The following is a 57,671-nucleotide window of genomic DNA, read 5'->3' as shown; positions in this document are numbered from 1 at the left end:
GGCGATCGCGGAGTTTCTCCTTGTATTTCTTCAGTTGACGGCTGATCTTATCTGCAACCAGATCAATGCTGGCGTAGAGATTTTCATTGCACTCTTCAGCCCGAATGACAGTGCCATTCGCATAAATCGTTACTTCAGCAGTTTGACGTGGGTTTGATCTCGCATGTTTAGCAACAGATAAGTGAACGTCGATCTCAGTCAAGAAGCTCTGGTAGTGGCTAACAGCTTTGTCCAGCTTTTGCTGCACATAATCATGGATTGCAGCAGTGACATCGATGTTGGTTCCCTGGACGACTAGCTTCATAAATCGCCTCCCAGACAAGTTTTCTACCCCCACCCTATCACTCTGTAACTGATAGGAAAGGGTGCGTTAAGAAGCTTTGTGTCTGTTGACAATTATTGATGCGAGCAAGAGCGATCGCCTCTTTCCAGCTCCGGTTCTGTTGATTACACTAGAAAAGGCGATCTCTAAGCATTACTTTTTAATTACCGCTTCAGCGATTCCCCTCGTGCCTTCCCACTCCGCTTGGCTGGTGCAAGCTGGCTGCCTTGACTACGCACAAGTTTGGGCGTGGCAACGCCAGCTTCAAGACAACCGTCGCCAAGATCCCGATCGTCCCGATGTTGTCCTGCTGCTCGAGCATCCGGCTGTTTACACCCTTGGCCGAGGCGCAAGTCTCGAGCATCTCAAGTTTGATCCCCAACAAGCTCCCGCTCCCCTGCATCGCATTGAACGAGGAGGTGAAGTCACCTATCACGCCCCTGGGCAGCTCGTCGGTTATCCGATCCTAAATTTGCGGCGTCACCGCTGTGATCTGCACTGGTATCTCCGCCAGCTTGAGGCGGTGCTGATCGATGTTTTAGCTATCTATGGCCTGACTGGTGAGCGCATTGAAGGGCTAACTGGCGTTTGGGTTGAGGGCAAAAAACTAGCTGCGATCGGAATTCAGGTTAGCCGTTGGATTAGCATGCACGGCTTTGCGCTTAACGTTTGCCCCGATCTATCGGGCTTTACTGCGATCGTGCCCTGTGGCATCCGCGATCGCGCGGTCGGCAGTCTTGCTGAGTTCTGTCCTAGTGTCCGGTTTGAAGCAGTGCGATCGCAGGTTGCAGTTGCCTTTGCACGTGTTTTTGATCTAGAGCTCCAGCCCTGCTCCATCGAGCAACTCCTAGCCGAAGAACATCTGGAACCCAGCGTCTACGACGACGGTTCAGGTACTAAGCCCTGTACGAACAAAAACTGCTGACCTAGGAATGTCCCAGAATCAGCAGTCGGTTCACGGACGTACCGTGAGGAAAATGGGGATGAGGGCGTCGATCTAGCCCGCGATCCGAATTAACTCAACATCAAAGACCAGAGTGGCATTCGGCGGAATCACGCCGCCGGCTCCACGTTCGCCATAGGCCAGAGCGGGCGGAATCGTCAGCTTGCGGCGGCCACCCACTTTCATCGTGGCAATGCCCTCATCCCAGCCTTTGATCACTTGACCGACGCCCAGCTTGAACTGAAAGGGACGGTTGCGATCGCGAGAGCTATCAAACTGGGTGCCATCTTCAAGGGTGCCGGTGTAGTGAACTACCACGGTTTGACCCGGCTGGGGGGTGGCACCTGTCCCCACCTCTAAATCGACGTATTGCAGGCCAGAAGCTGTCGTCACGATAGTTTCCGATTGGGTGGTCTGGGAGATGATCGGGGTTGGTGGGACTGCCGCAACCGGAGGGTTTGCCTCAACAGGAGTGGAAGCGGCGATCGCAGCGGGTGTTGACGGTCCAAACACCTGAGCCGCGACAAAGACGATCAGGCACAGCAGCATGGCCGCAAAACTGATCAAAATGTCTCGCACGGATATACCCTCCCACAGTGTGCCGTTGGCCCGTTTGCCAAGCCACTCTTCAATTTAGCGCCAGTTGCGATCCTCCAAGGCTCGAAGCTGACGTTCCAGACGATCAATCCGCCCTCGCAATTCATCCACCTCGGATTGACGTGCCAACCCTAGGTCATTGATCCAGTCGCGCCATTGACGCTGCCAGCGTTGATCGAGTTCTTCTCCCTCAGACTTGAGTTGCTGCTGAAGGTCGTCGATCAGTGCTTTTGCCTGATCGGCGTCGAGCTGTCCTGTCCGTACCCATTCATCACTGACGACGCGCAGGCGATCGGCCATGCGAGCAGTGGTACCAATGCCAAAGATCAGCAGATGCTGCAGCAGGTTATTCCGGTCCATGGGCCTCGGGTAGGCGCAACGCTGTTCCTAAGCTAGCGACTGCAAGGCCCGTTCAGACAGTGTGGAAACCCGTCAGAGTCTCATCTTGGCTTAGGCCGCAGCTTTCAAAACCAAGTGCCGCTGCTCATCAAAGTCCAGCCAACCCTCCCGCCGGAACTGACCGATCAGACGGGTGACGGTCACCCGCGTGGTTCCCAGCGCATTGGCCAAGTGCTGGTGGGTCAAACGGCAGTTCAGGCGTAGCAACTGACCTTCGGGCTGTCCAAATTCGCGGCCAAGGAGCTGGAGAAAGTTGCGTAGGCGATCTTCGACACGGCGTTGGCCAATCAGGCTGAGCAGCATTTCCGTTTGCCGATACCGCTGCGCCAGCATCAAAAAGAGATCCTGCGCCAATAGCGGAGTTTGCTCAATCTCAGCCAGTTTGAGCCGAATCAGATCCAAGTCAGTCAAGGCTTGAATCTCGTAGGGCATGACCCAGGAGAGTGGTGACCCGAAGGGCATGGAGGGGCCAGCCAGTCCCAGTAGGGCTTCATCGCCGCTTTCATAGCTGGTTGTAATTAAGGCGATGCCCCGACAGACAACCCAAATCGTGTCTTGGGGCAAAGGCACTGTTTGACCGGCTGTAAAGTGCTGCATCGGTCGATCGCGATAGACCTGCTCCAAAATCTGACGCAACTGGCCTGAGGCAAGTGTGGGGTGTGTCAAGACTGGAGACATGATGTTTTCTCGCATACCGACAGAAGACTTGCCGTCACTCTAAGGTGATGGATGCGACTAGGGCATCAAGACAAGATTGTTAGCCCTTTAAGGTTTGGTTAACTAGGTTTTCGGTAGTCAATGGTCGTGACGCGCTGGAGGAACGGGCATTACTCCGCAGGCCTCTACTGCTCAGAGATTAAACCCGACAGCGTTGGCGAACACGTTCCCCTTCAGGGTCTATCCACGCTAGAGAAAAGTGACTGACGCGATCGATCCGGCTGCCGTAGGTGGTCTGAAGTGCCTTCATTCGGCGTTCTAGGGGGAGGTGGGCATCGTAGTAGCGACCCCAAACGCCCGCGATCGCCGGCTGCACGATCGAATTGGGCATGGCATCCAAGACCCGCTGTACTTCTGCCAAAACACAGTCATGGTTCTCCCCGCAGAGGCTGTAGCTCATTGGGTGAAACTCCATCGTGCTGGGGAACTGATCCCACGGTTGCATGCGGGAATCCCAGCCCTGTTGCCCAACGCGCATATTGCCAAAGGGGAAAAAGACCGCGCCAGATGGCAATCCCGCTTGAGAGACGGTCGTGACGACCTCATTGACAAACTCGACTACGCCGCGACGCGCGTGTTGAACTGCTAGGGACCAGAGCGGATCGGCTTCCTGTCTGAGATTCAACGAGCCCAACTGATTGGCTAATAGCGAGACCAGTTTGTTGCGATCGCTGAGACTGAGCCGACCGGTGGTGAGGTATTCCTGCAGCAGCGCCTGCCCCTCAGAGGTACTGAGTTGGTTGATCCAAGCTTGGCGAGCTGCAGGCGACTGAATCAGTAAATCTGCAACGGTGGTAGCGACGGAAGCGGCGCCACTGCCACGGGGATAGCGCACATAATCTAATAAGACGCCGTCAGGCTGGCGACTCAGCACCGATCGCAGCAGGATTTGATAGTCCTGACGAGCTATGGGGCTGTAGGGATCCACAAAGATCTGTGATCCGCTCGGCACAATGTCAGCACTGGTTTCACCCCGCCCATTGCGCGCCAAAACTTCTTGGCGATCGCTGCGCTGACCGTAGCTGTAGCCGTAGTTGAGCGTAAAGAGCCAGGCATAGACGGACATCCCTCGCTCGCGACCCTTACGAATCGCCTCCGCCAGCAGATCGGCACGTTCCAACCCAGGTTCAGCTACCACCGAGGGCCAGACCGTGGGGTTATCGGCAGCGGGCAAGAGCACACGGCCGTCATAGAAAGTTTCAATGAAGACCTCGTTGTAGCCCAAGGTTTGCAGGCTATCAAACAACGAGTCCAAGCCACCGGGGCGCAGGTCACAGCCATAGAGCCTGACCCAGATCGCCATTTTGCGGGGCCAAACTTGTTCCCGACAGCGCTGTAGGTCGGCGGCAAGACTGCGCACCAGTTGACGGTACTCCTGTTCTGCTGCTGTATCTCCCTGTAGCGATCGCGCCAGAAGATTGGCTTGTGGGACGGAATAGAGCGCTAAATCGCAGTTGTAGCCTGTGTTGGGAACCGGTGAAAGCTGCGCATTGGCTACCGGGCTTTGAAGGGGAAGACAGGCGATCGCCGCCATTCCACTCAAGCACCGACGAAGCAAAGCAAGCATGGGTCCACCCTGAAGCATTAGCGGCGCGGGAGAGGAGTATGGCAGAATCCGGAAGTCTTGTCTGCTCTTTCCGTCTGCGATCGAGGCGCAGCAATGAAGTCTTACTTGGCCGCAGCAGTGCAGATGACCAGTCTGCCGGACCTAGAAAAAAATCTTACTCAAGCTGAGGAGTGGATTGACCTTGCCGTACGGCGAGGAGCGGAACTGGTGGGTCTGCCTGAGAACTTTTCATTTCTAGGGGACGAAGCTCAAAAGGTTGAGCAAGCCTCTGTGATTGCCGATCGCACTGAAAAGTTCCTCAAAACCATGGCTCAGCGCTACCAAATTACGCTGTTGGGCGGTGGTTTTCCGGTGCCAGCCAGCGAGGGACATGTCACCAATACCCTGCTCCTTGTTGGTCCCGATGGACAAACCCTGGCGCGTTACAACAAAGTCCATCTGTTCGATGTCGATCTACCGGATGGCAACACCTATCAGGAGTCTGCAACTGTCTTAGCTGGCCGTGAGTATCCGCCCGTTCATGACTCTGAAAGTTTGGGGCGGCTGGGATTTTCCATTTGCTATGACGTCCGTTTCCCGGAACTCTATCGACATCTCGCCAATCAAGCCGCAGAAGTCATTTTTGTGCCGGCTGCCTTCACCGCTTTTACCGGCAAAGATCACTGGCAAGTGCTACTCCAAGCCCGAGCGATCGAGAACACAGCGTATATCATTGCGCCAGCCCAGACCGGTGTTCATTACGGACGTCGCCAGACCCATGGCCACGCCATGATCGTGGACCCGTGGGGGATTGTCTTAGCGAATGCCGGCCGAGACCCTGGCTTGGCGATCGCAGAGATTTCGCCGCGCCGCTTGGCAACTGTGCGGCAGCAAATGCCCTGCCTGCAGCACCGAGTCTTTCCGACCCCGGTCTCCAGTTGATAATCGCAGCTGTGCACTTAATTTGGAGTGTGAAGACGATTGATGTTTCCACTGTTCAGTCCAGCGCTGGGATGGCCGCCCCTCCTGGCACAGACGATCGAAGTCATTGAAAGTCCTGAAGCCTCAACACTGATCCTGGTATCGGTACTCTTAGGGCTGGTTGTGGTCTATCTCGCCAGCAAAGTTGGCGGTGAGCTGTGTGTGCGTGCCAACCTCCCCCCCGTGCTCGGCGAGCTGCTGGGTGGTGTGATCGTGGGGACCTCCGTTCTGAAGCTCCTCGTCTTTCCTTCCAGTGGCGCTGGTGCTGAAGATGTTGTGCTGCTCAACTTCCTGCAGCAGATCAGTGGTGCCCCTGACAACTGGATGCCAACGATCTTTGCGACGCAGTCGGAAGTGATCTCCGTCCTGTCTGAAATTGGCGTGATCATCCTCCTGTTTGAGATTGGGTTGGAATCCAATCTGGATGAGCTGCTGAAAGTGGGTGCCAAAGCCGCGATCGTGGCTACTGTTGGAGTCGCTGCCCCTTTTGCGGCTGGCACGCTCGGTCTGATGTACCTGTTCCACATCGCGACTATCCCCGCCATCTTTGCTGGTGCGGCGCTGACTGCCACCAGTATTGGCATCACGGCTAAGGTGCTGTCAGAGTTAGGAAAGCTCAATTCGCCCGAAGGTCAAATCATCATTGGCGCGGCGATTATCGACGACATCCTCGGCATCATCGTGCTGGCCGTCGTGAGCAGTTTGGCTAAAACCGGAGAAATTCGTCCCTCGAACATCATCATTCTGATCGTCAGTTCGACTGCCTTTTTGGTGGGTGCGATTTTTATTGGGCGCTGGCTCAATCCGTTCTTCGTCAACTTGGTGAGCAACATGCAAACCCGTGGCGAAGTGCTGGTGGTTGCCTTGGTGGCCGCGATTATTGTGGGCTTGATTGCTCAGTTTGTGCGTCTAGAAGCCATTCTTGGTGCCTTTGCGGTCGGTTTGATTTTGGCGGAAACCGAAAAAGGCGAGGAGTTGAAGAAACAGGTGACACCCTTGGCGGATGTCCTGGTGCCGATCTTCTTCGTCGTGGTTGGGGCTAAAACTGATTTGAGCGTGCTGAATCCCACTGATCCAGTGAATCGGGCGGGGCTGATCATCGCTGGATTCCTGTTGGTGGTTGCAGTTATAGGCAAAGTCATCACCGGCTTTAGCTTGGTTGGTAGCAGTACGCCTATCAACCGCTTGGCGATTGGTGTGGGCATGATTCCTCGCGGTGAAGTCGGTCTGGTTTTTGCCGGAGTGGGCGCTAGCAGCGGTATCCTGTCCGAGTCGCTGAATGCCGGCGTGATTGTCATGGTGATCATGACAACTTTCTTGGCACCGCCGCTGTTGCGCTTGGCCTTCCGTGGGTCAACCGAGACAGTTGTGGAACCTGGTTCTTGAGAACAGCGTCGGGCAGGCAGCAAAACGAGCTGGACTGAGGAGAGCAGGCATGCGATCGCAAACGTGGTCTATTGGTTTGGGTGGCCTGCTCCTCAGCCTTGCGTTAGCCTTACCAGCTCGCGCCAATCAACTCCTGTTCTGGCGCTTGGATGCTAGCCAGAATCGATTGGAGTTTAAAACCCAAGGGGCGATCGCTCCGCAGGCGCAGCTGATTTTTAATCCTCAGCGGATCGTCATCGATCTGCCGGGAGCAGCCCTGCCGGCTCAGCGATCGCCCATCCGCGGCTCGGCAGGTATTCGAGAGATCCGGGTTGGACAACCTGAGGCGGGCGTGACTCGCATTGTGGTTGAGATCGCACCCGGCTACACGGTCGATCCCAGCTTGCTGAGGGTCGAAGGCTTGGATGCGACGACTTGGCAGGTACGACTCCAGCCGGCGCTACGCTTTGCGGGTGGGGGCAGCCCACCGCCCCCGCGATCGCCTTCCTTACCACCGCCTCAGCAGTCTCCGTTCCCGCCGCCGCGATCGCCCCAAGTGGGTCGGCAAGTGATTGTGATCGATCCGGGGCATGGTGGCCCCGATCCCGGCGCAATCGGCATTGGTGGGATTCGTGAAAAAGATGTTGTCTTCGATATTTCTCAGCAGGTGGCGGCTATCCTGCGCGACAGTGGGCTGGATGTGCGGCTGACCCGAACAGCTGATATTGACCTCGACTTAGAACCCCGCGTGCAGATGGCGGAGCAGGCAAGAGCGGATCTGTTTGTCAGCATCCACGCCAATGCCATCAGCCTCGATCGCCCCGAGGTCAATGGCCTCGAAACCTATTTCTACGCCTCCCAAGCCGGGGAGCGCCTCGCACGGACGATTCATCAGTCTATTCTTTCCGGCGTCTCCATCCGCGATCGCGGGGTTCGGCAAGCCCGGTTTTACGTGATTCGCCGCACCAGTATGCCTGCTGTTCTGGTGGAAACTGGATTCGTGACCGGCAGCGAGGATGCACGGAACTTAGCGAACCCTAATCACCGCCGCAAAATGGCAGAAGCGATCGCCCGCGGTATCCTACAGTACGTCCGCCAAAACTGAGGCTGTTGCTCCATGCCGCCGGGGGCTGTTTTCTTGCATTCTTCGACCGCTGCCCCGATTGGTGTGTTCGACAGTGGTGTCGGAGGGCTAACAGTCCTACGAGTTCTGCAACGTCAGCTGCCTCAGGAGAATTTTCTCTATTTCGGCGATACGGCTCGCTTACCCTATGGCACGCGATCTCCAGCAGAAATTCGCCACTTTGTCCGCGAGATTTTGGACTGGATGCAAGCGGAAGGCTGCAAGCTGGTCGTGATGGCCTGCAACACCAGCTCGGCCCTTGCTCTCGAAGCCTTGCGGGCCGATTACACGATGCCGCTGATTGGCCTGATTCAGCCAGCGGCACGGGTTGCCGTGCAGCGTGGTCAACGGATTGGCGTGATTGCCACGGCTGCTACTGCTCAAAGTCGAGCCTATCGCCATGCCCTGCGTGAGGCGAACCCTCGAATTCAGGTCTGGGAGATCGGCTGTCCAGAGTTTGTTCCCTTGGTTGAGCAGCAACGCATTGATGACCCCTACACTCTGCAGGTTGCTGCGCAGTATCTAGCGCCCTTGATCGAAGCCCAAGTCGACACGTTGATCTACGGCTGTACCCATTACCCCCATTTGGCACCTGTTATTCAACAGCTTTTGCCCGCCACCACGCAGCTGTTGGATCCTGCAGAAGCGGTCACTCGTGCTGTGCAAATGGAGCTAGAAGTCTTAGGACTGCGCCATGGCCATCGCCCCCAGCCTGTCCGATTTTGTGTCAGCCATGATCCTCAGCACTTTAGTCAGGCGATCGAGCGGTGGCTAGGGTTTCGGGCGCCGGTTGACCTGATTCAACTGCCAACGCGATCGCTTCCTTCGGCGCGCTTTGCTTCGGAAGCGGAAGGCGTAGCTTAGAATAAGAGCCAGATTGTAAAAAATCGTAACGACAACGCCGCCCATGACTTCGGTGACCTCGCTCTTTGCCCCCGTCGAGGCGGATCTCCAACTGCTGACTGACACGCTCAAGCAGTTGATCGGGGCGAGACATCCCATCCTCTACGCTGCCGCTGATCATCTGTTCGGGGCTGGCGGTAAGCGGCTGCGCCCAGCCGTCGTTCTATTGCTCTCGCGGGCAACCATGCCTGGGCAAGAAATTACGCCCCGCCATCGCCGCTTGGCTGAGATCACCGAGATGATCCACACGGCCAGTCTCGTCCATGATGACGTCGTCGATGAATCCTCTCTGCGGCGGGGCATTCCCACGGTCCACAGCAGCTTTAGCAATCGTGTTGCTGTCTTGGCTGGGGACTTCCTGTTTGCCCAAGCCTCTTGGCACTTAGCGCATCTCGATAGTCTGACTGTCGTCAAACTGTTGTCCCAAGTGATTATGGATCTTGCTGAAGGCGAGATCCTGCAAGGACTGAACCGCTTCGATAGCAGTCTCTCGATCGAGGTCTACCTCGACAAGAGCTACTACAAAACGGCGTCGTTGCTGGCCAATAGCGCCCGAGCGGCAGGTGTGCTCAGCGGCTCCTCAGAAACTGTTTGCGACGCACTGTACGAGTACGGACGTTCCTTGGGTCTTGCTTTTCAAATCGTCGATGACATTTTGGACTTCACCGGATCCGAAGAAGTGTTGGGGAAACCTGCCGGCTCCGATTTGGCGAGTGGCAACCTGACGGCTCCGGCTCTCTACGCCATTGAAGAGCACCCTGCTTTGATTCCGTTGATTGAACGGGAGTTCTCACAGGCCCAGGACTTTGAGCAAGCGATCGCCCTCGTCCACAATAGTCAGGGTCTAGCGCGGACGCGTGCCTTAGCGGCCGAACATGCCCAGAAGGCGGTTCAAGCCTTAGAGGTGCTGCCTGCATCAGACTGCAAAGAAACGCTGATTAGTCTGACCAGCTATGTTCTCAGTCGTCTTTCCTAATGACAGCTGGACCTAAGCAAATAGTCCGGGGCTCTGGTTAGTCAAAGCCTGAATCCTTGTTGCTAAGGCTACTTTCGTTAATTCCAGTCCTGAGCTGTCGTCAGAGCGGTAGGCCACTAGAGAATCGATATCCTCAACCAACAGGCTCAGAATCAGCTCGATCGCCCCGATCGCAGCCACTGTTTCTGTAGCTGATTGGCAGCGATCGCTTGCCATTTGACGCCGACTGAAGACTTCCAGCACCCGCTTGGTCTCCTCTTTGCGGCGGTAAGTTGTGACTACCCAGTCTCCTTTGGCACTCGTTGGCACGTAGAAGTGGTACTGCCCCAAGGACTCAGCCGTAGCCAGCAAGACAGGAGCCAAGCTACTGAGGCGAAACTGCAATTCTGGATCAGACTGCTGCTCAATCAGATGCGAGAGCTGTTGTTGATAGTCCATTGGACGCAAGTCCTCCACGCTGCAGAATTTCGGCGATCGCCTGCCACTGGTCTTGAAAAGCACGATCGCTCAACACGGGCTCTGAACCTTGCCGCGACACAGGTTCCACCAACGTGATCCAAGAGCGACAGCCGCGATAGGACGCCTGCCAAGGCAGCGATCGCGATTCTGGCACGCGATAGGTTCGCAGCGCCAAAAGCCAAAGTGGACGTTCAGGCTTCCACTGTCGACGCTGTTCTAAAAACTCCTCGCTCCAAACGGTTTGGTGACTCAATTCGGCAAGCGGAAAGTCTGTTGGCAGGGCGATTGCTTGGCTAATTTCAGCCCAGAGGGATAGGTCTACTTGGGTAGGTTGCTCATGGGCGATCGCGTCCGCCGGAACTCGTAAGGCTGCCGGTTGTTGATGCTCAAAACTTGGCAGTAACCAAACAGATGTCGTTGCTGGCTGAAACTGACCCTGAGGTTCTTGGATACCGCCCTTTCGCAACAACAGGATGGACTGACCGCTCGCGAGAGCAGCGATCGCCGCAGGCCATTCTTTCAAGGCGCGATCGAGGGGCTGAAACGACATAGGCTGAGGAGCCGTGCAAGGCGTCGTTTCAGCCTAGCGAATCAATTGTGACGCAGACCAGATGCGAAAATGGGTTTGGCTCCTCCCGCATTCGCTCGGTTTCCGCATGGTCAGTGACCTTCAAAAAGAAATTCAAGAAGCTGTCCAGCAGCGCCGTAATTTCGCCATCATTTCTCACCCTGATGCGGGTAAAACAACGCTAACTGAGAAGCTGCTGCTGTACGGGGGGGCGATTCAAGAAGCCGGCGCGGTCAAGGCGAAGCGTAGTCAGCGGGCAGCTACCTCCGACTGGATGGAGCTGGAGAAACAGCGGGGGATTTCGATTACTTCGACGGTGCTGCAGTTCAACTATCACGACTGCACGATCAACCTACTCGATACGCCGGGTCACCAAGACTTTAGTGAAGATACCTATCGCACCCTAGCAGCGGCTGATAACGCGGTGATGCTGGAGGACGCGGCCAAGGGTCTGGAACCGCAAACCCGCAAGCTCTTTGAAGTCTGCCGGATGCGCAACATCCCGATTTTCACCTTCTTCAACAAGATGGATCGGCCGGGGCGTGAGCCGCTGGAACTGCTGGATGAAATTGAGCAGGAGCTAGGGCTACAGACCTACGCCGTCAACTGGCCGATCGGCTCGGGCGATCGCTTTCGGGGTGTCTTCGATCGCCGTAAACAACAGGTGCACCTGTTTGAGCGCAGCGTTCATGGCAAGCGACAGGCCAAGGACACGACCTTCGATTGGGGTGATCCTCAGTTAAAAGAATTGATTGAGCCGGATCTGTTCCAACAGCTGCAAGACGAACTGGAGCTACTGGAAGGCGTTGGTACAGAGTTTGACCTCGAGGCGATTCACGCTGGTCAACTGACGCCCGTGTTCTGGGGCAGTGCCATGACCAACTTTGGTGTGGAGCTGTTCCTCGAAGCCTTCTTGGACTACGCCCTCAAGCCAGGGGCACGCCGTAGCAGCGTTGGGGAAATGGAGCCGGACTATCCCGAGTTCAGCGGCTTTGTCTTCAAGTTGCAAGCCAACATGGATCCGCGCCACCGCGATCGCATTGCCTTCGTGCGAGTTTGCACCGGCAAGTTTGAGAAAGACATGACGGTGCAACATGCCCGTAGTGGCCGCACCTTACGTCTCTCTCGTCCGCAGAAACTGTTTGGCCAAGATCGAGAAGTGCTGGATGATGCCTATCCGGGCGACGTGATTGGTCTGAATAACCCTGGGATGTTTGCGATCGGCGACACGATCTACACCGGCAAACGCCTGGAATATGACGGCATTCCCTGCTTCTCTCCGGAAATTTTTGCCCACCTACGCAACCCGAACCCCTCCAAGTTCAAGCCCTTCCGCAAAGGAGTGTCAGAGCTACGGGAAGAGGGCGCAGTCCAGATCATGTATTCGGCGGATAGCGCCAAACGCGACCCAATTCTGGCGGCTGTCGGTCAACTCCAGCTCGAAGTCGTGCAATATCGCCTGGAAAGTGAATATGGCGTTGAAACACTGCTAGAACCCCTGCCGTTTACGGTAGCTCGCTGGGTAGAAGGCGGCTGGGATGTGCTGGAAAAAGTGGGTCGGCTATTCAATACCACCACGGTGAAAGACACGTGGGGACGCCCCGTACTGCTGTTCAAAAATGAATGGAACTTGCGGCAAATCGAAGAAGACCATCCGGAGCTGATGCTGCGATCGGTAGCACCTGTCGTTGCTGGACAAGAACCGATCGAGGTTTAAGGTAATGCCACGACGACTCGCAAGGGGACTTACAGCCAATCCTCGGTTGGGGTAGAACTTTGGGAGCGCCGCTGCCGTTCGAGTTCCATCGGGTTATGAATGGTGCGGAGCCAGCGCCACACTCCGGTTTGGCGGCGGATGGGCACGTCTTTGCTCAATTCAGCGATTGTATGGATGAACTCTTCACTGGTAAAGGCATAGCCCGATCGCTGCGCGACCAGCAAAAATTCACTCGCATCGCTCACGGCAGAAAATTTATCGCGGAGTTCTTTGGAAATGGCGGCGTCTTCCAAAAATCGGAGGACTTGATCAGATGACATATATTTCACTGCTCTCAGTGTCGACGTCAGCCCCCTCTGCTGCAGTAATCTAGCCGTCGAGAGCTCTCTACCGTTCTAATTTGCCCTCTGAAGCGGGACTAGCCTTCACTGCAGTGTCAGTTTTCCAATCCACTTGCAAGAGACTAAACCCTGACAAAGCTCCAAGACTCTTGAATTCAAGACTCCAGTCCGGCGCTTCTGAATTTTGAAGGATCGATCGCATGGACAACCGAGTCTCATAGATGCTCAGCAAGAAAAAGTCATGGCGATTGCTCGACTGCAACACCCACTGCGCCATCTGATCCCCAGCTTTCTGCCCGATGCGATCGCAGAGTTGTTGCAAGTGCTGGAGCTTGAAAGACTCTAAGCGGGCACAGACCTCTTGTTGCACCAGTCGCTGACTAGTCGCGGCTGCAAACTGGCCGTACTGATCGCGTGAGGGATTGGTCAGTGCTAAGGCAATCGCCCCGAGAGCAACAGATCCCCCTGCCAGCCACCAAGCACACCGCCAGCACGAACAGTTGGGCGGAGCTATGGGAGGCGATGGAGGTTCTAGAAGCTTGCCGGGCATTATTCCTCACGGGAAAGTGCTAGAATACTTAACCGATGGCGAGCGTAGCCAAGTGGTTAAGGCAGCGGATTGTGGTTCCGCCATTCGGGGGTTCGAGTCCCCTCGTTCGCCCTAAGCGTAGATCAAAATATTTTCTTTAGGGGAATTGTGTCGCCACGTTTCAGGGCTTGCGGCTGAGACCTAGTGCTACAGCCCAGCGATCGGCCTGAGTTGAACGCTCGAGGGTTCAGATTGTGACCCTCAAAAACAACTATTGCCGCTTGTCGGGCTTTCTCACGCTTCTAGTAGTGCTGGAAACAGAGAGGCGCAATCGCTGCTCAAAAAATCTAGAAGCTTTACAGCATCCACTGATTAGGCAATTTTCGGCTGCTAGAATCCATCAGAATCGGTGTAAGTCACTGGAAGTCCCTAGAGGGCTTGGCTACAGTAATGGCACCGCCTCTGTCGTGTGACCTAAGAGTGAGCAATGGCTGTACTGCCCGGATCCCGTCATCTCCGGCGTCTCACGAGCTGGGGGGCTGCCAGCATCGTGCTGATGGGTGTCGTCAGCTGTCAAGGTCGGCAACCCGGGGCACAACAGGGGCCACCTGCTTTACCGGTTGACGTCACGAAAGCAACACTCGAAACGGTCAACGACCTGACGGAGTATCTGGGTGCTCTGGAAGCGACTGAGCAGACCATTCTCCGTCCCCAAATTCAGGGTCGAATTGTCAGCGTCGCTGTTCAACCCGGCCAGACGGTGACTGTGGGCCAGCCGATGTTTGTACTCGATTCCGAGCAAGTCGAGGCGGATGTTGCTGCTGCCCAAGCAGAAGTTGCCCGCCAAGAGGCTCAGCTTCGCGATGCCAAAATCACCTTTGAACGCCAGAAGTTTCTTGCAGATCAGGGGGTTGTGCCTTTACAGAATTTGGACAATGCCCGTCGGGATCTTGAAACCGCCCAAGCTCAACTGAAAGCAGCTCGGGAAAATGCTGTCGCCAAATCGGTCAATGTCCAATACAAGACTGTTCGCGCACCCATTAATGGTCTAGTGGGAGATATTCGACTCAAAGTTGGTGACTTTGTTGAGACCGGTGATGAGCTGACGACGATTACTGTCAATAATCAACTCTTCATTAACATCCCTGTTCCAACGACACGGATTCCTCAGCTGCGCAAAGGCCAACCTGTCAAACTGTTGGATCCTTTCTCGAAGCGGATCTTGGCAACGGGTGCGGTTGATTTCGTCTCGCCCGTGGTCCAAGAGAATTTACAGACTGTCCTTGTGAAGGTTGTGGTTCCTAATCCCGATGGCTTAATTCGGAATGGACAGATTGTTCAGGCTGAAATTGTCTGGGATCGTAAGGATGCCGTGCTCGTACCGACCCAAGCGGTCAGTCCCTTGGCAGGGGTCAACTTTGTCTATGTGGTGGAGCCCAAGCCCAATAGCCCCGGTCAATTCCAAGTTCGTCAACAAAAAGTCGAGCTAGGTTCGATTTTTAATAATCGCTATCAAATTCGAGCAGGCCTAAAGCCTGGTGAGACGGTCGCGACGACCAACCTGCTCAGCCTCACGGACAAAGCGGCTGTTCAGCCTCAAACTACCAATACCGCTCGCTAACACTGTGCTGGGAAACGATCATGTTGCTATCGATCGCCAATGTCTTCATCAAGCGGCCAGTGTTAACAACGGTCTGCTCCATCCTGATTACCTTGGGAGGTCTGGTTTGTTTGCCGCTCCTCCCGATTGAGCAGTTACCGGATATTGCTCCTCCCCAAATTCAAGTCTCAGCAACTTATGTAGGTGCTGATGCTGAAACGGTTGAAAATACTGTCACTTCAGTGCTGGAGAATCAGATCAACGGGGTTGAGGGGATGGAATACATCACCTCAACAAGTGCGATCGGCCAAAGCTCGATTCAGGTCTATTTCGACCCGACGCGATCGCCAGATCTCGCTCAAGTTGATGTGAACAACTTGGTGAGTATTGCAATTCCTCAGCTACCTCAAGCGGTTCAGCAACAAGGGATCTCAGTTACACAGTCCTCTCCCTCTATTCTGCAGTTTTATACTTTCTCGTCACCCACGGGAGAGTATGACGCACAGTTCATTAGTAACTATCTCAGTCTCTATGTTCAGCCTGCTCTAGCCCGTGTGAAAGGGGTTGGACAAGCCAACCTTTTCGGCAACTTGGAATATTCCATGCGGCTGTGGCTGGATCCCAACCGTCTGGCCAGCTATGGGCTCACGGCTGAAAATGTCGCGAATGCCCTGCAGAGTCAAAACCAAATTATCCCGGTGGGGCAAGTGGGTGGCCCGCCGGTCAATGAGAGCCAAGCCTATACGTTCATCTTGCGCTTACAGGGACAAGGTCAGCTCTCGACCGTTGAGCAATTCAATAATGTCGTTCTCAAGACGGGCGAAGATGGTTCGCTTGTGCGAGTTCGTGATGTCGGTCGTGCTGAAGAGGGCGCACAGAGCTATGCCGTGACATTGACGGCGGATGGCCGTCCTGGGGTCGGTCTGGCGATTTATCAGCTACCAGGCAGTAACGCGATCGATGTTGCGAATGGGATTCGTGAACAACTGGCAATTCTGGAACAACAGTTCCCGCCTGGGCTAGAAGGCAAGCTCGTCTTCGACGTCACGGACTTTGTCAATGCTTCTCTGTCAGAAGTGTTGGTGACGCTGGTTCAGGCTATTTCTCTGGTTATTCTTGTCATCTTTGTTTTCTTGCAGGATTGGCGAACCACGCTGATTCCAGCGATCGCGATTCCTGTCTCGTTGGTTGGGACGCTAGCTTTCATTCAGGCCTTTGGCTTCTCGATCAACCTGTTGACATTGTTTGGTCTGGTTCTAGCAACCGGCTTGGTCGTTGATGATGCGATCGTGGTGGTTGAAGCCATCACAGAAAAGATTGAGGAAGGGAAAACGCCCCTTGAAGCCTCGATTGAGGCAATGGATATCCTGTTCGGCGCTGTTATCGCAACGTCTGTCGTTCTCTTTGCGGTTTTCCTGCCTGTCGCCTTTTTCCCTGGGGCAACCGGACGAATCTACCAGCAGTTCGCACTAACGCTGACTTTTACAATTCTCATTTCGACGTTTAACGCGCTGACGTTCTCGCCCACGATGAGTGCCTTACTCCTGAGGCCGGCGAAAGAGCGCAAAGGATTACTTGGAAAGTTCTTTAATCTCTTCAACGCTGGATTTGACAGAGTACGGATTGTCTATTCCAAGCTGCTCGAGATTATCGATCGCCTTAAGTTCTTGGTTATCGCTTTATTTGCTGCTGGGCTTGCCTTGACGGGCTGGTTATTCACAACAACACCGACAGGCTTTGTACCCACTGAAGACCAAGGTTACTTCTTGGGTCTGATTATTGGTCCTGAAGGGGCACCACTGAACTTCACGCAAGACGTTGGGCAGAAGATTCAGCGCATCCTAGAGACTGAGCCTTCTGTGACCTCAACAGCAGTCATTAGCGGCTTTAGTTTTATTGGACAGGGCAACAACCTCGGCATTTATTTCGCTTCGCTGAAACCTTGGGATGAACGCAAGGCAGCTGATCAATCTGCGGAAGCGATTGTGGCGCGCATCAATCAAAAGATGTTTGAGGGAATCTCTGAGGCACAAGTTCGGACGGTGTTGCCCCCAGCGATTCCTGGCTTTGCAGCCTATGGTGGTGTTCAATTCTTGGTCACAGACCAAACGGGTGGTGCTCTGACTGTCAGTCAGTTCCTCGAATCCGTTAACAAAATTATTGGTCTTGCCCGTGAAAATCCAATCACACGGCAGACCTTTACACCGTTTACTGCCAACTCACCACAAATTGAAATTGACGTCGATCGCGATCGCCTTGCGGCTCTGGATATTGACTTTGGTCAAGCCTTACAAACACTCGGCAGCTACATGGGTGGTCAGTACGTCAACCAAATCACCCAATTTGGCCGTTCCTATCAGGTCTACATTCAAGCCGACAACAACTTCCGCGCTACGCCCGACTCTCTGAAGCAGATCTACGTGCGATCGCGCACAGGCCAAACGGTGCCACTGTCTGAGTTCCTGACAATTCGGCAACAGGTTGGTCCGCTCTACATTACTCACTACAACTTGTTCCGTTCAATTGAAGTTGATAGCTTTGCTGCTCCTGGCGTAAGTACGGGTCAAATCATTCAAGGCCTCAAGGATGCTTTCGCAAAAGCCAACTTCCAACGCTTTGGAAGTGGCCTGATTGGCTTGGCTCGGGAAGAGGTGTCAGCAGGTGCACTAGCGCCGTTGATCTTTGCCCTTGGGATTGTGGTTGTCTTCCTTGTGCTTGCGGCACTGTACGAAAGCTATGTCGACCCACTCATCATTCTGCTTACTGTCCCACTGGCAATTTTGGGCGCCTTGGTGTTCCTCAACCTGCGTGGCATCCCTCTGGATGTCTATGCCCAAGTCGGCTTGGTGATGTTGATTGGCTTGGCTTCTAAAAACGCCATTTTGATTGTTGACTACGCCAACGAAGCGGTTGCCAAAGGTGCCACTTTTACAGAGGCAGCGATGGAAGCAGCCAAACTGCGATTCCGCCCAATTGTGATGACAGCTATTTCTAGCTTGATTGGCTTCTTCCCCTTAGTGATTGCCCAAGGGGCGGGTGCAGCTAGTCGCTGGTCGCTTGGGACTGTCGTATTCGGTGGTCTATTGGTTGCAACTGTCTTGAGCTTGCTGATTGTGCCTGCCAACTATGTGATTTTGAAGTCGATCACGCGGCGTTTCTTCAGTTCAAAGCGACATGCATCAGATTCCAACCAACCTGAGTTGACTTCGTAAAGGAGCGATGTGATGCGCTGGAGTTCCGTGATTTATGCAGGAATGCTTTGCGCAATTTGTGGCTATATTTTTGGCAAGACTTTGACCTCTGCCGAGTTTGAAGTCTATGCCTCTGCTTATTATCGGCGCTTAGTTTCCTACATGCCCTATCTGTGGGGATTGCTGGGTGCTGGATCAGGCATGATTATTGAAATGATTCGCCAAGCAAGACGCGATCGCTAGCCAAACGTTTGCGGCGTGTCACTAGTGCAAAAGAGTTGAGACGTTGGCCCTAGCAATCCAAGTCAGTTCGTAGAAAGCGGCAAATTCCGCGCTCTGAGCTACTGACAAAGGCTTGCAGTTCAGTCACTAATGGTGAGTTAAAGTCTGCTGAAAGTCGCGCGATCGCCTCTGAAAAAGATAGTCGTTCGCGATAGAGGATGCTGAAGGCTCGCTTCAGTTCGAGGCGATCGCGATCGGAGACGCCTGCCCGCCGCAGACCAACGACATTCAAGCCCATAACGATGTTGCTGGTGGAGCTGCGCGTCATGCAGAAGGGCGGCAAATCTTTTTGCACTGCTGAGCCGCCACTCATCATCGCCAAACGCCCGACACGGGTGAATTGATGAACAAGACAGTTGCCGCTAATGAAAGCGCGATCGCCGACTTGGGCATAGCCCGCAATCAGTGCCCCATTCGCCAGAATTACGTTATTCCCCAAGCTGGCATTGTGAGCCACGTGACTGTTAGCCATCAGCAGGCAGTCATTACCGATCGTGGTGACGCTGTTTTCTTTCGTACCGCGGTGAACCGTGACGCCTTCGCGGAAGACATTGCGATCGCCAATCACCACATGACTTTCCGCGCCCTGAAAAGACAAATCTTGCGGCCAATCGCCCAAGACCGCACCACTATGAACCCGGCAATCAGACCCGAGCTGTAGGTTGCCCATTACCACTGAGTGGGGACCTAGCCAACAGCGATCGCCCAAACGCACCGAGCCTTGCACCACCGCATAGGGGCCAATCTCGACATCTGCACCCAGCTCAACCTGGGGATCGATAACCGCGGTGGAATGAATGCCCATCAATCGGATTTATGTTGATGTTGCAGCGCCATTGTACGGGTCAGGGGTCGCAAGCCTCCAGAATGGCTGTCAACAAGTCTGCCGCGCCAAACCGCACTGCATCTGTGCAGGGTAAGCCAGTTTCTCTGTTGATCTGAGCAGCAGCGTCTAAAACAGTCTCGTCACTGGCTTGACCACCATTCAGGGCGATCGCCACAATCTTGGGTCTACCGAAGATGCCTGCTGCTGCTGCCAGCGATTCATAGAGCTGAATCACTTCGGTCAGAGGTGGAATCGTGAACTCAGGAAAGTGGCGATTGTGGGTCTGTCCGAGGCGATGAACAAGCACCAGATGAGTTGCTTGGCTCCCGCGGAGCAAAGGCAGAGTGGCAGTTGAGCCGGGATGTAGCAATGAGCCTTGACCTTCAACCCAGACGTAATCCGCTTGCTCTGCTGCAGACAGGACTGCCTGCTCTACCGCTCCGGAAGCAAAATCGACGCGCACCGCATCGAGCGGTACACCTTGACCACTGATCAGGATGCCGGCTTGGCCTGTGCCGACAAAGGCCGATCGCAGTCCTTTTGCTTGAGCGGCACGATCGAGTTCTAGGGTGGCGGACATCTTGCCGACACTCATGTCAGTGCCGACGGTCAAAATTCGCTGAGCCGTTAGCGATCGCGCCCTTCCACCCCCGATCGCCAATCCTGCTGGTTCTTGGCGAATGTCCCAGATCCATTGATCGGGCTGAAGCTGCGCCTGATAGCGCGGGAGAAGTGGCGTGTGCAGTCCATTTGCGATCGCCAGTCCTGCCTGCACAGCCTGATCAATTTCGGCTAGCCATGGCGCGGGCAACTGACCGCCAGATGGGGCAATCCCGATCGCGAGCACATCAATTTCCGTTGCCGCGATCGCCTCCGCTACAGATCCATAAATCGGCAGCGATCGCGGAATGCCTGTCAGCTTCTGGAAGTCCTGTCCCGCTGTCTCGTGATCGATCACCGCTGCGATCGCGCCCTGACGGTAGCGCAGCAGAGTCAGCCCTGTTTTGCCACTGTCCCCCAGAATGCCGCCGTGCAGCAGCACTGCCAATCGATGCTCGGGTTGCAGCATGGTTACTCTTGCCGAAGGACACCAAGACCGGGGCGATCGCTCGGTACTAAACGCCCCGCCTCGATCGTGGCACCCCTGAAAGGATCGTCCAGTAAATTCAGGTGACTGTCGAGGTCGAGATAATCGACTAGGGGTCCCAACTGAGCTGCCGCACTGTTGAGCAAGCTGCTGTCGGAATAGCAGCCCAGCATCAACTGCAAGCCGTGAGCCCGGGCTGTGTGAATCGCTCGCAAGGCTTCTGTGAGGCCGCCGGTTTTCAGCAATTTGAGATTGATCCCATCGACGCGATCACTCAAAGCCGCCACATCCTGACTGGTCCAAGCGCTTTCATCGACGAAGACCGGCAACGGCAAATCGCGGAGTCGTAGCAAATCCGCTTCCTGCCCTTTAGCGAGCGGCTGCTCTAGATAAATGACGCCGGACTCGACTAACCAATCCGCCAGCGATCGCGTGGTGGCGACATCCCAGCCGCCATTGGCATCAACGCTGAAGGGCGTTGTCGGAGCAACTTCTTTCAGGGCATTCAGTAGGGCGCGATCGGCCTCAACACCTTCGGGACTACCGAGCTTGACTTTAATCAGGGCTGGCTCGAACAACTCGCGCCAAGCGGCAAGACGGTCCTGTCCTGCTTCGGGTGAGCTAATACCGATCGTGACGGAGGTGACCGGACAGCGATTGCGATCGAGTCCCCACAGTTTCCAGAGCGGCTGTCCCAACGCCTTCCCGCGCCAATCCCACACCGCTAAATCGAGAGCAGCTCTAGCGGCAGAAGGGAGCGATTGCGTCAGATCTTCAAACTGCTGTTGATTCCAGGGGTCGAGATCACCCAGAGCCGGAGCGATCGCAGTCAACGCTTCACTGAGTAATTCTGTCGTCTGTGGCTGCTGACCGGTTGAAAACGGTGAGGCTTCTCCCCAACCTTCAACGCCGTCCTGCTGCAGGCGCACCCAGAGATTCGTGGTCGCTTGGGTACTGCCGCGACTGATTCGCAGGGCAAAGCGTTTGTTAACAGTGAACGGTTCAAACGAGAGTTGCACGCGATCGCCCGACTGCGCGGGGTCGAAAAGTGACCTTTAGAATAAAGGTTTGTTTCCTGCGGCTGTCCCTGCCATCGTCATGTCCACGCCTCGGCGCTACCACATCACCACCTTCGGCTGCCAAATGAACAAGGCCGACTCGGAGCGGATGGCTGGCATCCTCGAGGATTTGGGCTATGTCTGGAGCGAGGAAGCCAACGACGCGGATCTGGTGCTCTACAACACCTGCACGATTCGCGACAATGCCGAGCAAAAGGTCTACTCCTACTTGGGTCGACAGGCCGAACGCAAACGCCAGCAACCGGATCTGACGTTGATTGTGGCGGGCTGTGTGGCGCAGCAAGAAGGCGAATCGCTACTGCGGCGGGTGCCAGAGCTGGACTTGGTGATGGGGCCGCAACATGCCAATCGCCTCGCCGATTTGCTGACCCAGGTGGAAGCAGGCAGTCAAGTGGTTGCGACTGAAGAAGTCGAAATCGCCGAAGACATCACCCAACCTCGCCGCGATAGCACTATCACCGCTTGGGTCAATGTCATTTACGGCTGCAACGAGCGCTGCACCTACTGCGTGGTTCCCAATGTTCGCGGTCGCGAGCAATCGCGGGAACCGGCGGCGATCCGGGCTGAGATCGAACAGTTGGCAGCCCAGGGCTACCGTGAAATTACGCTGCTGGGACAAAACATCGATGCCTACGGTCGCGATCTGCCGGGTAGCACCCCTGAAGGTCGCCACCTGCACACTCTGACGGACTTGCTCTACTACGTCCACGATGTGCCGGGGATTGAGCGAATCCGCTTTGCTACTAGTCACCCCCGCTATTTCACTGAGCGACTGATCCGCGCCTGTGCCGAGTTGCCCAAGGTCTGCGAATACTTCCACATTCCCTTCCAGTCCGGTGACAACGATGTCCTGAAAGCGATGGCGCGCGGTTATACCGTCGAGCGCTATCTGCGAATTGTTGAACAGATCCGCGAGATCATCCCCGATGCCGCAATTAGTGCGGATGCGATCGTGGCTTTCCCAGGTGAAACCGAAGAACAATTTGAGAACACACTGAAACTGGTTGAACAGGTCGGATTTGATCTGGTCAACACCGCTGCCTATTCACCCCGTCCGGGCACGCCAGCCGCCAACGCACCGGATCAACTGTCGGAAGAGGTCAAGCAAGATCGCCTGCAGCGGCTCAATCACTTGGTGGCGCAAATGGCTGCCGATCGCTCGCAGCGCTATTTGGGTCGCACTGAAGAAGTGCTGATCGAAGCGACCAATCCGCGCAATCCTCAGCAGGTGATGGGTCGGACGCGCACCAATCGCCTCGTCTTCTGCGATGGCACGATCGCCCAACTAGAAGGGCAACTGGTGCCAGTACGGATCACAGAAACGCGTGCCTTCAGCCTGACGGGACAGATCCTCAGCCCCGTGGCGGCTGGGTGTTAAAGTAACGCTGCGATCAGGGAGGACGCCCAGCGTGGCAGCAAAAAAGGTTGGGTTACTGTTTGGCGGGCGATCGGGCGAACATGAGGTGTCGATCCGCTCGGCAGCGGCGATCGCCTCTGCTTTGGCTGATCCAACCAATCGCGATCGCTACCAAGTCCTGCCCTTCTACATCGATAAGGAAGGTGGCTGGCACAGCGGCGCAACCGCAGCCCAAGTCCTTGCCAGTCAGCAACCGCTAGTGGTCGAAGCACCCCGCGATCGCTGGCAATTCCCGGCGAACTGTCGCGAAATCGAAGTCTGGTTCCCGATCCTGCACGGCCCCAACGGCGAAGACGGCACGATTCAGGGTTTACTGACGCTGATGCAGCGTCCCTTTGTTGGTTCCGGTGTGCTGGGATCAGCCTTGGGCATGGACAAAATCGCCATGAAACAGGCTTTTGCTCAAGCGGGTCTGCCGCAAGTGGCCTACGTTGCCGTCAATCGCAGCCAAGTTTTTTCAGATCCCTGCCGCTATACCAGTTTGCTGGATCAGATTGAAACGGAGTTGGGCTATCCCTGTTTCGTGAAGCCCGCCAATCTAGGGTCGTCAGTGGGGATCGCTAAAGTCCGCGATCGCGCTGAACTAGAAGCTGCCCTTGACCAAGCGGCTGCGCTTGATCGCCGCCTAATTGTTGAAGCCGCGATCGCCAATCCCCGCGAGGTCGAATGCGCCGTGCTGGGCAACGACTATCCTCAAGCCTCGATTCTGGGCGAAATCACCTACGACAGCGACTTCTACGACTACGAAACCAAGTACACCGACGGCAAAGCCCAACTGTTGATCCCCGCTCAACTCTCGGCGGACTTGCAGCAAAAACTTCAAGAACTCGCGATCGCAGCCTTCCAAGCGGTAGATGCTTCGGGCCTCAGTCGTCTGGACTTTTTCTTGGATAGCCAAGGCCAGATTTTCCTGAACGAGATCAACACTCTGCCCGGTTTCACGGCCTTGAGTATGTACCCACAACTCTGGGCAGCCAGTGGCGTTGCCTTCCCCGAGCTGGTGCATCGGCTGCTGGAACTTGCGGTGGAGCGCTAGGCCATGCTGCATGGACTGCTCTGGTTGCCGCTGCTGGTGCTGTTCATCGGGCTCGCTTGGGCGGGCTGGAATGAGTATCAGAAGCTGGAATCCTACAAAGTCTGGGCTGCTGACTTTGAAACCGCCAAGTATGATGTGCGTGCTGTTCTGGGAGTCCGTGGCTCCGATTTGGTCTGGGGCAAACCCAGTCGCCAAGGACCTGTCTTTCTGGAAACGATCGACTTGGGATCGTTGCAACGGATTCAAGTGCAACAGCAAAATCAAGTCCTGTCTGATCCTGAAGCATCGGTCAGTGGTTCCGCAGATCTCTTGCTGGAACTGCGCGATCGCCAAGTGCTGATTCCGTTTACCGAAGCGAGTCTCGCTCTCCAGTGGCGTCAGTTCCTCAATCGACGCCTTGGCCTCAGTGCCTAACCGTCCTCTGTCCGTAGTGTGGTGATGGCTGACCAGTCCGAAGTTACCTCTACGGCCTCGTTAGCCGCCCGCCGTCGCCAGAAGCGCTGGGAACGGCGGCGACAGCGACTGCAGCGGTTTTGGCGCTTCCTCGGTGTGAGTGCAATCGCAGCTGGTTTAGTTTGGGTCCTTGCTCGTCCGCTGTGGATCATCCAAGACCCGCAGCGCATTCAAATCCAAGGCCAGCAAACCCTCAACCGCGATCGCCTCTTTGCCACGCTAGACCTAAAATTTCCCCTCAATCTGCTCCAGCTCCAACCGCAGCGCTTAGAGCAGCGACTCCTCGAAGCAGCCCCCCTCCAACAGGTACAGATCCAGCGCCGTCTCCTGCCAGCCAGTCTGCTAATCACGGTCCAAGAAATTATGGCAACGGCTCAAGCCTCGCGGGTCGTAGTGGAACCGAATCAACCTCCGCAGGAACGCTGGGGCATTCTCGATCGACAAGGCGTTTGGCATCCCCTCTCCGCCTATGAGCGACTCGGCGCCAACTTGCCTCAGACGACGCTGAAGGTACGCGGCTACCGCGAGCCCTATCAACGCCTGTGGCCAGCGCTCTATACCCTTTTGAGCAGTAGTCCCGTCCAGATTCGAGGATTGGACTGGCGCGACCCCACCAATCTGATTTTGGAAACAGAGCTCGGTCTGGTTTATTGCGGTCCCTATGACCCCGCGCTGTTACCCCAGCAAATTGCCACCCTCGATCGCCTACGGCAGCTGCCAGAGAAAACGAATCTGGATGCGATCGCCTATATCGACCTGCGACAACCCGCAACCCCTCGGGTGCAGATGAAACCTACTCCACCACGGCGATCGCCTCAAACTGTTGCACAGTAGAGCAACGTAGTTTTTAGTGTCACAATCAGCATTTTTGACTAAGCCTTGCGCGTATTGCTCAGGGGGGCGTGCGGAGTATTTTGTGATTGACAACCACTGGTTACGGTTGCCTTTCCCGACGGAGTGCGTCAATAATTCTCTTGTTTTTAGTTCGCTGCCCTAAACTAACGTTCAACCTAGCTTGTTCAAGTTATCGGTTGGCCGCTACTCCTCACTCCCATGACCGACCCTATGCCGATCAACAACTCCTATGGCTTCAACCGTGATGGATCTCTGTCGGGGTTTGACGCGCTAGGGCAGCCAGAAGAATTGATTATCCCCAGCAGCGTTGCTCGCATCAAAGTGATTGGTGTTGGTGGCGGTGGCAGTAATGGGGTCAACCGCATGATCAGCAGCGATGTCAGCGGGGTTGAATTTTGGGCCCTCAACACCGATGCTCAAGCCCTGCTCCATTCCGCAGCCCCCAAGCGCATGCAGTTGGGACAGAAGCTTACGCGAGGGCTAGGGGCCGGGGGGAATCCTGCGATCGGCATGAAGGCAGCCGAAGAGTCGCGGGAAGACCTGATCGCTGCTCTTGAAGGTGCTGATCTGGTCTTTATTACTGCAGGCATGGGCGGCGGCACTGGTACCGGTGCGGCACCAATTGTCGCTGAGGTCGCTAAAGAAGTGGGGGCGCTGACAGTCGGTATTGTCACCAAGCCCTTTACGTTTGAAGGGCGTCGCCGCATGAAGCAAGCGGAGGAAGGCACGGCTGCGCTCCAGAACTCCGTTGATACCTTGATCACCATTCCCAATGATCGCCTGCTCCATGCCATCTCGGAGCAAACGCCGATTCAAGAAGCTTTCCGCGTTGCCGACGACATTCTCCGGCAGGGTGTCCAAGGGATTTCTGACATCATTACAATTCCGGGCTTGGTCAACGTTGATTTTGCCGACGTCCGCGCGGTGATGGCCGATGCCGGTTCAGCCCTGATGGGCATCGGCAGTGGTTCGGGTAAGTCACGTGCACGGGAAGCCGCGCACGCTGCGATTAGCTCACCGCTGCTCGAGTCCTCGATCGAAGGGGCACGGGGTGTTGTCTTCAACATCACGGGTGGCCGGGACATGACCTTGCATGAGGTCAACGCGGCGGCTGATGCCATTTACGAAGTGGTTGATCCGGAGGCAAACATCATCTTTGGTGCGGTGATCGACGATCGCCTCGAAGGAGAGCTGCGGATCACCGTCATTGCCACGGGCTTCAGCACCGATCGCCCCAACCTCAACACCACTTCGACCATCACCGCTCAATCTTCTAGCCCCTCGCCTGCTGCTCCCAGCTCAGTCAACCCACCGGTGAGTGGTGGCCTCGACATACCGGCCTTCTTGCAGCGGAAAATTCAAAACCGGCCCCAGTGATTCCTCCGATCGCGCTGACCATTGCGGGCTCAGATAGTGGCGGCGGGGCAGGTATTCAAGCAGATCTGCGGACTTTTGCCTTTCACAGAGTCCACGGGACTTGTGCCATTACCTGTGTAACTGCGCAGAATACGCTGGGCGTGACGCGCGTGGATGCGATCGCCCCAGAAGGGGTCACTGCACAGCTCAAAGCAGTGCTTGCTGATTTACCGCCTCAAGCTTTGAAAACCGGCATGTTGCTCAATGCCGAGATTATGGAAGTGGTCGCTCAAGCGATCGCTCCGCTCACAATTCCTCGAATTATCGATCCAGTGATGGTGTCGCGCACTGGAGCTGTGCTGATTGATCAGGCTGCGATCGCTGTCCTGCGCGATCGCCTCTTACCGCTGGCAACCGTCTTGACCCCCAATCGCTACGAAGCCCAACTGTTGGCAGGGATGGAAATTCAAGACGCTACTGATTTGGATCGAGCAGCGCAGATTATTCAGGATTGCGGGCCGCAGGCGGTGCTGATCAAAGGCGGCGCCGCGACCGGTGACTGGCACGGTGTTGATTGGTGGTGGGATGGACAGCAATCCCAAGTCTTGAAGACAGAAGCGATCGCGACACCCCACACCCACGGCAGTGGTTGCACCCTAGCTGCCGCGATTGCAGCCAACGCTGCGCTAGGGCTTGATCCGCTGGCAGCGACGCAAACAGCCAAAACCTACGTCACCGAAGCACTCCGCCACAGCCTCGCGATCGGCCACGGCCAAGGTCCACTTGGGCACTTCTACTCTTTGTTTTGATTGAGACGATTCAACTCTTCCCGCAGTTGACTCACTTGCTGGCGCAGACTTTCAAGATCATCCGCGGCAGAAGTCGAATTGCTCGGCGGCGCACTGTCGGCAGGAGTTGATGCTGCGCTCGTATTCGCCTCTGGCTCAACTTCTTCAACAGTGATTTGAATTGGCTGAGGAATGGGTGGGGGAGAACCCGCAGGCCCCCCGACAGAACCTTGAGCCTGACGAACTAATTCTTCTACTGCCTGCTTAGCTTCTTCCGTGGTCATTTCACCACGGGCAACTAAGTCATCCACCAGTTTTTGAACGCGATCGCTCAGGTCAGCGAGATTTTCACTCTTGGCAAGCTCAGGCACATAGGAAGCCAAACCAATGCCGAGGTAGACCGCTTTTTGGAGAAGATCAGTAACAGTGCTCATGCCAGCAGCTCTGGGGCGTCTTGCTTCAGCATAGCCTTGCCATTCAGGGCGTTGAAGTCGATAGGGCCGCTCTGGGAAGTGACTCTGGCCACATTCGCTGCGATCGCAAAGACTCATGCAAAAAAAGTGACCCGGAGTCTACGCCTGTCAAAAGCATCCCTTACTGCTGCTACCTTCCGGTCCTGACAGGATTTGGGCGTTCTGACCACATAGGTCCGAGTCAATCTCAGCATAGCATTGCTCCCCTATCGAGCGATCGCGCCGGTCTGATAGCGTGGGGAAGCGCGTCTCAGTTGCGACCATGCCGATCACGCCTCGTCACCTGCGTCAGTGGAAGCAACAGGGTCGCCCGATCGTGGCGTTGACTGCTTGGGATTTTGCGATCGCCAGCATTTTGGACGAGGCCGGCATTGATCTGGTCTTGGTGGGTGACTCGTTAGCGATGGTCGCCCTTGGGCATCCCACTACGCTGCCCCTGAGCTTGGAGGACATGATCCACCATGTGCAAGCAGTGCAACGCGGTTGCCGCAATGCGTTGATCGTCAGTGATTTACCCTTTCTGTCCTACCAAACCAGCCCAGAGGATGCAATTCTGGCAGCGGGTCAGCTGCTGAAGGTGACGGAAGCCCAAGCCGTCAAACTAGAGGGGGGCTATCCGCGCCTCCTAGAAACGGTGCAACGGCTGGTCGAGGTCGGTATTCCGGTGATGGGGCATGTGGGCCTAACCCCGCAATCCGTACGGCAGCTCGGCTACCGCCAGCAGGGCCAAACACCCGAAGCACAACAGCAGATTTTGGAACAATCTCTCGCGCTGGAGGCTGCTGGGGCTTTCGCGATCGTCTTGGAGCATATTCCTGACCCTCTAGCGGCCACGATCACGGCGAAACTCTCTATTCCAACGATCGGGATTGGAGCCGGCCCCGACTGTGATGGGCAAATTTTGGTGACGGCTGATTTGCTAGGCCTCACGCCCACCCAGCCGCCCTTTGCTCCGGCCTACCTCAACTTGCGCCAAGCGATCGGGTCTGCTGTCCAGCGCTATGCCCGTGAAGTCCGCGATCGCCAGTTTCTACAGTCTCAGCCAGCCGAGCAAGAGCCGCTGGCCTAAACAGTCGCGATCGCATCTAAACGCTCGAATAAACTAGCCAGCACTTGATTGGAAAAGAGCATGCCCTCCGGCTGGGTCAGGCTAAGGCGATCGCCCTGCCACTGCAGCCAACCCGCTTGTTGGTAGCGCTGAATGACCGGTTGCAGCGATCGCAGAAACTCTGAACCAAACTGCTGCTCTAGCGAAGACCAAGCCAGCCCTTCCGCAAGCCGTAGACCCAACATCAGCGTCTCTGCCAAGGCATCGGCAGGATCGGGGGGAATCGGTGCACAGGCTGCCGCGATCGCCCCTGGTGTCTCAAGCCAAGCAAAGTAATCTGCTCGGCGACGGGGGCGGCTAAAGCGCTGACCTCGCAGGGCGCTGGTCGCGCCGACACCGAACCCGTAGAAGGAATCATTCTGCCAATAGACGCGGTTGTGGCGACACTGAAATCCCGATCGCGCGTAATTGGAAATTTCGTAATGCTCAAAGCCCGCCGCCTCCAACGTGGCGTGGGTCAGCTGATACATCGCTGCCGCTTGTTCATCCGCTGGCAAGGGGCGATCGCCGGGCTGGTAGCGCTTGCCAAAGACTGTTTCAGGTTCCAGCACGAGGTCGTAGGCCGAAAGGTGAGTCGGGTCCAAGGCGATCGCAGCCTCCAGAGAAGCCTGCCAATCAGCCAAGGTCTGGCCGGGTAGACCCGAGATCAAATCCAAGCTGAGATTCTCGAAACCGGCTGCTCGGACATCCGCCACCGCGCGATCGATATCAGCCCGCCTATGGGTGCGGCCACAGCATTCGAGTAGACCGTCTTGAAACGCCTGAGCACCAATGCTGACGCGGTTAAAGCCCAGCTGACGCGTCGCGATCGCTTGCGATCGATCAAAGCTCGCGGGATCCATTTCGATCGAAATTTCAGCCGTTGCCGCAATCCCAAAACGGCGATCGAGCGCCTGCAGAATGCGATCGAGCTGGTTGGGGCTCAGCAGAGACGGCGTTCCACCACCAAAAAAGATCGTTTGCAGTGCTGGCCCGAGAACGGGGGTCGCAGCAATTTCTTGGCAGAGTGCGTCGACATACTGGCGGATCATGCCCGACTGATCCCCCCGCAGGCGATCGCCCACGACACTGATCGGGAAGTCACAGTAAAAGCAGCGACGGCGGCAAAAAGGAATGTGCAGGTAAGCTGCGATCGGCAAATTGGTCATGCGCTGTTGCCAGCAAGCCCATACTGATGGGTGGATATAATGGGGCACCCTGCCTCGCGGCTGGCGCGATCCCGTGCAGCCACAGAGTTTGCGCCGCTTCGGTTCGCGACTATGTTAGACGCTTTGATTATTCTGCTTTTTTTGATCACCGGTGCGGTAACCGGTTTCCTGGGAGTTGATCTGCTGCCGGAGCGCGCTCTGCAACAGGTCACGGATCTGGAAGGACTGCGCTTTGTGGTCGCCGGATTCACTGCTTTGTTTGGTGGCTTGTTTGGTCTCTTGGCGCAAGCAACCGTCCGACGACTGCAGCTGCAAGCGCGGCAGATGCCCACGGATCAACTGATCAGTCGAGCTGTCGGGCTGATTCTCGGTCTGGTAATTGCCAACCTGATCCTGACGCCCGTCTTCCTGCTGCCGATTCCAACCGAGTTTGTTTTCCTCAAGCCCCTAGCAGCAGTGATTGGCAGCATTGCCTTTGGCATGTCGGGGATTACCTTGGCCGATACCCATGGCCGTACGCTACTGCGGCTGGTTAATCCGGGCTCCGTTGAGTCTGCCCTGCTAGCGGAAGGAACGCTCAAACCGGCAATCAGCAAAGTGATCGACACCAGTTGCATCATTGATGGGCGGATTGAAGCCCTGATTGAAACGGGCTTTTTGGAAGGGCGGCTGATTGTACCGCAGTTTGTTTTGCAGGAGTTGCAGCAACTCGCCGATGCCAGTAATGACCAGAAGCGATCGCGGGGCCGGCGCGGCTTGGATGTGCTCAACCGCCTGCGCGAGACCTACGCTAACCGCATCTCGATTAACAGCGCCGACTACGACGACATCAGCACCGTTGATGCCAAGCTTGTTCGCCTCGCACAGGACCTGCAAGCACCATTACTCACGGTGGACTACAACCTCAATCGGGTCGCCAGCATCCAAGAGGTAACGGTACTCAACATCAACGACCTGGCTAAAACCCTACGCCCCACCTATTTGCCGGGCGATCGCTTCGACCTGCGGATTCTCAAGGAAGGCAAAGAAGCCGCTCAAGGCGTGGGCTATCTCGAAGACGGCACGATGGTTGTCGTCGAAGAGGGACGGCCCTTTATTGGTAGCGAGATTGCGGTGATGGTGACGGGTGCCTTGCAAACCTCCGCCGGACGCCTGATTTTTGCCAAGCCTGTTTCACTAATGCCCGCCTAGGTCTTCCACCCCATCCCTTGCGTAACAGAGCGTGAGCGAAAGCTAAGAAAACGGCGCAATCTGCAGGCTTCAGCGATCGCGGTGCCCACGATAGGAGCAGATGCCGCTTTCTGCGGAGAAAAATGGCCTCCTCCCCTGTCTACGCCACTTTGGACGGCAATGAAGCGGTTGCGCGGGTAGCCTATCGCCTCAGCGAAGTGATCGCCATCTATCCGATTACGCCTGCTTCACCCATGGGAGAGTGGGCTGATGCTTGGGCCGCGGCACATCGACCGAACCTCTGGGGCGATGTGCCCAGCATTATCGAAATGCAAAGTGAGGCGGGCGCTGCTGGAGCTGTGCATGGGGCGCTGCAAGTCGGATCGCTGACGACGACTTTCACGGCTTCGCAGGGATTGCTGTTGATGATCCCCAATCTCTACAAGATTGCGGGCGAACTGACGCCGATGGCGTTGCACATTGCGGCGCGATCGCTGGCAGCACAGGGACTCTCGATCTTTGGCGATCACAGCGATGTGATGGCCGTGCGGGGAACAGGATGCGCTCTCCTTTGCTCTGCTTCAGTGCAAGAAGCACAGGATTTTGCCGCGATCGCCCTGCGAGCCAGTCTGCAAAGCCGGATTCCTTTCCTGCATTTCTTTGACGGCTTCCGCACCTCCCATGAAATCCAGAAGATTGCACTGCTGCCGGACGAAGCATTGCAGCAATACATTCCTGCCGAGGCGATTCGTGAGCATCGACGTCGCGCCCTCAGTCCTGACCATCCGGTGATTCGCGGCACGGCTCAGAATCCTGATGTCTACTTCCAAGCCCGTGAGACCGTTAATCGCTACTACAACGCTGCTCCGGCTCTTGTCCAAACGGCGATGGATGAATTCGCGCAACTGACGGGACGCGCCTACAAGCTGGTGGATTATGTCGGCGCACCGGATGCAGAACGAGCGATCGTGGTGATGGGCTCCGGTGCGGAAGTCGCTGAGCAAACCGCACTAGCATTGCAAGCCCAAGGCGAAAAAGTTGGCGTGCTGAAGCTGCGGCTCTATCGGCCTTTTCCTGCGGCGGAACTGCGGCAAGCACTACCAGCGACCGTGAAAGCGATCGCGGTTCTCGATCGCTGCAAGGAACCTGGAGCCAGCGGCGAACCGCTTTATCTGGATGTGGTCGAATCCCTGTCGCGGCTGGAGCAACCGCCGCGCATCATTGGCGGGCGCTACGGCCTTTCCTCCAAGGAATTCATGCCAGCGATGGTTAAAGCGATCTTTGATCACCTTGCTCAACCACGCCTGCAGCATCCCTTCACGATCGGGATTGAGGATGACCTGACGCATCTGTCACTGCCGTGGGATGCCGATTGGTCGATCGAAGCCGACGACACGGTGCGGGCGATCTTCTACGGCCTTGGCTCGGATGGCACGGTTGGTGCCAACAAAAACTCGATCAAAATCATCGGCGAAGACACCGATAACTGGGCGCAGGGCTACTTCGTCTACGACTCGAAAAAATCAGGTTCGGTCACGGTTTCCCACTTGCGCTTTGGCCCCCGCCCGATCGCCGCACCCTACCTGATCAGTCAGGCCAACTTTGTCGCCTGCCACCAGTGGCAATTTCTGCACAGCTTCGACCTGATCGATAGCGCTGCGCCTAAGGCCACGCTGCTGATCAACAGCCCCTACAGCCCTGAGGAGACGTGGCAGCAACTGCCCGAAAAAGTGCAGCAGGGCATTCTCGATAAGCAACTCCAGCCTTGGGTGATCAACGCCGATGCACTAGCAGCGGAGCAAGGGCTAGGTCGCCACATCAACACGGTGATGCAGGTTGCTTTCTTTGCGCTGTCGGGCGTCTTGCCCCAGGAAGCCGCGATCGCGGCCTACCGGCTGGCGGTCCAGAAAACCTACGGAAAGAAAGGTCAGGCAGTCGTTGATGCCAACTTGGCGATCATTGAGCCGACCTTGGCCGCCCTCAAACCTTTGCCGGTTGGCGTTCCCGTTGCGGCGGGTGTGCCGGAAGCACCGGCGATCGCATCAGCTCCACCTTTTGTCCGCGATGTACTGGGTTCAATGCTGGCTCGCAAAGGCGATCAAATCCCAGTCAGTGCGCTGCCCGTCGATGGCACCTATCCCAGCGGCACCAGTTGCTACGAAAAGCGCAACATCAGCGACACGGTGCCGGTTTGGGAGCCCGATCTCTGTGTGCAATGCGGTAAATGCTTAGTCGTCTGCCCCCACAGCGTCATTCGCGCCAAAGTCTACGGGTCAGAAGCGTTGGAGACAGCACCGGAGGCGTTCAAGCACGTTCCCGCTCGCGATCCGGTTTGGGGCGATCGCCAGTTCACGATTCAGGTCTCGACGGAAGATTGCACCGGCTGCCAGCTCTGCGTCGAGGTTTGTCCTGCCCGCGATCGCCAGCAACCGCGACGCAAAGCACTGAACATGGCCGCACAAGCCCCGTTGCGATCGCAAGAGCGGCAAAACTGGGACTTCTTCCTCAACTTGCCCGAGGTCGATCGCAGTGTCTTAAATCTGCACAAAATCGGCCAGCAGCAGCTGCAACAACCCCTGTTCGAGTTCTCGGGAGCCTGTGCCGGTTGTGGCGAAACGCCCTACCTGAAGCTGGTGACGCAGCTGTTCGGCGATCGCATGTTGGTCGCCAATGCCACGGGTTGCTCCTCGATCTACGGCGGCAATCTACCGACGACGCCTTGGACGCATAACGCTGAAGGGCGTGGCCCTGCTTGGTCGAATTCGCTGTTTGAAGACAACGCGGAGTTTGGCTTGGGCTTTCGGGTTGCGCTCGATCAGCAGGAAGCGATGGCGAAGCAGTTGTTAAGCAACCTTGCGGCGATCGCGGGCAATCCCCTTACACCCGATCTGGTGCAGCAAACGCTCAACGCCGACCAGTCGCAGGAGACCGGCATTTTCGAGCAGCGCGATCGCATTCAGCAGCTCAAACAGCAGGTGCAAGACTGGCTGAGCCATGAAGTGGATGAATCCGTGAGCGATCGCCTCAATCGTTGGCTGGATCTGGCAGACATATTAGTTCGCAAGAGTGTCTGGCTAGTCGGTGGGGATGGTTGGGCCTACGACATTGGTTTTGGCGGACTCGATCATGTTGTCGCCAGCGGTCGCGACGTCAACATCCTCGTGCTCGATACCGAGGTCTACTCCAACACTGGCGGCCAAATGTCGAAAGCGACGCCACGAGCAGCCGTTGCGAAATTTGCGGCGGGCGGCAAACCCAGCGCCAAAAAGGATCTCGGTCTGATTGCCATGACCTACGGCTCGGCCTATGTCGCCAGCGTGGCACTGGGGGCGCGGGATGAGCATACGATTCGCACCTTCATCGAAGCGGAGTCCTATCCGGGGCCGTCGCTGATCATTGCCTACGCCCATTGCATTGCCCACGGCATCGACATGACCAAGGGACTGGAGGCGCAGAAACGCGCGGTCGATTCGGGTCGTTGGCTGCTCTATCGCTACGATCCGCGCCGCCGCGATCGCGGTGAAAATCCGCTGCAACTCGATTCGCGATCGCCACACCTACCGCTAGCGCAAGCGCTCTACGCCGAAAATCGCTTCCAAATGCTGCGTCTCAGTCAGCCAGAAGCGGCACAACAACTGCTCGATCAAGCCCAAGCCGATGTGGATCAACGCTGGCAGTTCTACCAAGCACTAGCCAAACCCACCCCGTCATCAACACCTGCTGCAGGAGGGCCCCAGTGATGGACTTGAGCATGGACTACTTGGGGCTGAAATTGCGATCGCCCTTGGTTGTGGGTGCGGCTGCCCCCTTGAGCGAGCGGACAGAACAACTTCCGGCTTTGGAAGCAGCGGGGGCCAGCGCGATCGTGCTGCATTCCCTGTTTGAAGAGCAGGTTGAAGCGGAACATCAAGCCGTTTGGCAGCATTTGGAGGTTGGCAGCCACCATTACGCCGAGTCGCTGACCTACGCGCCGGAACCCGCGTGGTTTCCGGTTGGGCCAGTTCACTATCTCCGGCAGATTGAGCAGGCGAAACAGCAGGTCCAAATCCCGATCATCGCCAGTCTGAATGGCACCAGCGATAGCGGCTGGGTCGATTACGCTCGCCGGATTGAAGATGCTGGCGCGGATGCCTTAGAGCTGAATCTCTATGCCTTGCCCGTCGATCCCGATCGCAGTGGTGCGGAAGTTGAAGCCCAGTATCTACGGGTGGTTGAGCAAGTGCGGTCTGCAACACAGTTACCACTGGCGGTCAAGCTCAGTCCCTTTTTCAGCAGTCCGGGACACATGGCGCGGCAGTTTGCCCAAGCGGGTGCCCAAGCGCTGGTGTTGTTTAACCGCTTCTATCAGCCGGATATCGACATTGAAAGCCTAGAAGTGGTGCCGCGGCTGATTTTGAGTAATCCGCAGGATCAACGCCTGCCCCTGCATTGGATCGCCTTGCTCTACGGCCAAGTGGCGGTGGATTTTGCTGCGACTGGTGGCGTGCAGCGTGCCGATGATGTGATCCGCATGGTGATGGCTGGAGCCGCCACGACTCAGATTGTGGGTGCAATTCTGCGCCACGGCCCTGATGTTCTAACTCGGATCGAATCCGATCTACAGACTTGGCTGGCGGAGCATGACTGTCCATCCTTAGCGCTCCTGCAGGGCTGCATGAGTCAGCAGTCCTGTCCGGCGCCCGATCGTTTTGAACGGGTTCAATACCTGCGATCGCTGCAAAGTGGAACGTGGGCAGTGCCCGAAGTATTTGTGGGGGGTTGAGGTGCGCTACGTCGAGGAATTTCGGCAGGCCGAAGCCGTTCAGACGTGGGTAGCGGCGATCGCCCAGCGAGTCACCCGCCCTTGGACACTGATGGAAGTCTGCGGTGGTCAGACCCACAGCATCGTTCGCTATGGCCTCGATACTCTGTTGCCCGAGGGAGTGACGCTGCTGCATGGCCCCGGTTGCCCAGTCTGCGTCACCCCCGGTGCCGTGATCGATCAGGCGATCGCGATCGCAGCGGATCCCCAAGTCACGATCTGCAGCTTCGGCGATATGCTGCGTGTCCCCGGCGATCGCCAGCAGAGTTTGCAACAAGCCCGCGCCGCTGGCGCTCAAGTTCAGATTGTCTACAGTCCGCTGGATGCCGTCGCGATCGCCGCCAAGAACCGCGATCGCCAAGTCGTCTTTCTGGCCGTTGGCTTTGAAACCACAGCGCCAGCAACCGCTCTCGCGATCGCTCAAGCCCAGCAGTTAGGACTAGACAACTTCTCGATCCTGCTCTCCCATGTGCGGGTAGCTCCCGCGATGGTGCAGTTACTAGAGGATCCTGGCTGCCGTATTCAGGCTTTTCTGGCCGCTGGTCATGTTTGCACGGTTGCGGGTCTGGCAGACTATCCCGCGATTGCCCAGCGTTATCGCGTCCCGATCGCCGTTACAGGCTTTGAACCGCTGGATATTTTGCAAGGTATTTATACCTGCATTGACCAACTGGAATCGGAGCGATTTGAAGTCGTGAATTGCTATGGTCGAGCCGTTCAGCCAGGCGGCAATCCAGCAGCCCAGCAATGGGTGGAACGGGTCTTTGCGATCGCGGATCAAGACTGGCGTGGCCTCGGCACCATTCCTGAAGGTGGCCTGCAATTCCAACCAGCCTTCGAAGCCTTTGATGCCCGCCGACGTTTTGCGATCGCTGAGACGATCGAGCCAGCGCCTGTTCCGGATTGCATGAGTGGTCTTGTCCTCCAAGGCCAGAAGCAGCCTTGCGACTGTCCGGCCTTTGGCCGCACTTGCACCCCCGAAACCCCCTTGGGTGCACCGATGGTCTCCAGCGAAGGCGCTTGCGCTGCCTATTATCGCTACCGCCATAGCCCAGTCACCATGAGGGCTTAAGGCTTTTGATAGGGACCTTGGGGGCGGGGTTGGCGATCGATAAAGCTTGCTAGATCCCAGGCTTCCTGATCTGTCAGGTTGCCTCCAAATTGATAGGGCATATTCGATTTCAAGAACTTTGCGAGGGTTTCTGTCTGTGCAAGCCCAGCTAAACGATTGAAGGACTGATTACCCCATAAAGCTGGACGATAGTAGGTGTTACTGCCATAGCGACCCTCGCCATTCAATCCATGGCAAAATGCACACTTTTGCTCAAAGATAGCCTGACCTAACTTTGAATCTCCATTGAGCTTTTGAATATTGGGATAAGCCGTTTTAGGGAGTGTGATTTTGAATCGTTCTGCTTCCTGATCGAGCCACTGCATATAGGTGATTAGGGCTTGAGATTCTGGATTATCTCTTTCAAGCGGTAGCGGCAGGCCATTGAGACTATGCTCAAAACAAGAGTTGATTCGCTTCTGTAAATCGTCAGTTTCTGGGTACTGATATTTTTTGATCATCCCAAACCAAGATGAGGCTTTAGGATCGGCTCCAACACTGAGATGACAGCTTGCACAGTGAAGTTTTGCTTGGGGAACATACTGAGGCAGGGTCTCATAGGTTTTATTCGCAATCTGATAGCCCCGCAAAATACTATTCCAGTTGTCTCGAGCCCAGTTCGTTTTGGGTGAGCGAGGAGGAGGGATAATTTGGGTGTTCTTTAGAACTGGTCTTGCATCAGCAAATGTGAAACTAAAATCGGCTGAACGATACTGCTGTGCATTACTAGATCGGGCGATCGCATGACACCCCATGCAGGAAGAACTCTTCTGGATATAGCTCTCCATCGTGGTGTTTGCCAGAACAGTCGGCAAAACCGTGAAGACAGTTGACGGACTCGATGGTTGCCGTGAAGGGACAGGCCATTGAGTATTAATTAACTGATAGTGACGCCAAACTGAATCACCTAATCCTTTTTGAATCACTTGATTTAAAGCGACAATATTGTCTACTGCTGCTGATTTTTGACTACAATCAGGATCAACCGCTGGGATAGGAGTTTCACGCGTAATTTGATTTGGAACTTGTGGCTGCGTTTGCTGATTTTGCAGACAGCTAGGACAATCGGGATTAAAGAAGGAAGGATGCAGACCTTCTACATTATCAATCTGCTCATAGGTACTCCAGATCCACTGGGGCGCGCTGGCTGTCTTCGTCATCACATGGAAGCCAACCAAGCCCATTAATTTTTCTTGGTAGCGATCGCCCTCAAGATTTTGCACATCAGCCAGTGCTGTATAGAATCGTCCTTGTTCCTCAGGGCTAACTTCTCGCCAAGCAGCTTTGACTAAAATGGATCCGACAGGAGCTGAGATTTCGGGAAAGCTTGATTGCTTCTCTGACTGATAAAGCTTGTTAGCAACAACATAGTCAAATAAGACTTTATTCATCCGAATTTCATAGCGGACAACGTTCCCTCTTTGATCAGTTAATGTCCCAGGCAAGGTGCCATCTGCTTTGGTCGGCTGAAACTGATCATTCAAGATTTCATCGACTTTGCTGCTGCGGAATAACACCTTCTTCAGCCCAGCCTGAGAAGACAGCCTTGATTGTCTTGGCAAACTATTCCAGGGATCTGGCTGCAAGCCATCTGGTCGATAGACCTCACTAGTCTCTTTCCACGTCTCCCAGACCCGAGGCCCAAGTTGAGCGAGCGTTGCTGTCTGATCAGGTTGCCCGCGATCGCCCTCTTTTGCAGGCCAATTCAGCGCGATAAACTCTTGCCAGGCAAAGAGATCAGCAGCCCGTTGAACGACATTAAAGTTATCTTGGGTTAATTCACCTTCGACATCTGTGGGTAGTTGCCAAGTAATTTTGGGATCCTGCAGCTTAACTGAACAAATAGCAGGCAGTTCAATCCTCCTTGGATCATGAGAGAAGGCAGGCAGTTGCAGTGATAAAGTCTGCCAAAAGACCAACAGCATGGTAACAATAGCGATCCGAATCGCCCACTTTTGTTTTGCCATTTTGCTTTGTGCCTTTAACCGCTGAGACAACCCACTCGACGGACTTGTTCTATTGGGAAATCAAAACATTGCTGTTCCTCGGCATTTTTTCGAGGAGCTGGGGAGAGATCTGAAAGACATTTTCTAAGACAGAATTCGGGTTACTCGCGATCCAATCATTGAGATCAATACTTTGATAGTTGCCATCATTAAAAACAATCAGAACTTCTAGGGGTTGATCAGAACTATTGCGCAGTGCATGTCCATACCCTTTAGGGACATAGCCCACATCCCCTTTCTGCAGACGACTCATACTCGCCTTGCCTTCAGAAGCAAAGACAGCAAGATCCATCGAACCATTGAGCACGTACTGCCATTCATCTGCATTCGGATGCCAGTGCAGTTGCCGCATTGCTCCCGGTTCTAGCCGCAGAATTGCACCAGCCATGTTGAAGCTCGCTGGAAATTCCTTGGCACTAGCTAACCGAAGCGAACTGTCATCCTGTTTTGTGCGTGGCTGCTCAGCCAAAAGATTGTGCGTATAGGGAATGGCTATCTTGGGCGTATTTGGATTGCGAGACTGTGTCTGATTCAGCGGTTGAAGTTGGGGACTATAGCGAGAGATATAGACTTGCTTTTTTGGGAGTTTCTCAACCTCAGACTGACTCCAGCCAAAATTTTGTTGAACCCAAGCAATGGGGGTGTGGGAAAGCCAGTCAGTGATGCTAAAGGTTGCACCTTCTGAGAAAGTTCCGTCATTAAAGACGAGTAGAAATTTGGCTGTTCCAGGGCCGATCCCCTCGATGCTATGCCCCCAGCCCCGAGGAAAATACCACAGTCCTCCTGCCTCGACATCGGCAATCTGAACTTCGCCCTCTGGGTTGGTTAGGGTAATGCGAGTGCGGCCTTCAATCACATAGGCCCACTCGGCTGCATTCGCATGCCAATGTAATTCTCGGATAGCACCCGGCTCTAGGGTCATGTAGACCCCAGCCATTCCTTTGCTAACAGGAAAGTTATAGGTTCCAACCTGCTTAGTCACCCCACCGTCATAGTCAACGAGTGAGGTTTTGCTGAATGGGTAACTAAAAGCCGGTAATCCTTGTCCCCAAACAACATTCGAAAGCGATCGCCACGTTTGTGTTTGAGCTGGCGAAGGGAGACACAAACTACCAATCAAGACCAAGCCAACAATCAGTCCTAACCAACCTGAGGAAAGTCTTGATTTTTTTAGCATCGCAAGTCAATGAATTCAGTTAATTTAGCTTGCAGGAATGCCCAGTTGACCTGCCATAAGCAGAAAGTAACTTAGAAATTTTGAAACTAATGTGCTCTTGACAAATTGTTATTGCCCTAAAAATTTTGTTCAATTTATGGATGTCAATCCCGATAGCCGCTAGCTAGAAATCACGACGAGATTTGGAAACTTAAATTGCTACTTCTGACTCTAAAGAATGCTTAATTGATCACTGGGGCTAAACCACCGACTGGCCTCACGCTCTAGCCACTGTTACTGCATCACCGATCGCAGTTCTTCGTAGGCATGTTGAATTTGCTGGAAGCGATCGGGATCGCCTCCCAGGTCGGGGTGGTTCGCTTTCGCTAGGCGACGATAGGTCGCTTTCAGTTCTTGCAGGGTGGTTGGCCAGGGCAAACCCAAGACAGTCGCAGCCGCTGGGACTTCAGCGCCGGACGTCGGTGACTTTGAGGTTTGGCGATTCTGCGGGGGGGATTGATGCTGCTGCGATCGCGATCGCCGTTGCTGCGCCCCAAACTGCATCGCCTGCTCCACAAACTGGTGGATACTGTGGGGCGGATTGTTTAGCACCGTGCCGGCACTGAGGCCGTAGCGCAGTAGCGCCCACGCTCGGAACCAGTCAGTTTTCTGACGCAGATCCAGCCGAACAGCATATTCGTCGGCCAAACAAGCGGCCAAATCCTCTGGAGTTTGCACCGCCGAGAATTTTTGCTGAGCCAAGCCCAAGATGAACTGTCGAATCAGCGTCCAAGGCAGCGGCACCAGCTTTTCAATATCCCGCTCGAGCTCATCCCAGCCTTCTTCTTGGCATTGATAGCTTTCCAAGCGGCGCTGCAACCGTTTGAGTTGCTGCGGATCGAGCGACTGGTAGAGTGTCTGCGCCAGATCGTCGACCGAGACGGCCCGCAGCAGCGATCGCAGATCCCGACCGCGCTCCTGCTCTTGGCGGAGGCGGTCAAATTCCTGCCGCAATTCGGCCAGCAGGGCTTCAACTCGGCTGGGATCGGTCACTCGCTTCACGGCAGGTCGGCAGGGCAAAGCTGAAGTCTGTGAGCCGGGGTCAGCATCATCAACAATGGAGAGGCTCGTCTTCAGTCTCTCCTTCACTATGCCCGCTCCGGTCGCCAATGGCAGTCAATGGCAGTTTTGGATCGATCGCGGCGGCACTTTTACCGACATTGTGGCCCAGCGTCCTGATGGCACGTTGATGGCGCACAAGCTGCTCTCGGAGAATCCCGATCGCTACGAGGATGCAGCGCTCCAAGGCATTCGCGACTGTCTGGGACTGACGGCGGATCAACCGCTTCCCGTTGCGGCGATCGCGGCAGTGAAGATGGGCACCACTGTTGCCACCAACGCCTTGCTGGAACGCAAGGGCGATCGCACTGTGCTGTTGATCACCCAAGGTTTTGGCGATGCGCTGCGGATTGGCTACCAGAATCGCCCCAACATTTTTGCGCGAATCATTCAGCAACCGGAGCCACTCTACGATCGCGTGATTGAAGTCTGCGAGCGGGTCAGTGCCAGCGGCGAAATTCTGCAACCGCTGATGGATGTAGAGGCAATTCAACAACAACTGCAGCAAGCCCGAGACGAGGGCTGTACTGCCTGCGCGATCGCACTGATGCATGGCTACCGCTATCCCCAACATGAACAACAACTGGCTGCGATCGCGGCGGAAGTTGGCTTTCAGCAAATCTCGGTTTCGCATCAAGTCAGCCCGCTGCAGCGTTTGATTGCGCGGGGTGACACCACCGTTGCCGACGCCTACCTGTCGCCGGTGCTGCGTCGCTATGTCGATCGCGTCAGTCGTGCTCTGCGATCGCAGAATCAGGGGCCGCAACTGCTGTTCATGCAGTCGAATGGGGGGCTCGCAACCGCTGCCGCTTTCAGCGGCAAAGACAGCATTCTTTCGGGACCCGCTGGGGGAATGGTCGGGGCGATCGCGGTCAGTCAACGAGCCGGTTGCGATCGACTGATCAGCTTTGACATGGGCGGCACCTCCACCGATGTTGCCCACTTCGCCGGTGAACTGGAGCGGGTCTACCAAACCGAAATTGCGGGGGTGCGTCTGCAAGTACCGCTGCTGGATATTCACACCGTTGCAGCAGGTGGCGGCTCAATTCTGCGTTTCCAAGATGGCCGTCTGCAGGTGGGACCCGAGTCTGCCGGAGCCCATCCGGGTCCTAAGGGGTACGGGCAGGGCGGGCCGTTGACGGTGACGGATGCCAACATCCAAGTCGGCAAACTGCAGCCGCAATTTTTCCCAGCCGTATTTGGGGCAACCGGCGATCGCCCCTTGGATACAGCCGCAGTCAATCAGGCATTTCAGAAGCTGGCCACTACGATCGCTCAGCAGACGGGACAGCCCTACCAGCCGGAACAGTTGGCCGAACAGTTCCTCGCGATCGCCCTCGACAACATGGCTAACGCCATCAAAAAAGTGTCGTGGCAGCGTGGGCGCGACCTCAGTGATTACTGGCTCTGTTGCTTTGGGGCTGCCGGTGGACAGCATGCTTGCCGTCTGGCGGAGTTGCTGGGGCTGCGGCGGATTTTGATCCATCCCTTCGCAGGCGTGCTCTCGGCCTATGGCATGGGTTTGGCCGATCGCCGTGCCTTGCAACAGGTCAGCGTGGAGCAAGTGTTGAGCGATCGCGCCTTGGCGGATTTGGAAGCGCAGGCGATCGCCCTGAGTGAACGGGCACTAGAGCAGCTGAAAGCTGATGGCACTGCGGACCTAACCGAAGTCACGATTTTGCAATCGCTGCAGTTGCGCTATCCGGGCAGTGATTCGGCGTTGCTGGTGCCTTGGACCGAGGACACTGCGGCAATTACTGCGCAGTTTGAACGGGACTATCAACAGCGCTATGGATTCATCCAGCCCGATCGCCCCTTGGTGATTGCTGCGTTGCAGGTGGAAGCGATCGGGCAAATGCCAGCAGCGGCATTACCCGAGTCTCAGCCAACGCGATCGGGGCCACCACCCATCCAAGCCACGGTGCCCATGTTCAGCCGCGATCGCTGGCAAGACACACCTGTTTATGAGCGTCAGTCACTGGAAGTCGGCGATCGCATTCTGGGGCCAGCGCTGATTCTGGAGCCGACCGGCACCAATGTGATCGAATCGGGTTGGGCAGCCAGTCTCAATGCCTTTGGTGATCTGCTGCTAGAAGCAGTAGAACTTCCGCAACGCGATTGGTCTGCCGCCGCCACTGCCCCGGTCGATCCGGCGCTGCTGGAGATTTTCAACAATCTGTTTCAGGCGATCGCGGAGCAAATGGGCGTGACCCTGCAAAACACCGCTAGCTCCGTCAACATCAAGGAGCGCTTGGACTTTTCCTGCGCGCTATTCAATGCCGCAGGCGAACTGATCGCCAACGCGCCCCACATTCCCGTGCACCTCGGCTCGATGGGCGATAGCGTTCGCAGCTTGATCGATCGCGTCGGCGCAGATTTTCAGCCTGGCGATGTCTACGCCCTCAATAACCCCTACGCGGGCGGCACGCACTTGCCGGATGTCACGGTGATTACACCGGTCTTTTTGGCTGGTCAAACCACACCACAGTTTTTTGTCGCGAGTCGCGGCCACCATGCTGATATCGGCGGCCTCACACCGGGATCGATGCCGGCTCGCAGCCAACAAATTGAGCAGGAAGGCATCCTGTTCGACGGCGTGCCCTTGGTGAAAAACGGGCAATTCCTCGAAGCAGCAATCCGCGATCGCCTCTCTCAAGAACCTTATCCTGCGCGTAATCCGGATCAGAATCTGGCGGATCTGCAAGCGCAAATTGCCGCCAATGCCACGGGGCAACAACTGCTGGAGCAAGCCGTGGCACAGTTCACGCTGCCAACCGTCTTGGCCTACATGCAGCACGTACAAGACAACGCCGAGCAAGCGGTTCGCCAAGCCATTCGTCAGCTCGCAACGGAACATCCAGGGCAAGCGACCTGCATTTGCCCCCTCGACGACGGCAACCAGATTCAAGTCACCGTTCAGCTCGATCGCGATCGCGGCAAAGCCCAGCTTGATTTCACTGGCACTTCAGCCCAGCAACCGAATAATTTCAATGCTCCAGCGGCGATCGCCCGTGCCGTTGTTCTCTATGTTTTCCGCTGTCTAGTCGATCATCCGATTCCACTCAATGCAGGTTGCCTGCGGCCACTGACGATTCAAATTCCCGATCGCAGTCTGCTCAATCCACAAGCTCCCGCTGCCGTGGTTGCCGGTAATGTCGAAACCTCGCAGGCGATCGCGGATGCGCTTTGGGGTGCGTTGGGTTTGTTGGCAGCCAGCCAAGGCACGATGAATAACTTCAGTTTTGGCAGCGATCGCTATCAGTATTACGAGACGATCGCGGGCGGTGCGGGTGCAGGCAAAGAAGGAGCGGGCGCCTCGGTGGTGCAAACCCACATGACCAACTCTCGCCTCACCGATCCCGAGGTGTTGGAGTCTCGTTTTCCAGTGCTGCTGGAAGCGTTTTCGATTCGGCGGGGCAGCGGTGGTGCGGGTCACTATGCCGGTGGCGATGGCGCAATTCGTCGCCTGCGATTCTTGGAGCCGATGACCGCCACGATTCTCAGCAGTCGTCGCCAAGTGGCTCCTTTTGGATTGGCGGGCGGTAGCGCTGGCCAAACGGGTGAAAATCGCTTGATTCGCGCCGATGGCAGTCAAGAAATTCTGCCGAGCACGGTGGAAGTGGCAGTCTCAGCGGGCGATCGCCTTGAAATTCTCACGCCGGGTGGTGGTGGCTATGGAACCCTGTGAGTCTCTGAGGCTCTCTCGACGTTAAGCAGAGGGTTGGTTCAACGCAGCAGTCCAGCGGACTAAGTGACCTTTGCCGTGCTGCTTCGCATCGTACAAAGCTGTATCGGCTGCTTTCAGAGCGGTTAGCAGATCAGGGTGATCGAGAGGCCACACAGCGAAGCCAATACTGCTACCAATTCGAATCTGCTGGCCCTGCAGGGGAAAGACAGAATTCAAGGCTTGCAAAATCCGAGATCCGACCTGTTCACCGACTGCTTCTGCTGTACTGACGCTACAGGGCAGAATCACTAAAAACTCATCGCCGCCGGTGCGTGCTGCTAGTTCATGCGATCGAATACAGGCATGTAAGCGGGCGGCGACTGCCTTTAGCAACGCGTCTCCCATCGCATGACCATAGGTGTCATTCACTGGCTTAAAGCCATCCAAATCAATGGCTAAAATAACCAAGACTTGATCCGGTGTTAGCGATTGATATTGGGCTAGGTACGTCTCCAGCCCCAAGCGGTTATGAAGACCGGTTAAGGCATCGTGATGTGCCAATGATTCCGCTTTTTGACGAGCTTGGTTTTGTGCTTCTGCTTGGGCGTCTAATCGCTGAACAACCTGCGAAATTTTACCCAGCTCACCTACCCAAGAGGGTGGCCGGCGATCGCTGCGATCGCCCTGTTCCAAACGACTAGCCCAGGACGAGAGCTGCCGGAGCGGCTTAGCAAACCAATCGGATAGAAGCCAGGTCACCCCAACCACTGCACCGCTGCTGAGGAGGGTGAATAGGATGATGTCCCGTTGCAGTTGGCGGGCGGGCGCATAGGCCACTGCGATCGGTTGGCGGGCAACGGTAATCCAGCCCAAACCGCTGTAGCTGCGATAGCCCGGGGACACACGATACGCCGTGACGTAGTCTTTGCCATCGGGCCAGCGCAATACCTGCCAGCCACTAGCACCTGTCGATAAGTTGGCAGGCAAGGTCTTCAAAGTTGCGCCTTTCCCAAATTCTTCGGGCCCCAGTAGAATCGTGCGGTCTTTGGCAACAACAAACAGTTCAACCTGACGATCTGCTGCGATCGGCGAAAGAATGGTTGACTCGGCATCGCGTGCCCATTCCCAGCTGAGATGCGAAGCTAGCACCCCCGCGATCGCGCCGCCACTGTTTCGAATGGGAATGGAAATATCGACAAATTGAATTGGCTCGCCATTGGGCTGTCTCGGAAATTTGTTGGCGAGCAAGACCGCATCGTGAACATCCCCAATGAACAGCCCCTGAATGCCTTTTTGGAAGACGGGACGGCTGCCGATATTCACCCCTTCAATGATGCGATCGGTGGAGGCAATCACCGAACCCTGGCGATCGAGCAGACCCACCCAAGTAAAGACAGGCAACTCTTGTTTGAGTCGATCGAGCAGTCTTTGAATCTCTGGACGATTGCGATCGCTCAGCAAGTCCGGAACGCTAGACAGGGTCACAATTTCATTGGCCCGAGACCACATGCTCTGGTCGAGTAGCGTGGAAAATTGGTATGCCGTTTCGAGTAGCCGATCTCCGGCAGCCGTGCGCGAGAGTTGCACTGCTCGCTGACCGATGACAGTGCTGATACCCAGACTCGATACAATCAGCAGGCCGCTAAAGCCAATCGCGAGACGAGTCCGAAAGTTCATCGCCGTCTGCAGCAGAACTCAATTAGATGCCTTCCATGCTAGGTGCGGATACTCGGATGACTGCGATCGCTGATCAATGACTTCATTGTTGGAACTGCTGTTGGCCTCGGGCATCGTTGCGTTAGGGAGTTTGCTGCAAGCCGCTTCGGGATTGGGGGCTGGCTTGATTGTGGTGCCCCTGTTGTCAATGTTGTCGCTGGACTGGGTCCCAGGCCCCTGTGTGGCGGCAAGTCTGCTTCTGTCATGGCTGATGTTTTGGCGGGGTCGGCAGGTCGTGGTGCGCCAGAACCTCGTGGCGATGCTGGGCGGCCTAGCTCTGGGGATTGCGATCGCCGCTAGCCTTTTACGGCAACTGCCATTGGATTCGCTGGGGCTGGTGTTTGGCTGTCTGATTGTTCTGGCGGTGTTGGTCAGTTTGACACCTCTGCGGCTGCCGATCACGCGACTTTCGGCAGGGCTGACAGGGATCGCGGCTGGCTTGATGGGGACGTTGGCGGGGATTGGCGCGCCTGTACTTGCCCTGTTTTATCAACATGAGCGGGGACCAGCCCTACGGGCAACTCTCGGTCTGCTTTATTTCCTATCCAGCTTGGTGATGTTGGCCGCACTTCACAGTGTTGGGCGCTTTGGTGGTTTAGAAGTGGGGCGATCGCTGCAACTATTTCCTGGTGTGATGCTGGGTTATTGGGTTTCGCCACGGCTGGCACACTGGCTCGATCGCGGCTACAGCCAAACTGCTGTTTTGGTGATCGCGCTGCTGTCTTCCACCGTCTTGATTGGGCAGAGCCTGCTGAAGTTACAGTCTTAGCCGCACAATAAAAAGCCCTCCAGAGGCAAGACCTCCAGAAGGCGATCGCGAGCAATAATCCTAAGCTTCGGAACTGGGGCTTGCAGGAGTCTCAGTATCCAACTTCAGCGACGCCGAATTGAGGCAATAACGCTGCCCTGTCGGTTTCGGGCCATCAGGAAACACATGACCCAAGTGCGCATCGCAACGGGCGCAGAGGATCTCAGTGCGCATCATCAGGAAGCTGAAATCTTTTTTGTAGGTGATGGCAGACTCATCCACCGGTGCCCAAAAGCTCGGCCAACCGGTGCCGGAATCGAACTTAGTATCAGAACGAAACAGCGGGGCATCACAACAGATGCAACGATAAAGTCCGGGATCTTTGGTGTCCCAATAGGCGCCGGTAAACGCTCGCTCCGTGCCGTGCTTACGGGTCACTTGAAACTGCTCAGGCGTCAGCTGACTCCGCCACTCTTCTTCGCTCTTCCGAATTTTTTCGGCCATGTTCAAGACAGTTGCAGGTTGCCTGCGATCCTAACAACCTGCTCAGCGATTCTTAGACGTCAGAATGCCGGTGAACATCATCACCAAACCACCCACGAAAACAACGATCGCCAATCCCCCTGCGATCCAATCCATCCAGGCTGCATCGGGCATTTCAGACATGCTTGACCGGCTCACGACTGCTCCCATGGTGACATCCACCGTTCGTCCGGCCAAGTTCAGTCCCGCGATCGCGCTCCTCAGAGCGACACAGTCCGGCATCTGACCCACGAGAGAGGGTCTGCTGGAGCCAATACTCTAGTTTTTCGTTGCATTCCGTTAAGGACTTGCCGAGGAATGGTTTGGTGAGGAACAGCGCTCGTTAGAGTCGATCTACTTGATGCCTCGCGCTTGCCAGCATGGCTGCCCTGTCAACTGTTCCTTCGCTTCAGTCGTTCAGCGAGTTGCTGGCTTGGGTGCGTTCTGCCCTCGATGCAACCCCGACGGCTCGGCTGCTGAGCCTATCACTGCCTTTACCGCCTTTGGATCCGCTGGTGGCTTGGGGGGTGTTGGGTAGTAGTCGCGATCGCCATTACTACCAGGAACGGCCCGCCACTCAAGAGGCGATTGTGGCCGTGGGGCCAGCGGCACTCTTGGAGTTGAATGGTCCTCAGCGTTTTCAGCAGGCCCAAACCTTTATCAATGCCTGTCTGACCCAGGGGCTTCGCCTGCAAGCGGAAGGGGCGATACTTGGACCCAGTTTTTGTTGCAGCTTTAGCTTCTTTGAAGATGTGACAGGAGCTGCTCCAGCGGCTGCTCCAGCGACCGTCTTTTTGCCGCGTTGGCAGGTGCGCTGCCAAGCCGATCGCAGCGTGCTGACTGCCAGTTTTGCGATCGCCGATCGCGAAGGCTATCGACAACGGTTGGAGGAAGTCTGGCAGGTCTATCGGCATCTACAAGCGATCGCCCCCCAAACCTTTCAGTTGCCGCCGCTGCGCCCCAATCGCTGGATCGAACAACAGGCTAGTGATCCTCAGGTTTTTCGGGCTGGCGTGGAAACCGTCCTAGCCGAGATTGCGGCGGGTCGTTTGCACAAGGGGGTTCTGGCGCGTTGTCTGGAAGCCACTGCGGAATCTGCGATCGTGCCGGAAGGCGTGCTCGATCGCCTGCGGCAGCGCTTCGCGGACTGCGCCATTTTTAGTTGTGGTGATGGTCGGGGTAGTGTCTTTCTGGGGGCAACGCCCGAACGCCTGGCGGCCGTGAAATCGGGGCAGTTGGTGACCGAAGCGCTAGCGGGTTCTGCCCCGCGCGGTGAAACTACTGCAGCTGATCAAGCCTTGGGTCAAGCCTTACAAGCCAATCCCAAAGAACTACAAGAACACCAACTGGTGGCGCAATTTATCCGCCAGACCTTGAATGACCTGGGTCTTGAACCCCGGTTGAGCGATCGCCCTCAACTGCGCCGTCTGTCCAACATTCAGCACCTGCATACGCCGATCGCCGCGCCCCTGCCTGCTGATTTACCACTGCTAGACGTGGTGGCTCAGCTTCATCCCACACCAGCCGTTGCTGGCTTACCCAAACAGGCTGCCGAACAGGCGATTCGACGACTAGAACCCTTTGAGCGATCGCTCTACGCGGCACCAGTTGGCTGGGTGGATGATCAGGGCAACGGGGAATTCTTAGTGGGGATTCGCTCGGCTTTGATTCAGGGTAATCGTGTCCGCCTCTGTGCAGGAGCGGGTATCGTGCCCGGATCCCAACCCGATCGCGAATTAATCGAGGTGGACCTGAAGCTGCAAGCCATGCTTGGTGCCTTGATCTGATCTCTGTCCCGCTGGAGACTTCGCAACCATGACTGCCCGCCTCCTTCTGGCTTACCCAACTCCCGACAGTGCTCGTCCTCTCAGTCGTGAGGCGATCGTGGCGCTGCTGCAAATGGGCCTCAGTGGCCCCGACGCAGATGCCACCGTTGAAGGACTCGACCATCCCGCTTGGATTGCAGCGGTGAACTGGGACCCCAATCATCTCTCGCCCGCCCAGCTTGGCCAGCGGATTCTCTCCCTCCTGGAGCGACGCTGTGCTCCGCCTTTGCCCCAGCGGCTGGTCTTGCAAGGAGAGCAACAGCCCAGCAGCCCCCCGCCCTACGAAGCGCTCTGGCATGTGCAAGCTTTAGTCCAGCAACCCAATGGCCTCACCTCCCAGCAGAGTGAATCGCAATTTTGTCTGTTGGGGGTGGAGCTGAGTCAGGAAGTTTGATCTGCAGCGACCGGCTCGACCAAGATGACAGGAATGGTGCTGACGTCGAGCAGGGTTTGCGAGACAGACCCTAACCGAACTTCAGGCAAGTGCGGTTGTTCATGCTTGCCGAGAATAATTTCGTCAGCTCCCCAATCCTGGGCGCAGCGATCGATGGTTTCGGGAATTGCGCCTTCCCGCAGCCAGAACTGATGGCGAATATCGGCGAGCGATCGCTGAATTTGTTCCTGTAAGGCCAGAAGAGAGCGGTCATCACTGGCTTGTGCAACATGCAGGATCACCACCTCTGCCTCCGATCGCCGGGCTAATTCCGCAGCTTTGAGCAACACGGCGATCGCCAAAGGCGAGGTATCGACGGCAGCGAGCAAGCGCACCGGGCGATCGCGACTGACTTGGGTGGGGTCAACCGGATCACGGCTCAAGAGGCGGGGAGCAAAGGTGGGAATCGCCCAAGCTCCGAGGGGGGCAGTCAGCACAATTGAGAGCACCGCGATCGCCAGAATACTTTGCCCCTCGGGTAGTCCCGCAGCCAGAGGCACACCCCCGATCGCAGCTTGTACCGTGGCTTTCGCTGAATTGCCTGCTAGGAGAAAGCTGCGCTCCCGCCAGTTCCAATTGCTGCCCCAGGTGGAGAGTGCCCAACCCAGACTGCGGCCAACGAGTGTGCCCAAGAGCAAGATCAGGAGCCCCGGTTGCCAGAGTTGCACCAAGGCCGTCAGGGGTAAGCCCGCCCCTAACAGAACAAACAGGGCAATTTGGGCAATCGCCCAAAGACTGTCGAAGCCTTGCCTCAGCCGGCGTGCCAGTGGTGCATCTAGCTCCACAACGAAATAGCCCAGAGCCATCACGGCCAGATAGCCGGAGAAAATGGGCAGTCGCTCGGCGGCAAGGACTAATCCCAAGGCGATCGCAGCGGTCACCAGCGTGTCTTGGGTCAGCGTTTGCGTCCAGCGCTGTTGTCCCAGCATGCGAACGAGCAGTCGCGCCGCGACAAAACCTAAGACGGCGCCCAAGCCAACTTGTAGGAGCACTTGGATTGGCAGCAGGATCCAAGGGTTGATTTGCCCCAGCCCTGGCAGTGTCCAGCCTTGCCCATCCCCTGGGGTCAATAGCGCTAGCAGCAGACTAAACACCAAGAGCAGTAACACATCCGAGAGGGCACTGCCCGTCAAAATGGCATCGGGAATACCCTTGCGCACCCCCAGTCCCAGTTGCTTGAGCCGCAGCATCCCCGGCACAATCACTGCTGGTGATTCTGCCCCGATGACGCAGCCCAGCAGTAACCCTGTCAGCCAGTCAAAGTTCAGTAGGTAATGGGCCGCGATCGCCACCACCAGTGCTTCACAGGCAGCGGGCAAAATCCCCAGTCGCAGCGCTACTGATCCCTGCTGAGCCAGTTTTTCGCGATCGAGCCCAAGACCGGCTTTGACCAGAATGACCATCACGGCGAGAGTTCGCCAGCTGCTGGCTTGCTCCAAAAGAGCTGGACTGAGCCACTGGCTCACCTGAGGACCTAGCAGGATTCCCCAGAGGATCATGCCGATGAGTGCGGGGGCACCAAGGCGACGGCTGACCTGTCCGGCCAGAAAGCCCCCGAGTAAGATTCCTATCCAATTGGCCAACATCACGCCCATTTCCCTACGGTTTGCGTGTGCGGCTAGGGACAAAAGTGGACGATGCACTCGCTACAGATCTCGCCCTAGCCAGAACTGTAGGAGCCATCAGCGATCGGGAGAACCCGAATGCGCGGTTGAGGTGAGCTCCATCACCTTGCCGCTAGCTTACGGCATTTGTGGATGTTGCCGTGCATGAGGATTGGCAGGACGAACACTGAGAAGGGCACCGCAGCTGATGCCAGTTAGGCTTCTCGCAACCAAGCCCAAGCCACTTGATTGAGCTTCAGCCCGATCGCAAATAGCAGCCCCATCAGGAAGATTTGATTGGCAATGATTGGTCGGACGGCCAAGTCTGCCAACAGGTGTGAAAAATTCAGAATCGAATAGAGAACCGTGAAACCAAAGTGCCAGCGTCGGTAAGGGCGATCGCTGCGCTCCGCAGTCAGCATGATCGCCAACATCGGAATCACGAAGAAAATCAACATTCCCCAGAAAATCCCGTTCAGGGTTTGATCACTTTGCTGACTTTCGACGATGACACTGCGACCGTGGAATAACGGCATCAAACCCAACTGGGTGTGGAAGAGCGTACCCAGTAGGAAGCTGCTCCACAGGCTGATGATTTGGAGGGGGCGATCGGGTTTCATTCGTGCAAACCAGCCCAGTTGTGTCGCTAGCTTGGGCACGGGATTGCGGCATCGTGCCGATTCAACCCTTTTTTTTCAGCTGTATTAAGAGGCGATCGCGATCGGTGTTGTTGCCGTTTGTGCGACTAGCTCACCCTCCGCCAGCACCAAGAGATCACCTGGGTTAAGGACTGTCCAGACCTCATCTTGTGTCAGAGGACGGGTGGCAATGATGCTGACGACATCACTGGGGCGCGTGCAGCCTGCAAAGTCGATCGTGTGATCCTCATCGATCAAGCTGGCTTTGGTAAAGGGATAGCGCCGCGTCACCCAGGCTAAGGACGTAGAGCAGTGGGCATAGAGATAGCGTCCATCGCCCAGCAGGAAATTAACAATGCTGGGACTGGGCAGGCGATCGCTAAGATCACGCAGAATTGCTAGCACCTGCTCCGGTTCTGGTTGGACTAGCGCAGCTAGCCGATCGAGGATCCAGCAGAACAGGTGTTCGCTATCCGTTTCCCCTTGGGGCAAGTAGTACTTCAAAGGGCAGCGATCGCGCAGCAGTTCGAATTCGATGTGACCGTTGTGGGCAAACACCCATTCGCGATCGCCCAGTTTTTGTGAGAAGGGATGGCAGTTGCGGGGGTCAACGCTTCCCTGCGTGGCCTTGCGGATGTGGGACAGCGCCAACTTGGACCGGATTGGCACGCGGCGCAGGACATCAGCGAGGGGCGACTCTGCTGCCGGTTCGGGATCGATGACCCGTAGCAGGCGATCGCCAAGATAAAATGCACAGCCCCAACCGTCGCGATGTTCCCCTGTGCGCCCGCCCCGCGCTGAAAAGCCGCGAAACGAAAAGCAGAGATCAGTGGGGGTATTGGCACTCATCCCCAGGAGTTCGCACATCGCTGTTCACCTCGGAACCATGGGCTGCTGCTGATTTAACTCTAGGAGTCCCTAGCCGTTTTGCTACCGCCGTTGCTTTTTGCAACTTTTTCCACTCTGCGGGCTGGAGCAATCCCTGGTGATTGTTCTCGTTTGCAGGTCACCACAACGAGATGACACTTAAGAACAGGGGACTGAAGCCCGTGCAGATCAAGGCTGACGCACTGGTCTCGGCGACAATCGAAGGATTGCTAGGAATTGATGCATGTCTGATGCCATCCTCCGCCTCTACACTGATGGCGCTTGCACAGGGAACCCGGGACCTGGGGGGTGGGGGGTACAGATTCAGTTTGCTGACGGCAGCATTCAAGAGTTAGGCGGGTATGCGGCTGCCACGACGAACAATCGGATGGAACTCCAAGCTGCGATCGCGGCATTGGAGTTCTGGCGTGATCAATCCCCTCAGCAACCGGTGACGCTCTACACCGATAGCGAATACGTCATTAAAGGGATCACGCAGTGGCTCAAGGGTTGGCAGCGCAAGGGTTGGAAGACGGCTCAGGGCAAGCCGGTGCTCAATCAGGATTTGTGGATGCACCTCGATGACCTCAATGCCCCCTTGGTGCAATGGCAGCACGTGCGCGGTCACAACGGCGATCCCAGCAATGAGCGTTGTGATCAAATTGCCCGTAGTTTTGCCCAGCAACGCCCGTTACCGCTCTGCCAACGGTCGGATGCACCACTACAATCGGGGCAGCCACAGCAGGAGCCCGCTAGGATGCCTGAAGTTGTGACCCCAGAGTCGGGGGAGAGCCCCCGCGATCGCAGCCATCGCCTACGTGATGTGCTGGACTGCTTGCAAATTGCAGAAGTCATTGCTGATAAGCAATTTTTAATCACCAGTTCCGAACTCGCGGATCTTATGGACGTCAATGCCAGCGCGGTGACCAGCCGAGGTGAGGAATGGATTTGGCGCAACTGGCGAGTGAAGCGCGATCGCCGCGAGGGCAATCAAATTCTCTGGCAACTGGAACGAATCCGTTGAGTCTGCGTAACTTCTGGGCGATCGCGTCCTAATTCTGAGCTGCTGCATCAATTGCAACCATTGAGACTCACTGCGGTTGCCTATGGTGGAGAAAAGGGGTGGACCTTGGAGCCAGCTCTAGGGATCGTGTTAGACCAGAACGATGGAAAAGGGGTGGTTGCTGGCGATCGCAGCCAGTCTGATTACGTGCTTAGTTCTAGCGGATTTACCGACTTTTCTCAGCCATCACACCTGGATGGGACTGGTTGCCGATCTTGTTGGACTCGTGCTGTGGTTGTTAGCACCGTTCATCGCCGTCTGGGTTGCTGCTCAAAATACGCGCTACTGAAGCAGGCAGAAGGCTTCGGCTAAGGTGAAACAGCAGGCTCGGAGCAAAAAAGCATGCAGAGTGGCTGGCGTATTGGCTCCATTTTGGGAATCCCACTCAGAATTGATCCCTCATGGTTTGTGATCGTGGCGCTGGTCACCTTCAGCTACGCCGAAACCTTCCGATCTCAGCAACCGACTTGGTCACCCGGGCTCCTGTGGGGATCGGCCCTAGCCATGGCGATCCTGCTCTTCGTCTCAGTGTTGGCCCATGAGTTGGGACACAGTCTGATTGCCCAAGCCCAGGGCATCCGGGTCAGCTCGATCACGCTCTTCCTGTTTGGAGGCGTTGCAGCAATCGAACGAGAGTCTCGGACACCCGCCGGTGCCTTTTGGGTGGCGATCGCGGGGCCCTTGGTCAGCTTGGCGTTAGCCCTGTTGCTCTTGATCAGTCAGCTCTGGTGGCCGGTAGGTTCACCCGCGCAAGTGCTGTCGCTCAATTTAGGGCGGCTGAACTTTATCTTGGCGGTGTTCAATCTCATCCCCGGTCTGCCCTTGGATGGTGGGCAAGTGCTCAAGGCGATCGCGTGGAAAATCACTGGCGATCGCTATCGAGCCGTGCATTGGGCTGCGAATTCGGGGCGCCTCCTCAGTGGCGCTGCAATGGCGATCGGGCTATTTAGCTGGTTACTGTTGCCGGGGGGCTTTGGCGGCCTCTGGCTGGCCTTGCTGGGCTGGTTTGGCTGGCGCAATGCCACGGCCTACGATCGCACGACAACCCTGCAACAGGCGTTGCTATCCATCTCGGCGCAGTCGGCCATGAGCCGTCGCTATCGAGTCTTGGAGGGATCGCTGACGCTGCGGCAGTTTGCAGAACTGCTGATCATTGAGGAACAGGAAGGCTTTGCCTACTTCGTGGCCAGCGATGGCCGCTATCGCGGGCGGATCAGTTTGACCACCCTGCGCCAGACCGAGCGATCGCGCTGGGATAGTCTGACGCTGGCGGATCTAGCAGAGCCATTCGACTGCCTACCCTCGGTGCCGGAGACCGCTAACCTCGCCCAGACCATTGTGGTGTTGCAAACGGCGCGACCGAGCTACGTCACAGTCCTCACCCCCAGCGGGGCAGTGGCAGGCATTATTGACCACGCCGATGTGATTCAAGCCCTCGGCAAAAAGCTGGGCTTCCAGCTCCCGCCCAGTGAGCTTCAGCAGATTCGGGGTCAAGCGACCTACCCCGAAGGCTTGCCCCTAGAAATGCTGGCGCAGTCGGTTCTTAACAACTGAAGTCGCCGTGCCGTCAATGTTACGATCGCCGCCACAAGCGTGGAGTTTGTCTGATGGCTTTAGCAGTGGGTAGCCCCGCACCCGACTTTACAGCGCTGGATGATGCAGGCCAGAGCATTCAGCTCTCGCAGTTTCGGGGTAAGACTGTTGTGCTGTACTTCTATCCGAAGGACGATACCCCAGGTTGCACGAAAGAGGCGTGCAGCTTCCGTGATTCCTACAGTGCTTACCAGGGCAAAAACATTGTTGTCTTGGGCGTCAGTACCGATGATTCCAGCTCTCACGAGCAATTCAAAACCAAGTTCAGCCTGCCATTCCCGTTGGTGGCCGACCCCGATCGCAGCATCACCCAAGCTTATGACGTGGATGGCGGTGGCTATGCCAAGCGGATCACCTATGTGATCGACGGTGACGGGCAGATTATTCGCGTCTACGACAGCGTCAAAACTGACACCCACGCAACCGATATTTTGGCGGACTTGGGGCTCTAGGAGCAATCCGGGTGCAATCGGGGCAGGGTCGTTGCTCTGCCCTGATTGTGGGAAATTCTGTGCCTCGGTCTTCGCCTGTTTTCAAGGAGCATTTTTCTGAAGCGACGTGCTTTGTTGCTGGTCAATCGGCGATCGCGCCGTGGTCGCAGGCTCCTGCGTCCGGCGATCGCCCAGCTCGAAGCAGCTGGCTTGGAGTTGGTGCAACCGTTGCTAAGCCGCCACAGCGACTATTCCGATGTGATTGTGGCTCATCGCGATCGCGTCGACTTAGTCATTGTCGGTGGTGGTGATGGCAGCCTGAATGCTGCCGCGCGGGGGTTAGTCGAAACGCAACTGCCGTTGGGTGTGCTGCCGCTCGGAACCGCTAATGATTTAGCCCGCACCTTGGCGTTGCCCACCGATCTCAATCAGGCCTGTCAAGTCATTGCCCAAGGGCAAACCCAAGCCATCGATCTCGGCTGGGTGAACGGCTACTACTACTTCAATGTGGCGAGCCTGGGGCTGAGCGTCAAAATCACCCAAGGGTTGACCTCTGGCGTCAAACGTCGCTGGGGGGTGTTTGCCTACGCGCTAGTTGCGCTGCGATCGCTCTGGCGCTTCCGACCTTTTCGTGCCGAAATTCGAGTTGGCGATCGCGTGCGCCAAACGAAGACAGTGCAAATTGCGGTTGGGAATGGTCGTTACTATGGCGGGGGGCTGGCTATCGCCCATGATGCGGCGATCGATGACCAACGGCTCGACCTTTACAGTCTTTCGATCGATCACTGGTGGCAGATTATTCCTCTGCTACCTGCGCTCTACCACGGTCGCTATCCGACGCCACTGACCGAGCAATGTGGCCCTGGGGAAACCATCGAAATCCGTACTCGTCGCCATCGTCACATCAACACCGATGGTGAAATTCACACCACGACCCCAGCTCGATTCCGCGTCATCCCCCAAGCCCTGCGAATTTTTGTGCCTGCCACCGTCACGGGATCGCCCCCAGCCCAGT

General features: G+C 56.2%; 53 protein-coding genes, 1 tRNA gene, 1 other RNA gene and 1 riboswitch (2 of these 56 running past the window's edge). Of the genes, 31 read left to right on the top strand and 24 right to left on the bottom strand.

The genetic code is table 11. From position 1 onward, the window contains the following. A protein-coding gene (gene hpf / locus DOP62_RS06800; protein WP_208676179.1) for a ribosome hibernation-promoting factor, HPF/YfiA family crosses the window boundary here: on the bottom strand, positions 1-304 show its start. The gene continues 320 nt to the left of window position 1, outside the view; only the first 304 of its 624 coding nucleotides appear in the window; its start codon is at positions 302-304; its stop codon lies beyond the left edge, outside the window. 205 nt (positions 305-509) lie between these two features. Here hpf and lipB point away from each other — a divergent pair, with 205 nt between their 5' ends. Next, positions 510-1,247, top strand: coding sequence for a lipoyl(octanoyl) transferase LipB (lipB, locus tag DOP62_RS06795; protein ID WP_208676883.1), 738 nt, complete (start codon positions 510-512; stop codon positions 1,245-1,247). A gap of 72 nt (positions 1,248-1,319) precedes the next feature. Here the strand turns inward: lipB and DOP62_RS06790 are convergent, their stop codons facing one another. The 4 genes from DOP62_RS06790 to DOP62_RS06775 all read right to left on the bottom strand — a co-directional run bounded on the left by DOP62_RS06790 (position 1,320) and on the right by DOP62_RS06775 (position 4,545). After that, positions 1,320-1,844 carry an FKBP-type peptidyl-prolyl cis-trans isomerase gene (locus tag DOP62_RS06790; protein ID WP_208676181.1) on the bottom strand — a complete coding sequence of 175 codons (525 nt, stop codon included), beginning with the start codon at positions 1,842-1,844 and terminating at the stop codon, positions 1,320-1,322. A gap of 54 nt (positions 1,845-1,898) precedes the next feature. Continuing rightward, complete coding sequence (locus tag DOP62_RS06785; RefSeq protein WP_208676183.1) at positions 1,899-2,222, bottom strand: phasin family protein; 324 nt, start codon at positions 2,220-2,222, stop codon at positions 1,899-1,901. A gap of 90 nt (positions 2,223-2,312) precedes the next feature. Beyond that, entirely contained in the window at positions 2,313-2,939 is a 627-nt protein-coding gene (locus tag DOP62_RS06780; RefSeq protein WP_261790017.1) for a Crp/Fnr family transcriptional regulator, read from the bottom strand. 178 nt (positions 2,940-3,117) lie between these two features. Continuing rightward, on the bottom strand, positions 3,118-4,545 hold the full coding sequence (locus tag DOP62_RS06775) for a family 10 glycosylhydrolase (protein ID WP_228383229.1): 1,428 nt from the start codon (positions 4,543-4,545) through the stop codon (positions 3,118-3,120). Positions 4,546-4,638: 93 nt separating this feature from the next. On the opposite strand from DOP62_RS06775, the gene DOP62_RS06770 reads away from it, so the two are divergent. From DOP62_RS06770 to sds, 5 genes are read left to right on the top strand one after another with little or no spacing between them, the layout of a single operon-like run. Further along, a complete protein-coding gene (locus DOP62_RS06770) occupies positions 4,639-5,466 on the top strand; it encodes a carbon-nitrogen hydrolase family protein (protein WP_208676885.1) in 828 nt (275 codons plus the stop codon). 42 nt (positions 5,467-5,508) lie between these two features. Then, positions 5,509-6,891, top strand: coding sequence for a cation:proton antiporter (locus DOP62_RS06765; protein WP_208676189.1), 1,383 nt, complete (start codon positions 5,509-5,511; stop codon positions 6,889-6,891). Between the two features lie 49 nt (positions 6,892-6,940). Then, a complete protein-coding gene (locus tag DOP62_RS06760; RefSeq protein WP_208676191.1) occupies positions 6,941-7,975 on the top strand; it encodes an N-acetylmuramoyl-L-alanine amidase in 1,035 nt (344 codons plus the stop codon). Positions 7,976-8,008: 33 nt separating this feature from the next. Then, positions 8,009-8,857, top strand: coding sequence for a glutamate racemase (gene murI / locus DOP62_RS06755; protein WP_370538756.1), 849 nt, complete (start codon positions 8,009-8,011; stop codon positions 8,855-8,857). A 43-nt stretch (positions 8,858-8,900) separates the two neighbouring features. Continuing rightward, entirely contained in the window at positions 8,901-9,872 is a 972-nt protein-coding gene (sds, locus tag DOP62_RS06750) for a solanesyl diphosphate synthase (protein WP_208676195.1), read from the top strand. Between the two features lie 12 nt (positions 9,873-9,884). On the opposite strand, the gene DOP62_RS06745 is transcribed toward sds, so the two are convergent. Both DOP62_RS06745 and DOP62_RS06740 read right to left on the bottom strand, forming a co-directional pair. Continuing rightward, a complete protein-coding gene (locus tag DOP62_RS06745) occupies positions 9,885-10,310 on the bottom strand; it encodes a hypothetical protein (RefSeq protein WP_208676197.1) in 426 nt (141 codons plus the stop codon). Then, on the bottom strand, positions 10,276-10,881 hold the full coding sequence (locus DOP62_RS06740) for a DUF1802 family protein (protein WP_208676199.1): 606 nt from the start codon (positions 10,879-10,881) through the stop codon (positions 10,276-10,278). Before DOP62_RS06740 ends, DOP62_RS06745 begins: the two co-directional genes overlap by 35 nt. A 61-nt stretch (positions 10,882-10,942) precedes the next feature. Here DOP62_RS06740 and prfC point away from each other — a divergent pair, with 61 nt between their 5' ends. Beyond that, positions 10,943-12,616: a peptide chain release factor 3 gene (gene prfC, locus DOP62_RS06735; protein WP_208676201.1), complete on the top strand. Its 1,674-nt coding sequence runs from the start codon at positions 10,943-10,945 to the stop codon at positions 12,614-12,616. A gap of 29 nt (positions 12,617-12,645) precedes the next feature. Here the strand turns inward: prfC and DOP62_RS06730 are convergent, their stop codons facing one another. Then, the gene (locus DOP62_RS06730; protein ID WP_208676203.1) at positions 12,646-12,936 is read right to left on the bottom strand and encodes a Nif11-like leader peptide family natural product precursor; all 291 of its coding nucleotides are present in this window, start codon (positions 12,934-12,936) and stop codon (positions 12,646-12,648) included. 67 nt (positions 12,937-13,003) lie between these two features. Beyond that, the gene (locus DOP62_RS06725; protein ID WP_208676205.1) at positions 13,004-13,507 is read right to left on the bottom strand and encodes a DUF4359 domain-containing protein; all 504 of its coding nucleotides are present in this window, start codon (positions 13,505-13,507) and stop codon (positions 13,004-13,006) included. Positions 13,508-13,545: 38 nt separating this feature from the next. Here DOP62_RS06725 and DOP62_RS06720 point away from each other — a divergent pair. The 4 genes from DOP62_RS06720 (at position 13,546) to DOP62_RS06705 (ending at position 18,520) form a co-directional block, all read left to right on the top strand. Then, a tRNA-His gene (locus tag DOP62_RS06720) sits at positions 13,546-13,618 on the top strand. 355 nt (positions 13,619-13,973) lie between these two features. Further along, entirely contained in the window at positions 13,974-15,107 is a 1,134-nt protein-coding gene (locus DOP62_RS06715; protein WP_208676207.1) for an efflux RND transporter periplasmic adaptor subunit, read from the top strand. A gap of 20 nt (positions 15,108-15,127) precedes the next feature. Next, complete coding sequence (locus DOP62_RS06710; protein ID WP_208676209.1) at positions 15,128-18,298, top strand: efflux RND transporter permease subunit; 3,171 nt, start codon at positions 15,128-15,130, stop codon at positions 18,296-18,298. A gap of 12 nt (positions 18,299-18,310) precedes the next feature. Further along, complete coding sequence (locus tag DOP62_RS06705; RefSeq protein WP_208676211.1) at positions 18,311-18,520, top strand: hypothetical protein; 210 nt, start codon at positions 18,311-18,313, stop codon at positions 18,518-18,520. A 49-nt stretch (positions 18,521-18,569) separates the two neighbouring features. On the opposite strand, the gene lpxA is transcribed toward DOP62_RS06705, so the two are convergent. The 3 genes from lpxA to DOP62_RS06690 are packed head-to-tail and all read right to left on the bottom strand — an operon-like array spanning position 18,570 to position 21,491. Continuing rightward, entirely contained in the window at positions 18,570-19,364 is a 795-nt protein-coding gene (gene lpxA / locus DOP62_RS06700) for an acyl-ACP--UDP-N-acetylglucosamine O-acyltransferase (protein WP_208676213.1), read from the bottom strand. 40 nt (positions 19,365-19,404) lie between these two features. Further along, a complete protein-coding gene (locus DOP62_RS06695; RefSeq protein ID WP_208676215.1) occupies positions 19,405-20,454 on the bottom strand; it encodes a DUF1611 domain-containing protein in 1,050 nt (349 codons plus the stop codon). A 2-nt stretch (positions 20,455-20,456) separates the two neighbouring features. After that, a complete protein-coding gene (locus DOP62_RS06690; RefSeq protein WP_208676217.1) occupies positions 20,457-21,491 on the bottom strand; it encodes a dipeptide epimerase in 1,035 nt (344 codons plus the stop codon). A 79-nt stretch (positions 21,492-21,570) separates the two neighbouring features. On the opposite strand from DOP62_RS06690, the gene miaB reads away from it, so the two are divergent. The 6 genes from miaB (at position 21,571) to thiD (ending at position 27,477) form a co-directional block, all read left to right on the top strand. After that, a complete protein-coding gene (miaB, locus tag DOP62_RS06685; RefSeq protein WP_208676219.1) occupies positions 21,571-22,929 on the top strand; it encodes a tRNA (N6-isopentenyl adenosine(37)-C2)-methylthiotransferase MiaB in 1,359 nt (452 codons plus the stop codon). Between the two features lie 31 nt (positions 22,930-22,960). Continuing rightward, positions 22,961-24,004 (top strand): D-alanine--D-alanine ligase family protein, encoded by a 1,044-nt coding sequence (locus DOP62_RS06680; RefSeq protein ID WP_208676221.1) that lies wholly within the window; start codon positions 22,961-22,963, stop codon positions 24,002-24,004. 3 nt (positions 24,005-24,007) lie between these two features. Then, the gene (locus DOP62_RS06675) at positions 24,008-24,418 is read left to right on the top strand and encodes a hypothetical protein (RefSeq protein WP_208676223.1); all 411 of its coding nucleotides are present in this window, start codon (positions 24,008-24,010) and stop codon (positions 24,416-24,418) included. Between the two features lie 24 nt (positions 24,419-24,442). Continuing rightward, a complete protein-coding gene (locus DOP62_RS06670) occupies positions 24,443-25,291 on the top strand; it encodes a cell division protein FtsQ/DivIB (RefSeq protein ID WP_208676225.1) in 849 nt (282 codons plus the stop codon). A gap of 219 nt (positions 25,292-25,510) precedes the next feature. Beyond that, entirely contained in the window at positions 25,511-26,689 is a 1,179-nt protein-coding gene (gene ftsZ, locus DOP62_RS06665) for a cell division protein FtsZ (RefSeq protein WP_208676227.1), read from the top strand. After that, positions 26,686-27,477, top strand: a complete 792-nt coding sequence (gene thiD, locus DOP62_RS06660) for a bifunctional hydroxymethylpyrimidine kinase/phosphomethylpyrimidine kinase (protein WP_208676229.1) — start codon at positions 26,686-26,688, stop codon at positions 27,475-27,477. The genes ftsZ and thiD overlap by 4 nt, the downstream gene beginning before the upstream one ends. On the opposite strand, the gene DOP62_RS06655 is transcribed toward thiD, so the two are convergent. Together DOP62_RS06655 and ffs are read right to left on the bottom strand one after the other, a co-directional pair. Then, complete coding sequence (locus tag DOP62_RS06655) at positions 27,462-27,890, bottom strand: phasin family protein (protein WP_208676230.1); 429 nt, start codon at positions 27,888-27,890, stop codon at positions 27,462-27,464. The genes thiD and DOP62_RS06655 overlap by 16 nt on opposite strands. A 125-nt stretch (positions 27,891-28,015) precedes the next feature. After that, an RNA gene (gene ffs / locus DOP62_RS06650) (signal recognition particle sRNA small type) lies at positions 28,016-28,112 on the bottom strand. 79 nt (positions 28,113-28,191) lie between these two features. On the opposite strand from ffs, the gene panB reads away from it, so the two are divergent. After that, positions 28,192-28,998 (top strand): 3-methyl-2-oxobutanoate hydroxymethyltransferase, encoded by an 807-nt coding sequence (panB, locus tag DOP62_RS06645; RefSeq protein ID WP_208676232.1) that lies wholly within the window; start codon positions 28,192-28,194, stop codon positions 28,996-28,998. On the opposite strand, the gene hemW is transcribed toward panB, so the two are convergent. Then, the gene (gene hemW, locus DOP62_RS06640; protein ID WP_208676234.1) at positions 28,995-30,185 is read right to left on the bottom strand and encodes a radical SAM family heme chaperone HemW; all 1,191 of its coding nucleotides are present in this window, start codon (positions 30,183-30,185) and stop codon (positions 28,995-28,997) included. The genes panB and hemW overlap by 4 nt on opposite strands. Before the next feature lie 111 nt (positions 30,186-30,296). Between hemW and DOP62_RS06635 the strand changes: the two genes are divergently transcribed. The 4 genes from DOP62_RS06635 to hypD all read left to right on the top strand — a co-directional run bounded on the left by DOP62_RS06635 (position 30,297) and on the right by hypD (position 37,228). Beyond that, entirely contained in the window at positions 30,297-31,376 is a 1,080-nt protein-coding gene (locus DOP62_RS06635) for a PIN/TRAM domain-containing protein (protein ID WP_208676236.1), read from the top strand. Between the two features lie 122 nt (positions 31,377-31,498). Beyond that, on the top strand, positions 31,499-35,095 hold the full coding sequence (gene nifJ / locus DOP62_RS06630; RefSeq protein WP_208676238.1) for a pyruvate:ferredoxin (flavodoxin) oxidoreductase: 3,597 nt from the start codon (positions 31,499-31,501) through the stop codon (positions 35,093-35,095). Then, positions 35,095-36,117 carry a dihydroorotate dehydrogenase-like protein gene (locus tag DOP62_RS06625; protein WP_208676240.1) on the top strand — a complete coding sequence of 341 codons (1,023 nt, stop codon included), beginning with the start codon at positions 35,095-35,097 and terminating at the stop codon, positions 36,115-36,117. The genes nifJ and DOP62_RS06625 overlap by 1 nt, the downstream gene beginning before the upstream one ends. A 1-nt stretch (position 36,118) precedes the next feature. Beyond that, entirely contained in the window at positions 36,119-37,228 is a 1,110-nt protein-coding gene (gene hypD, locus DOP62_RS06620) for a hydrogenase formation protein HypD (protein ID WP_208676242.1), read from the top strand. Here the strand turns inward: hypD and DOP62_RS06615 are convergent. The 3 genes from DOP62_RS06615 to DOP62_RS06605 form a co-directional block, all read right to left on the bottom strand. Then, positions 37,225-38,784, bottom strand: coding sequence for a c-type cytochrome (locus DOP62_RS06615; RefSeq protein WP_370538755.1), 1,560 nt, complete (start codon positions 38,782-38,784; stop codon positions 37,225-37,227). The two genes, hypD and DOP62_RS06615, sit on opposite strands and share 4 nt — an antisense overlap. A gap of 499 nt (positions 38,785-39,283) precedes the next feature. Beyond that, entirely contained in the window at positions 39,284-40,450 is a 1,167-nt protein-coding gene (locus DOP62_RS06610) for a cupin domain-containing protein (protein WP_208676244.1), read from the bottom strand. 273 nt (positions 40,451-40,723) lie between these two features. Beyond that, positions 40,724-41,491, bottom strand: coding sequence for a J domain-containing protein (locus DOP62_RS06605; protein WP_261790020.1), 768 nt, complete (start codon positions 41,489-41,491; stop codon positions 40,724-40,726). A gap of 88 nt (positions 41,492-41,579) precedes the next feature. Between DOP62_RS06605 and DOP62_RS06600 the strand changes: the two genes are divergently transcribed. Further along, positions 41,580-45,236, top strand: coding sequence for a hydantoinase B/oxoprolinase family protein (locus DOP62_RS06600; protein WP_208676248.1), 3,657 nt, complete (start codon positions 41,580-41,582; stop codon positions 45,234-45,236). A gap of 21 nt (positions 45,237-45,257) precedes the next feature. On the opposite strand, the gene DOP62_RS06595 is transcribed toward DOP62_RS06600, so the two are convergent. Continuing rightward, a complete protein-coding gene (locus DOP62_RS06595; RefSeq protein WP_261790021.1) occupies positions 45,258-46,892 on the bottom strand; it encodes a sensor domain-containing diguanylate cyclase in 1,635 nt (544 codons plus the stop codon). Between the two features lie 76 nt (positions 46,893-46,968). Here DOP62_RS06595 and DOP62_RS06590 point away from each other — a divergent pair, with 76 nt between their 5' ends. Then, entirely contained in the window at positions 46,969-47,700 is a 732-nt protein-coding gene (locus DOP62_RS06590) for a sulfite exporter TauE/SafE family protein (RefSeq protein WP_208676250.1), read from the top strand. A gap of 60 nt (positions 47,701-47,760) precedes the next feature. Here the strand turns inward: DOP62_RS06590 and msrB are convergent, their stop codons facing one another. Then, positions 47,761-48,183, bottom strand: a complete 423-nt coding sequence (gene msrB / locus DOP62_RS06585) for a peptide-methionine (R)-S-oxide reductase MsrB (RefSeq protein WP_208676252.1) — start codon at positions 48,181-48,183, stop codon at positions 47,761-47,763. Positions 48,184-48,225: 42 nt separating this feature from the next. Then, the gene (locus tag DOP62_RS06580) at positions 48,226-48,453 is read right to left on the bottom strand and encodes a hypothetical protein (protein ID WP_208677113.1); all 228 of its coding nucleotides are present in this window, start codon (positions 48,451-48,453) and stop codon (positions 48,226-48,228) included. Positions 48,454-48,581: 128 nt separating this feature from the next. On the opposite strand from DOP62_RS06580, the gene DOP62_RS06575 reads away from it, so the two are divergent. After that, entirely contained in the window at positions 48,582-49,988 is a 1,407-nt protein-coding gene (locus tag DOP62_RS06575; protein WP_208676254.1) for an isochorismate synthase, read from the top strand. 28 nt (positions 49,989-50,016) lie between these two features. Beyond that, positions 50,017-50,421: a hypothetical protein gene (locus DOP62_RS06570; protein ID WP_208676256.1), complete on the top strand. Its 405-nt coding sequence runs from the start codon at positions 50,017-50,019 to the stop codon at positions 50,419-50,421. On the opposite strand, the gene DOP62_RS06565 is transcribed toward DOP62_RS06570, so the two are convergent. From DOP62_RS06565 to DOP62_RS06555, 3 genes are all read right to left on the bottom strand, one after another. Next, positions 50,409-52,046, bottom strand: coding sequence for a cation:proton antiporter (locus DOP62_RS06565; RefSeq protein ID WP_208676258.1), 1,638 nt, complete (start codon positions 52,044-52,046; stop codon positions 50,409-50,411). The genes DOP62_RS06570 and DOP62_RS06565 overlap by 13 nt on opposite strands. 80 nt (positions 52,047-52,126) lie before the next feature. Beyond that, a riboswitch (Fluoride riboswitch) is annotated at positions 52,127-52,200 on the bottom strand. 79 nt (positions 52,201-52,279) lie between these two features. Further along, positions 52,280-52,723, bottom strand: coding sequence for a hypothetical protein (locus tag DOP62_RS06560; RefSeq protein ID WP_338460878.1), 444 nt, complete (start codon positions 52,721-52,723; stop codon positions 52,280-52,282). A 45-nt stretch (positions 52,724-52,768) separates the two neighbouring features. Further along, complete coding sequence (locus tag DOP62_RS06555; protein ID WP_208676260.1) at positions 52,769-53,569, bottom strand: class II glutamine amidotransferase; 801 nt, start codon at positions 53,567-53,569, stop codon at positions 52,769-52,771. Positions 53,570-53,813: 244 nt separating this feature from the next. Between DOP62_RS06555 and rnhA the strand changes: the two genes are divergently transcribed. From rnhA to DOP62_RS06530, 5 genes are all read left to right on the top strand, one after another. Further along, positions 53,814-54,593 carry a ribonuclease HI gene (gene rnhA / locus DOP62_RS06550; RefSeq protein ID WP_208676262.1) on the top strand — a complete coding sequence of 260 codons (780 nt, stop codon included), beginning with the start codon at positions 53,814-53,816 and terminating at the stop codon, positions 54,591-54,593. A 142-nt stretch (positions 54,594-54,735) separates the two neighbouring features. Next, positions 54,736-54,921: a hypothetical protein gene (locus DOP62_RS06545; protein ID WP_208676264.1), complete on the top strand. Its 186-nt coding sequence runs from the start codon at positions 54,736-54,738 to the stop codon at positions 54,919-54,921. Between the two features lie 53 nt (positions 54,922-54,974). Further along, positions 54,975-56,186 carry a site-2 protease family protein gene (locus tag DOP62_RS06540; protein ID WP_208676266.1) on the top strand — a complete coding sequence of 404 codons (1,212 nt, stop codon included), beginning with the start codon at positions 54,975-54,977 and terminating at the stop codon, positions 56,184-56,186. A gap of 53 nt (positions 56,187-56,239) precedes the next feature. Next, a complete protein-coding gene (locus DOP62_RS06535; RefSeq protein ID WP_208676268.1) occupies positions 56,240-56,677 on the top strand; it encodes a peroxiredoxin in 438 nt (145 codons plus the stop codon). Positions 56,678-56,722: 45 nt separating this feature from the next. Continuing rightward, positions 56,723-57,671, top strand: the 5' portion of a protein-coding gene (locus DOP62_RS06530; RefSeq protein ID WP_338440836.1) for a lipid kinase. It continues 2 nt past the right edge of the window; the window shows 949 of its 951 coding nt (coding positions 1-949); it begins with the start codon at positions 56,723-56,725; the stop codon is cut by the window's right edge — 1 of its three bases falls inside, at position 57,671.

Origin of the sequence: Synechococcus elongatus PCC 11801, from assembly GCF_003846445.2 — a bacterium.
In the GTDB taxonomy this organism is placed as follows: domain Bacteria; phylum Cyanobacteriota; class Cyanobacteriia; order Synechococcales; family Synechococcaceae; genus Synechococcus; species Synechococcus elongatus_A.
The sequence above is the reverse complement of the archived record's forward strand: the minus strand, read 5'-3'. Positions and strand labels throughout refer to the sequence as shown.

Coding starts and splice junctions, on each gene's coding strand:
- DOP62_RS06675 (WP_208676223.1), top strand. CDS start 24,008: ATGCTGCATGGACTGCTCTGGTTGCCGCTGCTGGTGCTGTTCATCGGG.
- DOP62_RS06570 (WP_208676256.1), top strand. CDS start 50,017: ATGACTGCCCGCCTCCTTCTGGCTTACCCAACTCCCGACAGTGCTCGT.
- DOP62_RS06740 (WP_208676199.1), bottom strand. CDS start 10,881: ATGTCGTTTCAGCCCCTCGATCGCGCCTTGAAAGAATGGCCTGCGGCG.
- prfC (WP_208676201.1), top strand. CDS start 10,943: ATGCGAAAATGGGTTTGGCTCCTCCCGCATTCGCTCGGTTTCCGCATG.
- DOP62_RS06565 (WP_208676258.1), bottom strand. CDS start 52,046: ATGTTGGCCAATTGGATAGGAATCTTACTCGGGGGCTTTCTGGCCGGA.
- ftsZ (WP_208676227.1), top strand. CDS start 25,511: ATGACCGACCCTATGCCGATCAACAACTCCTATGGCTTCAACCGTGAT.
- DOP62_RS06575 (WP_208676254.1), top strand. CDS start 48,582: ATGGCTGCCCTGTCAACTGTTCCTTCGCTTCAGTCGTTCAGCGAGTTG.
- DOP62_RS06745 (WP_208676197.1), bottom strand. CDS start 10,310: ATGGACTATCAACAACAGCTCTCGCATCTGATTGAGCAGCAGTCTGAT.
- DOP62_RS06625 (WP_208676240.1), top strand. CDS start 35,095: ATGGACTTGAGCATGGACTACTTGGGGCTGAAATTGCGATCGCCCTTG.
- rnhA (WP_208676262.1), top strand. CDS start 53,814: ATGTCTGATGCCATCCTCCGCCTCTACACTGATGGCGCTTGCACAGGG.
- DOP62_RS06600 (WP_208676248.1), top strand. CDS start 41,580: ATGCCCGCTCCGGTCGCCAATGGCAGTCAATGGCAGTTTTGGATCGAT.
- DOP62_RS06715 (WP_208676207.1), top strand. CDS start 13,974: ATGGCTGTACTGCCCGGATCCCGTCATCTCCGGCGTCTCACGAGCTGG.
- DOP62_RS06765 (WP_208676189.1), top strand. CDS start 5,509: ATGTTTCCACTGTTCAGTCCAGCGCTGGGATGGCCGCCCCTCCTGGCA.
- DOP62_RS06710 (WP_208676209.1), top strand. CDS start 15,128: ATGTTGCTATCGATCGCCAATGTCTTCATCAAGCGGCCAGTGTTAACA.
- DOP62_RS06555 (WP_208676260.1), bottom strand. CDS start 53,569: ATGTGCGAACTCCTGGGGATGAGTGCCAATACCCCCACTGATCTCTGC.
- DOP62_RS06595 (WP_261790021.1), bottom strand. CDS start 46,892: ATGAACTTTCGGACTCGTCTCGCGATTGGCTTTAGCGGCCTGCTGATT.
- lpxA (WP_208676213.1), bottom strand. CDS start 19,364: ATGGGCATTCATTCCACCGCGGTTATCGATCCCCAGGTTGAGCTGGGT.
- DOP62_RS06540 (WP_208676266.1), top strand. CDS start 54,975: ATGCAGAGTGGCTGGCGTATTGGCTCCATTTTGGGAATCCCACTCAGA.
- DOP62_RS06635 (WP_208676236.1), top strand. CDS start 30,297: ATGTTAGACGCTTTGATTATTCTGCTTTTTTTGATCACCGGTGCGGTA.
- DOP62_RS06545 (WP_208676264.1), top strand. CDS start 54,736: ATGGAAAAGGGGTGGTTGCTGGCGATCGCAGCCAGTCTGATTACGTGC.
- DOP62_RS06730 (WP_208676203.1), bottom strand. CDS start 12,936: ATGTCATCTGATCAAGTCCTCCGATTTTTGGAAGACGCCGCCATTTCC.
- panB (WP_208676232.1), top strand. CDS start 28,192: ATGCCGATCACGCCTCGTCACCTGCGTCAGTGGAAGCAACAGGGTCGC.
- hemW (WP_208676234.1), bottom strand. CDS start 30,185: ATGACCAATTTGCCGATCGCAGCTTACCTGCACATTCCTTTTTGCCGC.
- miaB (WP_208676219.1), top strand. CDS start 21,571: ATGTCCACGCCTCGGCGCTACCACATCACCACCTTCGGCTGCCAAATG.
- DOP62_RS06670 (WP_208676225.1), top strand. CDS start 24,443: ATGGCTGACCAGTCCGAAGTTACCTCTACGGCCTCGTTAGCCGCCCGC.
- msrB (WP_208676252.1), bottom strand. CDS start 48,183: ATGGCCGAAAAAATTCGGAAGAGCGAAGAAGAGTGGCGGAGTCAGCTG.
- nifJ (WP_208676238.1), top strand. CDS start 31,499: ATGGCCTCCTCCCCTGTCTACGCCACTTTGGACGGCAATGAAGCGGTT.
- DOP62_RS06695 (WP_208676215.1), bottom strand. CDS start 20,454: ATGCTGCAACCCGAGCATCGATTGGCAGTGCTGCTGCACGGCGGCATT.
- DOP62_RS06770 (WP_208676885.1), top strand. CDS start 4,639: ATGAAGTCTTACTTGGCCGCAGCAGTGCAGATGACCAGTCTGCCGGAC.
- DOP62_RS06780 (WP_261790017.1), bottom strand. CDS start 2,939: ATGTCTCCAGTCTTGACACACCCCACACTTGCCTCAGGCCAGTTGCGT.
- DOP62_RS06610 (WP_208676244.1), bottom strand. CDS start 40,450: ATGCTAAAAAAATCAAGACTTTCCTCAGGTTGGTTAGGACTGATTGTT.
- DOP62_RS06705 (WP_208676211.1), top strand. CDS start 18,311: ATGCGCTGGAGTTCCGTGATTTATGCAGGAATGCTTTGCGCAATTTGT.
- DOP62_RS06760 (WP_208676191.1), top strand. CDS start 6,941: ATGCGATCGCAAACGTGGTCTATTGGTTTGGGTGGCCTGCTCCTCAGC.
- DOP62_RS06655 (WP_208676230.1), bottom strand. CDS start 27,890: ATGAGCACTGTTACTGATCTTCTCCAAAAAGCGGTCTACCTCGGCATT.
- DOP62_RS06535 (WP_208676268.1), top strand. CDS start 56,240: ATGGCTTTAGCAGTGGGTAGCCCCGCACCCGACTTTACAGCGCTGGAT.
- DOP62_RS06590 (WP_208676250.1), top strand. CDS start 46,969: ATGACTTCATTGTTGGAACTGCTGTTGGCCTCGGGCATCGTTGCGTTA.
- sds (WP_208676195.1), top strand. CDS start 8,901: ATGACTTCGGTGACCTCGCTCTTTGCCCCCGTCGAGGCGGATCTCCAA.
- DOP62_RS06775 (WP_228383229.1), bottom strand. CDS start 4,545: ATGCTTGCTTTGCTTCGTCGGTGCTTGAGTGGAATGGCGGCGATCGCC.
- DOP62_RS06725 (WP_208676205.1), bottom strand. CDS start 13,507: ATGCCCGGCAAGCTTCTAGAACCTCCATCGCCTCCCATAGCTCCGCCC.
- DOP62_RS06785 (WP_208676183.1), bottom strand. CDS start 2,222: ATGGACCGGAATAACCTGCTGCAGCATCTGCTGATCTTTGGCATTGGT.